The organism is uncultured Cellulomonas sp. (assembly GCF_947494015.1).
Classification (GTDB): domain Bacteria; phylum Actinomycetota; class Actinomycetes; order Actinomycetales; family Cellulomonadaceae; genus Pengzhenrongella.
Window position 1 is genome coordinate 115344 of sequence record NZ_CANLTL010000008.1, and the last position, 57534, is coordinate 172877.

General features: G+C 74.3%; 52 protein-coding genes and 1 tRNA gene (2 of these 53 running past the window's edge). 19 read left to right on the forward strand and 34 right to left on the reverse strand.

Features of this window, described 5'->3' with window-relative positions:
* Window positions 1-454 carry the 5' portion of an ABC transporter ATP-binding protein gene (locus Q0840_RS10855; RefSeq protein ID WP_298459486.1) on the reverse strand. 401 nt of this gene lie to the left of the window's left edge, so only the first 454 of its 855 coding nucleotides appear in the window; it begins with the start codon at window positions 452-454; its stop codon lies off the left edge, out of view.
* A gap of 114 nt (window positions 455-568) precedes the next feature.
* Between Q0840_RS10855 and rmuC the strand changes: the two genes are divergently transcribed.
* On the forward strand, window positions 569-2017 hold the full coding sequence (gene rmuC / locus Q0840_RS10860) for a DNA recombination protein RmuC (protein WP_298459487.1): 1449 nt from the start codon (window positions 569-571) through the stop codon (window positions 2015-2017).
* A 125-nt stretch (window positions 2018-2142) separates the two neighbouring features.
* On the opposite strand, the gene Q0840_RS10865 is transcribed toward rmuC, so the two are convergent.
* A complete protein-coding gene (locus Q0840_RS10865) occupies window positions 2143-3159 on the reverse strand; it encodes a 4-hydroxy-3-methylbut-2-enyl diphosphate reductase (protein ID WP_298459488.1) in 1017 nt (338 codons plus the stop codon).
* A 70-nt stretch (window positions 3160-3229) separates the two neighbouring features.
* On the opposite strand from Q0840_RS10865, the gene xseA reads away from it, so the two are divergent.
* The 5 genes from xseA to Q0840_RS10890 all read left to right on the forward strand — a co-directional run bounded on the left by xseA (window position 3230) and on the right by Q0840_RS10890 (window position 8157).
* Complete coding sequence (xseA, locus tag Q0840_RS10870) at window positions 3230-4480, forward strand: exodeoxyribonuclease VII large subunit (RefSeq protein WP_298459489.1); 1251 nt, start codon at window positions 3230-3232, stop codon at window positions 4478-4480.
* A gap of 67 nt (window positions 4481-4547) precedes the next feature.
* Window positions 4548-4817, forward strand: coding sequence for an exodeoxyribonuclease VII small subunit (locus tag Q0840_RS10875; protein WP_298459490.1), 270 nt, complete (start codon window positions 4548-4550; stop codon window positions 4815-4817).
* The gene (locus tag Q0840_RS10880) at window positions 4814-5866 is read left to right on the forward strand and encodes a carbohydrate kinase (RefSeq protein WP_367183106.1); all 1053 of its coding nucleotides are present in this window, start codon (window positions 4814-4816) and stop codon (window positions 5864-5866) included. Before Q0840_RS10875 ends, Q0840_RS10880 begins: the two co-directional genes overlap by 4 nt.
* A 57-nt stretch (window positions 5867-5923) precedes the next feature.
* Window positions 5924-6586, forward strand: a complete 663-nt coding sequence (locus Q0840_RS10885; protein WP_298459491.1) for a carbonic anhydrase — start codon at window positions 5924-5926, stop codon at window positions 6584-6586.
* 143 nt (window positions 6587-6729) lie between these two features.
* On the forward strand, window positions 6730-8157 hold the full coding sequence (locus tag Q0840_RS10890; RefSeq protein ID WP_298459492.1) for an aspartate ammonia-lyase: 1428 nt from the start codon (window positions 6730-6732) through the stop codon (window positions 8155-8157).
* 60 nt (window positions 8158-8217) lie between these two features.
* On the opposite strand, the gene Q0840_RS10895 is transcribed toward Q0840_RS10890, so the two are convergent.
* The 4 genes from Q0840_RS10895 to Q0840_RS10910 all read right to left on the reverse strand — a co-directional run bounded on the left by Q0840_RS10895 (window position 8218) and on the right by Q0840_RS10910 (window position 14218).
* The gene (locus Q0840_RS10895; RefSeq protein ID WP_298459493.1) at window positions 8218-10329 is read right to left on the reverse strand and encodes a methyl-accepting chemotaxis protein; all 2112 of its coding nucleotides are present in this window, start codon (window positions 10327-10329) and stop codon (window positions 8218-8220) included.
* Window positions 10330-10425: 96 nt separating this feature from the next.
* Window positions 10426-11673, reverse strand: a complete 1248-nt coding sequence (locus Q0840_RS10900; RefSeq protein WP_298459494.1) for a MalY/PatB family protein — start codon at window positions 11671-11673, stop codon at window positions 10426-10428.
* A gap of 75 nt (window positions 11674-11748) precedes the next feature.
* The gene (locus tag Q0840_RS10905) at window positions 11749-13047 is read right to left on the reverse strand and encodes a PhoH family protein (RefSeq protein WP_298459572.1); all 1299 of its coding nucleotides are present in this window, start codon (window positions 13045-13047) and stop codon (window positions 11749-11751) included.
* A 409-nt stretch (window positions 13048-13456) separates the two neighbouring features.
* The gene (locus tag Q0840_RS10910; protein WP_298459495.1) at window positions 13457-14218 is read right to left on the reverse strand and encodes an isoprenyl transferase; all 762 of its coding nucleotides are present in this window, start codon (window positions 14216-14218) and stop codon (window positions 13457-13459) included.
* A gap of 223 nt (window positions 14219-14441) precedes the next feature.
* Between Q0840_RS10910 and Q0840_RS10915 the strand changes: the two genes are divergently transcribed.
* Window positions 14442-15155, forward strand: coding sequence for a hemolysin III family protein (locus Q0840_RS10915; protein ID WP_298459496.1), 714 nt, complete (start codon window positions 14442-14444; stop codon window positions 15153-15155).
* Window positions 15156-15250: 95 nt separating this feature from the next.
* On the opposite strand, the gene Q0840_RS10920 is transcribed toward Q0840_RS10915, so the two are convergent.
* From Q0840_RS10920 to mca, 3 genes are all read right to left on the reverse strand, one after another.
* Window positions 15251-16039 (reverse strand): carbon-nitrogen hydrolase family protein, encoded by a 789-nt coding sequence (locus tag Q0840_RS10920; protein WP_298459497.1) that lies wholly within the window; start codon window positions 16037-16039, stop codon window positions 15251-15253.
* A 113-nt stretch (window positions 16040-16152) separates the two neighbouring features.
* Window positions 16153-16518, reverse strand: a complete 366-nt coding sequence (locus Q0840_RS10925; RefSeq protein WP_298459498.1) for a hypothetical protein — start codon at window positions 16516-16518, stop codon at window positions 16153-16155.
* Complete coding sequence (mca, locus tag Q0840_RS10930) at window positions 16515-17375, reverse strand: mycothiol conjugate amidase Mca (protein WP_298459573.1); 861 nt, start codon at window positions 17373-17375, stop codon at window positions 16515-16517. Before mca ends, Q0840_RS10925 begins: the two co-directional genes overlap by 4 nt.
* Before the next feature lie 209 nt (window positions 17376-17584).
* Between mca and Q0840_RS10935 the strand changes: the two genes are divergently transcribed.
* The gene (locus Q0840_RS10935) at window positions 17585-17995 is read left to right on the forward strand and encodes a DUF4307 domain-containing protein (RefSeq protein ID WP_298459499.1); all 411 of its coding nucleotides are present in this window, start codon (window positions 17585-17587) and stop codon (window positions 17993-17995) included.
* Between the two features lie 278 nt (window positions 17996-18273).
* Window positions 18274-18759: a transcription elongation factor GreA gene (greA, locus tag Q0840_RS10940; protein WP_298459500.1), complete on the forward strand. Its 486-nt coding sequence runs from the start codon at window positions 18274-18276 to the stop codon at window positions 18757-18759.
* Window positions 18760-18865: 106 nt separating this feature from the next.
* On the opposite strand, the gene ilvA is transcribed toward greA, so the two are convergent.
* Genes ilvA through Q0840_RS10955 form a run of 3 tightly spaced genes read right to left on the reverse strand, consistent with a single transcriptional unit; the run spans window position 18866 to window position 22462 of the window.
* On the reverse strand, window positions 18866-20065 hold the full coding sequence (gene ilvA, locus Q0840_RS10945) for a threonine ammonia-lyase (RefSeq protein ID WP_298459501.1): 1200 nt from the start codon (window positions 20063-20065) through the stop codon (window positions 18866-18868).
* Window positions 20066-20096: 31 nt separating this feature from the next.
* Window positions 20097-21233, reverse strand: coding sequence for an AI-2E family transporter (locus Q0840_RS10950; protein ID WP_298459502.1), 1137 nt, complete (start codon window positions 21231-21233; stop codon window positions 20097-20099).
* The gene (locus tag Q0840_RS10955) at window positions 21230-22462 is read right to left on the reverse strand and encodes a cystathionine gamma-synthase (protein WP_298459503.1); all 1233 of its coding nucleotides are present in this window, start codon (window positions 22460-22462) and stop codon (window positions 21230-21232) included. The genes Q0840_RS10950 and Q0840_RS10955 overlap by 4 nt, the downstream gene beginning before the upstream one ends.
* A 117-nt stretch (window positions 22463-22579) precedes the next feature.
* On the opposite strand from Q0840_RS10955, the gene msrA reads away from it, so the two are divergent.
* Window positions 22580-23242, forward strand: a complete 663-nt coding sequence (gene msrA, locus Q0840_RS10960; RefSeq protein ID WP_298459504.1) for a peptide-methionine (S)-S-oxide reductase MsrA — start codon at window positions 22580-22582, stop codon at window positions 23240-23242.
* Window positions 23243-23425: 183 nt separating this feature from the next.
* Here msrA and Q0840_RS10965 read toward each other — a convergent pair whose 3' ends face one another.
* The 3 genes from Q0840_RS10965 to Q0840_RS10975 all read right to left on the reverse strand — a co-directional run bounded on the left by Q0840_RS10965 (window position 23426) and on the right by Q0840_RS10975 (window position 26423).
* A complete protein-coding gene (locus Q0840_RS10965) occupies window positions 23426-23830 on the reverse strand; it encodes an FKBP-type peptidyl-prolyl cis-trans isomerase (protein ID WP_298459505.1) in 405 nt (134 codons plus the stop codon).
* A gap of 74 nt (window positions 23831-23904) precedes the next feature.
* Window positions 23905-25302: a cystathionine beta-synthase gene (locus Q0840_RS10970; protein WP_298459506.1), complete on the reverse strand. Its 1398-nt coding sequence runs from the start codon at window positions 25300-25302 to the stop codon at window positions 23905-23907.
* A gap of 257 nt (window positions 25303-25559) precedes the next feature.
* The gene (locus Q0840_RS10975) at window positions 25560-26423 is read right to left on the reverse strand and encodes a Bax inhibitor-1/YccA family protein (protein WP_298459507.1); all 864 of its coding nucleotides are present in this window, start codon (window positions 26421-26423) and stop codon (window positions 25560-25562) included.
* A 362-nt stretch (window positions 26424-26785) separates the two neighbouring features.
* On the opposite strand from Q0840_RS10975, the gene Q0840_RS10980 reads away from it, so the two are divergent.
* The 5 genes from Q0840_RS10980 to Q0840_RS11000 all read left to right on the forward strand — a co-directional run bounded on the left by Q0840_RS10980 (window position 26786) and on the right by Q0840_RS11000 (window position 31807).
* The gene (locus Q0840_RS10980; RefSeq protein ID WP_298459508.1) at window positions 26786-27727 is read left to right on the forward strand and encodes an ATP-binding cassette domain-containing protein; all 942 of its coding nucleotides are present in this window, start codon (window positions 26786-26788) and stop codon (window positions 27725-27727) included.
* A gap of 2 nt (window positions 27728-27729) precedes the next feature.
* Entirely contained in the window at window positions 27730-28578 is an 849-nt protein-coding gene (locus Q0840_RS10985) for an ABC transporter permease subunit (protein WP_298459509.1), read from the forward strand.
* 2 nt (window positions 28579-28580) lie between these two features.
* Window positions 28581-30074 carry a sensor histidine kinase gene (locus tag Q0840_RS10990; protein ID WP_298459510.1) on the forward strand — a complete coding sequence of 498 codons (1494 nt, stop codon included), beginning with the start codon at window positions 28581-28583 and terminating at the stop codon, window positions 30072-30074.
* A complete protein-coding gene (locus Q0840_RS10995; RefSeq protein ID WP_298459511.1) occupies window positions 30071-30811 on the forward strand; it encodes a response regulator transcription factor in 741 nt (246 codons plus the stop codon). The genes Q0840_RS10990 and Q0840_RS10995 overlap by 4 nt, the downstream gene beginning before the upstream one ends.
* 96 nt (window positions 30812-30907) lie before the next feature.
* A complete protein-coding gene (locus Q0840_RS11000; RefSeq protein ID WP_298459512.1) occupies window positions 30908-31807 on the forward strand; it encodes a siderophore-interacting protein in 900 nt (299 codons plus the stop codon).
* Window positions 31808-31957: 150 nt separating this feature from the next.
* Here Q0840_RS11000 and Q0840_RS11005 read toward each other — a convergent pair whose 3' ends face one another.
* From Q0840_RS11005 to mfd, 19 genes are all read right to left on the reverse strand, one after another.
* On the reverse strand, window positions 31958-33046 hold the full coding sequence (locus Q0840_RS11005; protein ID WP_298459513.1) for a YihY/virulence factor BrkB family protein: 1089 nt from the start codon (window positions 33044-33046) through the stop codon (window positions 31958-31960).
* 96 nt (window positions 33047-33142) lie between these two features.
* A complete protein-coding gene (locus Q0840_RS11010; protein WP_298459514.1) occupies window positions 33143-33904 on the reverse strand; it encodes a DUF3618 domain-containing protein in 762 nt (253 codons plus the stop codon).
* Entirely contained in the window at window positions 33901-34335 is a 435-nt protein-coding gene (locus Q0840_RS11015; RefSeq protein WP_298459574.1) for a phage holin family protein, read from the reverse strand. Before Q0840_RS11015 ends, Q0840_RS11010 begins: the two co-directional genes overlap by 4 nt.
* 38 nt (window positions 34336-34373) lie before the next feature.
* A complete protein-coding gene (locus tag Q0840_RS11020; RefSeq protein WP_298459515.1) occupies window positions 34374-35300 on the reverse strand; it encodes a hypothetical protein in 927 nt (308 codons plus the stop codon).
* Between the two features lie 118 nt (window positions 35301-35418).
* Window positions 35419-35661 (reverse strand): acyl carrier protein, encoded by a 243-nt coding sequence (locus Q0840_RS11025; protein ID WP_298459516.1) that lies wholly within the window; start codon window positions 35659-35661, stop codon window positions 35419-35421.
* Between the two features lie 150 nt (window positions 35662-35811).
* A complete protein-coding gene (locus Q0840_RS19085; protein WP_367183108.1) occupies window positions 35812-36285 on the reverse strand; it encodes a hypothetical protein in 474 nt (157 codons plus the stop codon).
* Entirely contained in the window at window positions 36231-36719 is a 489-nt protein-coding gene (locus Q0840_RS11030) for an ATP-binding cassette domain-containing protein (RefSeq protein WP_367183109.1), read from the reverse strand. Before Q0840_RS11030 ends, Q0840_RS19085 begins: the two co-directional genes overlap by 55 nt.
* Entirely contained in the window at window positions 36716-37159 is a 444-nt protein-coding gene (locus tag Q0840_RS11035; RefSeq protein WP_298459517.1) for an iron chelate uptake ABC transporter family permease subunit, read from the reverse strand. Before Q0840_RS11035 ends, Q0840_RS11030 begins: the two co-directional genes overlap by 4 nt.
* A complete protein-coding gene (locus Q0840_RS11040; protein ID WP_298459518.1) occupies window positions 37156-37911 on the reverse strand; it encodes a hypothetical protein in 756 nt (251 codons plus the stop codon). The genes Q0840_RS11035 and Q0840_RS11040 overlap by 4 nt, the downstream gene beginning before the upstream one ends.
* Window positions 37912-38125: 214 nt before the next feature.
* Window positions 38126-38199 (reverse strand) — tRNA-Leu (locus tag Q0840_RS11045).
* A gap of 186 nt (window positions 38200-38385) precedes the next feature.
* Window positions 38386-39888, reverse strand: a complete 1503-nt coding sequence (locus Q0840_RS11050; protein ID WP_298459519.1) for an NAD(P)/FAD-dependent oxidoreductase — start codon at window positions 39886-39888, stop codon at window positions 38386-38388.
* Between the two features lie 80 nt (window positions 39889-39968).
* The gene (locus tag Q0840_RS11055) at window positions 39969-40943 is read right to left on the reverse strand and encodes a Ppx/GppA phosphatase family protein (protein ID WP_298459520.1); all 975 of its coding nucleotides are present in this window, start codon (window positions 40941-40943) and stop codon (window positions 39969-39971) included.
* A 25-nt stretch (window positions 40944-40968) separates the two neighbouring features.
* The gene (locus Q0840_RS11060; RefSeq protein ID WP_298459521.1) at window positions 40969-41487 is read right to left on the reverse strand and encodes a DUF501 domain-containing protein; all 519 of its coding nucleotides are present in this window, start codon (window positions 41485-41487) and stop codon (window positions 40969-40971) included.
* A gap of 125 nt (window positions 41488-41612) precedes the next feature.
* Window positions 41613-42359, reverse strand: coding sequence for a septum formation initiator family protein (locus tag Q0840_RS11065; protein ID WP_298459522.1), 747 nt, complete (start codon window positions 42357-42359; stop codon window positions 41613-41615).
* 225 nt (window positions 42360-42584) lie between these two features.
* The gene (gene eno / locus Q0840_RS11070; RefSeq protein WP_298459523.1) at window positions 42585-43865 is read right to left on the reverse strand and encodes a phosphopyruvate hydratase; all 1281 of its coding nucleotides are present in this window, start codon (window positions 43863-43865) and stop codon (window positions 42585-42587) included.
* A 40-nt stretch (window positions 43866-43905) separates the two neighbouring features.
* The gene (locus Q0840_RS11075) at window positions 43906-45624 is read right to left on the reverse strand and encodes a diguanylate cyclase (RefSeq protein ID WP_298459524.1); all 1719 of its coding nucleotides are present in this window, start codon (window positions 45622-45624) and stop codon (window positions 43906-43908) included.
* 84 nt (window positions 45625-45708) lie between these two features.
* Window positions 45709-46461, reverse strand: coding sequence for a MazG family protein (locus tag Q0840_RS11080; RefSeq protein WP_298459525.1), 753 nt, complete (start codon window positions 46459-46461; stop codon window positions 45709-45711).
* Window positions 46458-46973, reverse strand: a complete 516-nt coding sequence (locus Q0840_RS11085; RefSeq protein ID WP_298459526.1) for a hypothetical protein — start codon at window positions 46971-46973, stop codon at window positions 46458-46460. The genes Q0840_RS11080 and Q0840_RS11085 overlap by 4 nt, the downstream gene beginning before the upstream one ends.
* A 258-nt stretch (window positions 46974-47231) precedes the next feature.
* Window positions 47232-50909 carry a transcription-repair coupling factor gene (gene mfd, locus Q0840_RS11090; protein WP_298459527.1) on the reverse strand — a complete coding sequence of 1226 codons (3678 nt, stop codon included), beginning with the start codon at window positions 50907-50909 and terminating at the stop codon, window positions 47232-47234.
* A gap of 908 nt (window positions 50910-51817) precedes the next feature.
* On the opposite strand from mfd, the gene Q0840_RS11095 reads away from it, so the two are divergent.
* The 4 genes in view from Q0840_RS11095 to asnB are tightly spaced (at most 37 nt apart) and all read left to right on the forward strand, a layout consistent with a single transcriptional unit that may run on beyond the window.
* Entirely contained in the window at window positions 51818-53131 is a 1314-nt protein-coding gene (locus tag Q0840_RS11095) for a nucleotide sugar dehydrogenase (protein WP_298459528.1), read from the forward strand.
* Window positions 53128-54420, forward strand: a complete 1293-nt coding sequence (locus Q0840_RS11100) for a glycosyltransferase family 4 protein (RefSeq protein WP_298459529.1) — start codon at window positions 53128-53130, stop codon at window positions 54418-54420. The genes Q0840_RS11095 and Q0840_RS11100 overlap by 4 nt, the downstream gene beginning before the upstream one ends.
* Before the next feature lie 37 nt (window positions 54421-54457).
* A complete protein-coding gene (locus tag Q0840_RS11105; protein ID WP_298459530.1) occupies window positions 54458-56542 on the forward strand; it encodes a glycosyltransferase in 2085 nt (694 codons plus the stop codon).
* Window positions 56542-57534, forward strand: the 5' portion of a protein-coding gene (asnB, locus tag Q0840_RS11110; RefSeq protein WP_298459531.1) for an asparagine synthase (glutamine-hydrolyzing). It continues 888 nt past the right edge of the window; only the first 993 of its 1881 coding nucleotides appear in the window; the start codon lies at window positions 56542-56544; its stop codon lies off the right edge, out of view. The genes Q0840_RS11105 and asnB overlap by 1 nt, the downstream gene beginning before the upstream one ends.

Below are 57534 nucleotides of genomic sequence, written 5' to 3' on the forward strand. Positions count from 1 at the left end.
CCTGGGTGCGCTCGGTGACGGTGGCGCGGTCCATCCCCCGCAGCAGCCCGGCGTAGGTGATGAGCTGGGCACCGGTCAGCCGGTCGAAGAGCCGGACGCCGTCCGGGAGCACACCGAGCATCCGCTTCGCGGCGGTCGGGTCCGCCCACAGCGGCCGCCCGTGCACCCACACCGCGCCGGCGTCCGGGCGCAGCAACCCGGTCGCCATGGACAGCGTGGTGGTCTTGCCCGCGCCGTTCGGCCCGACCAGCCCGAAGAACGACCCGGCCGGCACGTCCAGGTCCACCCCGGCGACGGCGACGTTGTCCCCGAACCGCTTCCACAGTCCGCGCAGCGCCAGGGCGGGCGCGGCCCGACCTGCGGGGGTGGACGCCGACGCCGCACCGGTCGAGAGCGCGGCGCCGTCCGAGCGACGCTCGGCCGGGTCCGGCGGAGGGCTCGGAGGCGTCGACATGCGGCCAGGGTAGCCACCGCCACCCACAGCCAGGCCGGCCCGCGCCGAGCACCCGGGGCGCGACCTGCCGCCGCGGGACGTCGGCGTGTGGGTGGCGGCTGGGACGCTCCACCCATGGAGCCGATGACCGTCCTCATCCTTGTCGCAGCCCTCGTGCTGGGGGGCGCTCTCGGCGCACTGCTCGCCGCGCGCCGGATGTCCGGCGCCGTGCAGGCCGCGCGGCTGACGTCGGCTCGAACCCAGGCCGAGCTGGCGGCCGAGCGCCGCAGCACCGAGGAGCGCGTCCGATCGCTGCAGGCGGACCAGGAGCAGCTCACCGACCGGTTCCGCGCCCTGGCCGCGGACGCGCTGGCGCTCAACAACGAGCAGTTCCTCGCCCTGGCCGACCAGCGTCTGCGGGCGAGCCAGCAGACCCACGCGGTCGAGGTCGCCCAGCGCGAGGAGGCGGTGCGCCAGCTCGTGCAGCCGCTGCACCGGACGCTGGAGCAGGTCCGCACGGAGCTCGGCACCGCGGAGAAGGAGCGGCTGACGGGGCAGTCGGCGCTGTCGGAGCAGGTCCGGGCCATGCGTGAGTCGTCGGAGATGCTGCGTTCGGAGACGGGGCGCCTGGTCACGGCACTGCGCTCGTCGCACGTGCGCGGCCGGTGGGGTGAGCTGCAGCTGCGCCGGGTGGTCGAGTCCGCCGGCATGCTCGAGCACGTCGACTTCGTCGAGCAGCACCACGTCCGCACCGACGACGGCCCGCAGCGCCCGGACCTGGTGGTGCGGCTGGCGGGCGGCAAGAGCATCGTCGTCGACGCGAAGGTGGCCTTCCTCGGCTACCTGGAGGCCACCCAGGCGACCGACGAGTCGGTGCGCGCCACCCGCCTCGCCGCCCACGCGCGGCACGTACGGCGGCACGTCGACGACCTCGCCGGCAAGCGGTACTGGGACCAGTTCGCCCCCTCACCCGAGTTCGTCGTGATGTTCGTGCCGGCGGAGGCGTTCTTCCACGCCGCCCTCGACCAGGACGGCACGCTGTTCGAGTACGCCTTCGAGCGCAACGTGGTGATCGCGACGCCCACGACGCTGCTGGCACTGCTCCGCACGGTGGCCTACGCCTGGCGCCAGGACGCGCTCGCCGAGAACGCCCAACAGGTGCTCACCCTGGGCAAGGAGCTGCACTCCCGGATCGCCACCCTGGGTGGCCACCTGACCCGGCTGGGCCGGGCGCTGGACGGCGCCGCCGCCGCGTACAACGGCACGGTCGCCAGCCTGGAGACGCGCGTGCTGGTCAGCGCCCGGCGGTTCAAGGACCTCGATGTCACCGGGACGGACCTGGCCACACCACCCCCGGCAGACCCGCGACTGTCGGCGCTCAGTGCGCCCGAGCTGCTGGGCGCCGACGACGAGCCGCCCGCGCCGGTCGGCGTGGTGCCGATCGACCGCCACACCCATCCCGAGCTCCGGACCGCGCCGCGGGTCGACGGCTCGGGGCCGCAGCATCGTGGGTCGGCGGCGGCGACGCTGCCCGACTCGGCGACCGGCGGGCCCGACGAGGCCCGGGAGGGTCTGACCGGCTGACCGAGCAGCCGGCTGACCGAGCGGCCGGGCGCCGGGTGCTATCGGCGACGGAGCTCGACCGTCGGCCGGTCAGACGTGCCGCGTCACACCTGCGCGGTGACACCGGCGCGGTCGGACCCCCGCCGTCAGACCGGCTCGACGGTTAGCTCGCGGCGCGCGCCGCGGCGCGGGGTGGCGACCGGGCTGCCGGCGCTCTTGAGGTCCGTGCGGAGCTCACGCGGCAGGGAGAACATGAGGTCCTCGGTGGCGGTGCGGACCTCCTCGACGTCGTCGAACCCGAGGCCGGCCAGCAGCTCGAGCACGTCCCGCACGAGGATCTCCGGGACGGACGCCCCCGAGGTGACTCCCACGGTCGTCGCGCCGTCGAACCAGGCCGGGTCGATCTCGCTGGCCCGGTCGACCCGGTACGACGCCCGCGCACCGGCGTCCAGCGCGACCTCGACGAGGCGGACCGAGTTCGACGAGTTGGCCGACCCCACGGTCACGACCACGTCGCAGTGCGGCGCGAGCTTCTTGACCGCCACCTGGCGGTTCTGGGTCGCGTAGCAGATGTCGTCGCTGGGCGGGTCCTGCAGGGTCGGGAAGCGCTCACGCAGGCGGCGCACCGTCTCCATGGTCTCGTCGACCGACAGGGTCGTCTGCGAGATCCACACCACCTTGTCGGGATCGCGGACCGTCACCGCGTCGACCTCCTGCGGCGAGTTGACCACCTGGACGTGCTCGGGCGCCTCGCCGGCGGTGCCCTCGACCTCCTCGTGACCGTCGTGGCCGATCAGGAGGATGTCGTAGTCGTCGGCCGCGAACCGGACGGCCTCCTTGTGGACCTTGGTGACCAGCGGGCAGGTCGCGTCGATCGTCTTGAGCGACCGGGCCGCCGCCGCGGCGTGCACGGCGGGCGAGACGCCGTGGGCGGAGAACACCACCCGGGCGCCCTCGGGGACCTCGTCGGTCTCCTCGACGAAGACCGCCCCGCGCTCGGTCAGGGTCTCCACGACGTACTTGTTGTGGACGATCTCCTTGCGGACGTACACCGGTGCGCCGTAGTGCTCGAGCGCCTTCTCCACCGCCACGACGGCGCGGTCGACCCCGGCGCAGTACCCGCGTGGGGCCGCCAACAGGACTCTCTTGCGCTGCTCGGTCACCCGGCCATGGTACGGGGCGATGCCGGCGCACCACCCGGGCGGCGGGTGTGGTCCGTGGCACGCTGGCCGGGTGACCGCCGAGGACGACCGCCCGCTGCCGCTGCCCGCGCGGGCCCTGGAGACGACCGCAGAGCGGCCGTGGCCGGTGCGGCTGCTGTCGGTGAAGATCGCGGACTACATCGCCAAGATGGCGCCGGTGTGGGTCGAGGGTCAGGTCGTCCAGCTCAACCGACGTGCCGATGCCGCCACCGCGTTCCTCGTGCTGCGCGACACCGACGCCGACATGTCGTTGCCGGTCTCGGTGCGCGCCCAGCTCCTGGCCTCGCTGGCGGTGCCGCTGCGGGAGGGCGCCCACGTCGTCGTGCGTGCACGTCCGACGTACTGGACCAAGCGCGGGTCCTTCTCCCTGCAGGCCGAGGACCTGCGCCCGGTGGGCGTCGGCGAGCTGCTGGCCCGCATCGAGCACCTCAAGCGCGTGCTGGCGTCCGAGGGGCTGTTCGACGCCGACCGCCGGGTCCCGCTGCCGTTCCTGCCGCACGTCGTCGGGCTGGTCTGCGGACGCGGCTCCAAGGCGGAGCACGACGTCGTCGTCAACGCCCGCGAGCGCTGGCCGGAGGTGCGGTTCGAGATCCGGGAGGTCGCGGTGCAGGGCACCGCGGCGGTGCCGCAGGTGAGCGCCGCGATCGCCGAGCTGGACGCCGACCCGCGGGTCGAGGTGATCGTGGTGGCGCGGGGCGGCGGCGCGGTGGAGGACCTGCTGCCGTTCAGCAACGAGATGCTGGTGCGCGCCGCCGCCGCCTGCCGCACACCGCTGGTCAGCGCGATCGGGCACGAGACCGACACCCCGCTGCTCGACCTGGTCGCCGACTACCGCGCGTCGACCCCCACCGACGCGGCGAAGCGGATCGTGCCGGACGTCACCGAGGAGCGCTCGCGCCTGGCTCAAGCCCGGCGGCGCATGCAGGCCGCGGTGACGCACCGGGTCGCGCGCGAGCAGTCCGCTCTGGAGGCGCTGCGGTCCCGCCCGGTGCTCGCCGACCCGCAGACGGTCGTGGAGGCCCGCGCGCTGGACGTCCGCGCCCGCCGTGACGCCGGGCGCCGGGCGCTGGACGTCGTCCTGGCCCGCGGCGCCGCCGAGACGCAGCGGCTGGCCGCTCAGGTGCGAGCACTGTCCCCCGCAGCCACGCTCGAGCGTGGCTACGCCGTCGTGCAGCGGCCCGGCGGCGCGGTGGTGCGCGACGCGAGCGAGGTGGCCGACGGCGAGCGGCTGCGCGTGCGTGTCGCCCGCGGTGAGCTGACCGTCCGGGCGCTGCGGGCCTGACCGGGGCGCAGAACGCACCGCACCGCCGGTGCCCGGTGCGCGCGCGGCCGCGGTGGATACTGGCTCCGTGCCCTCCACCCCCACGCCACCCCCGAGCACCGACGCGGGGCCGGACGTGTCCGCCCTGAGCTACGAGCAGGCCCGCGACGACCTCGTGGCCGTGGTCGCCCGCCTGGAGGCGGGCGGCGCGACCCTTGAGGAGTCGCTCGCCCTGTGGGAGCGCGGCGAGGCCCTGGCCCGCCGCTGCCAGCAGTGGCTCGACGGTGCACGCGAGCGGCTCGCCGCCGCCCAGTCCGCGGACCTGACGCCCTCCGGCGACCGGCAGGCCGACGCGTGAGCGGCGCCGACCCGGCCACGCGCGCGGGCACGTCCGCCGGCACGACCACCGGCCTGGCCACCGGCACCGGCACGTCCACGGACGTGGGCGCCCGGGACCGCACCGGTCCCCGCGCGCTCGTGGTGGGCGAGGCGCTGGTCGACGTGGTGCGCCGCACCGACGGCACCGTCGACGAGCACCCGGGCGGCAGCCCCGCCAACGTCGCGCTGGGGCTGGCGCGGCTGGGCCGACCGGTGGAGCTGCTCACCTGGGTGGGCACCGACGACCGGGGTCGCGCGGTCCGTGAGCACCTGGAGTCCGCCGGGGTGCGGCTGTCCCCGGGCAGCGACGGCGCGCGCGCGACGTCGGTCGCTACCGCGACCCTGGACGGGGACGGCGCGGCCACCTACACCTTCGACCTGGACTGGCAGGTCCCCAGCGACCACGCCGTCGACCTCGGGGACGTCGTGGCGGTGCACAGCAGCACGATCGGGGCCGCCCTGGAGCCGGGGGGTACCGACGTCCTGCGGCTGCTGGCCGAGGCACGGGTCGACGCGACCATCACCTACGACCCGAACATCCGCCCGGACCTGCTCGGCGACCCGCAGGCGGCGCGCGACCTCGTCGAGCGGCTCGTCGTGCTCGCCGATGTCGTGAAGGTCAGCGACGAGGACCTCGCGTGGCTCGCGCCCGGGGTCGAGCCGCGCGACGTGGCGCTGCGTTGGGCGTCGCGCGGTCCGGCGCTGGTGGTGGTGACCCGTGGCGGCGAGGGCGCGCTCGCGGTGACCGCCGGCGGCGTCGAGCTCACGGTGACGGCGCCACGGGTGCAGGTCGCCGACACCGTGGGGGCCGGGGACTCGTTCATGTCAGGGCTGCTGGACGGGTTGTGGTCGGCGGGGCTGCTCGGCGCCTCGCACCGCATCGCCCTCGGCGGCGCGGGCAGCGAGGTGCTCGGGCCCGTGCTCGAGCGGTGCGCGCGGATCGCGGCGATCACGGTGTCGCGTCCCGGGGCGAACCCGCCCCGCGCCGACGAGCTGGACGACGACACGGGCGACCCGGTCACGGCCTGAGGCGCCGCGTCGCGGGCGGGGGCGCGACACGCCCGTCGGACCTGTCAGGATGCCGCCATGTCTCCCACCATGACTCCCGCGGAAGCCTGGGCCACCCTCAAGGCGGGCAACGCCCGGTTCGTCGCCGGCGACATGGAGCACCCGTCGCAGAGCGCCGACCGCCGGGCCGAGGTCGCCCTGGAGCAGACCCCGTTCGCGGTCATCTTCGGCTGCGCCGACTCCCGCGTCGCCGCCGAGATCATCTTCGACCAGGGCCTGGGCGACCTGTTCGTCGTCCGGACCGCCGGGCACGTGCTCGACACCACCGTGGTCGGGTCCATCGAGTTCGGGGTGGACGTGCTCTCGACACCGCTCGTGGTGGTGCTGGCCCACGACCGCTGCGGAGCGGTGGCCGCGGCCACCCGCGCCCTGACCACCGGCGAGCTGCCGCGCGGATTCGTCCGCGCCATCGTCGACCGGGTCATCCCGAGCATCGTGGGGCTCAGCGACCGGGGGCCGGCCGGGCTGAAGTCCCTCGACGCGGCGACCCTCGGGCGCGAGCACACCCGCCACACCGTGCAGATGCTGCAGAGCTACTCCGCCGGCCTGGCGGAGGCGGTCGCCCAGGGACGCTGCGCCATCGTCGGCGCCGAGTACACCCTCGCCGACGGGCGGATCTCGCTCGTGGAGTGGGTCGGGGACATCGGCGAGCCCGGGGAGTCCCGCACCGTCTCGGCCTGAGGCGTCCCGGCCGGAGAGGTCCCGACCCGAGGACCCGGCCTGAACGGTCCCGGCCGGAGTCGTCGGCGGGCCGGCACGAACGCGCACCCCCGCCGCGGACGTCCGATTTCCGCGCCGCCCGCCATCGCGGCACGATGATCGCCATGAGCGACGACGCCGCCACCCAGTCCCCCGCCGGCCCCGACTTCCGCATCGAGCACGACACGATGGGCGAGGTCCGCGTGCCGGCCCAGGCGCTCTACCGCGCCCAGACGCAGCGGGCAGTGGAGAACTTCCCGATCTCCGGCACCCGGCTCGAGCGGAGCCACATCGAGGCGCTGGCCCGGATCAAGAAGGCCGCGGCGCAGGCCAACGCCGAGCTCGGCGTGCTGGACGCGGAGGTCGCCGGTGCGATCGTGGCCGCGGCGGACGAGGTCGCCCGCGGGGACCACGACGACCACTTCCCGATCGACATCTTCCAGACCGGCTCGGGCACGTCGTCGAACATGAACACCAACGAGGTGCTCGCGACGCTCGCGACCCGGCACCTCGGCCGTGACGTGCACCCGAACGACCACGTCAACGCCTCGCAGTCGTCCAACGACGTCTTCCCGACGTCGGTGCACCTCGCCGCGACCTCGGGCGTCGTGCGCGAGCTCGTGCCGGCGCTCGAGCACCTCGCCGAGGCGCTCGAGGCCAAGGCGACCGAGTTCGCCGAGGTGGTCAAGTCCGGACGCACCCACCTCATGGACGCCACCCCGGTCACCCTGGGTCAGGAGTTCGGCGGCTACGCGGCGGCGGTCCGCTACGGGATCGAGCGGCTGCAGGCCGCGCTCCCCCGCGCCGCCGAGGTGCCGCTCGGCGGCACCGCTGTCGGCACGGGCATCAACACCCCGGCGGGCTTCCCCCAGCGCGTCATCGCGCTGCTCGTGGAGGACACCGGCCTGCCGCTGACCGAGGCGCGCGACCACTTCGAGGCGCAGAGCAACCGGGACGGTCTCGTGGAGCTGTCCGGCGCGCTGCGCACGATCGCGGTGAGCCTGACCAAGATCTGCAACGACCTGCGGTGGATGGGGTCGGGTCCCAACACGGGGCTGGGCGAGATCGCCATCCCGGACCTGCAGCCGGGCTCGTCGATCATGCCGGGCAAGGTCAACCCCGTGATCCCCGAGGCGGTGCTCATGGTCGCCGCGCGGGTGATCGGCAACGACGCCACGGTGGCCTGGGCCGGCGCGACCGGGTCGTTCGAGCTCAACGTGCAGATCCCGGTCATCGCGCTGGGCGTCCTGGAGTCCGTGCGGCTGCTCGGCAACGCCTCGGTGGTGCTCGCGGACAAGACCGTGGCCGGCATCCAGGCCAACGTCGAGCGCGCGCGGGCGCTGGCGGAGTCGTCACCGTCGATCGTCACGCCACTCAACCGGGTGATCGGCTACGAGGCGGCGGCGAAGGTGGCCAAGCACGCCGTCGCCCACGGGATCACGGTCCGTGAGGCGGTCGTCGCGCTGGGCTTCGTGGAGCGCGGCGAGGTCACCGACGCCCAGCTCGACACGGCCCTGGACGTCATGGCGATGACCCGGCCGCCGACGGCGTGAGCACGTGCGGCCGCGTCGGGCACCGTCCAGCGGTGCCCGACGCGGCCGCGTCGTGGCCGGTCAGGCCCTGACCAGCCGGAACTCCTCGACACCGGCGTTGAGCTGAGCGACCACCCGCCCCAGGTCGGCCACGGCCTGACGGACGTCGCCGATCCCGTCGGAGGTGCGGTCGGTGTCCTGCGCCACGAGCGTGATCGTGGAGGCGACGTCGGCGGAGCTGTCCGCCGCGGTGACGAGGTTGCGCTCGATCTCCGACGTCGTCATCGTCTGCTCCTCGACGACGGCCGCCATCGACGACTGCTGCTCGTCCACGAGTGCGATCGACGCGGAGATCCGCTCGATCGCGGCACGCACGTCCGCGGCGTCCTCGGACACCGCAGCCAGGACCGGCGCGATGGTGTCGATCGCCGTGGCTGTCTGCTGCGCGAGGTCCTTGACCTCCCCGGCCACCACGGCGAACCCGCGACCGGCCTCGCCGGCGCGTGCCGCCTCGATCGTCGCGTTCAGCGCGAGCAGGTTGGTCTGCCCGGCGATCTGGGTCACCGTGGTCAGGACCGCCGCGATCTGCGACGACGACGACGCCAGCCGCCCCGCGGCACCGGCGGCGTCGGACGTCATCCCCACCGCCGCCGCGGCCTGGCCGGACGCCGCGACGACGCCCTCGGCGACGGAGCCGATCGAGGCCCGCATCTGGCTCATGGCGGCCGTCACGGACTGCACCTCCGAGCTGACCACCGAGGCGCTGCGCGCCGCGCTGCCGGCGCGAGCCGTCGCGGACCCGGCGACCTCGTCCAGCAGGCCGCTGGACCCCTCGAGCGCGCCCGCGGTCGAGCGCACCGAGTCCGCGCTGGTCTGCATCCTCTCGACCGCGCCGCGCATGGCGTCGATGGCCTCACCCAGGGCCGCACCCATCACCCCGACCTCGTCGTGCCCCTCCGGCTCGACCCGGACCGACAGGTCACGCCGGGCAACCCGGCGCAGCGCGTCGGTGAGCCGGCCGATGCGCGCGACCACGCGTCCGGAGACGACGACGACGCCCGTGCCGGCCACCAGGGTGACGGCCAGACCGGCGAGCAGGAGGTTGCGCACCAGGGTCGCGGAGCCCGCCTCCAGCCGATCCGGGACGGCCTGCAGGTCGGAATCCAGGCTCCACGCGGCCAGCGTCCAGCCCCACGGGCCGAAGCGGGTCAGGTGCACCGTGGCCGGTCCGCCGGCGACCGTGTCCACCCGGACGTCGGTGGCCCGCGACGGGTCGACGGCGGCGGCCGCGTCGAGCAGACGCTGCGCGTACGGCGCACCGGTGGCGTCGACGTCCTCGAGCGCCGAGGCACCCTCGGTGCCGCCGGGCGGGGGCACGACCCAGCCACCGGCGGCGTCGAGCACGGTGAGGTATCCCCGGTTGCCGACCCGGACGTCGGCGAGCGCTGCCCGCAGGGGCGCGTCGACGGTGGTCTGCGGCAGCCCGACGAAGAGCGCGCCGACGACCTGCCCGTCGGCGACGACCGGCGCGTACGCCGTCACGTACGGCTGACCGACCACGGTCGCCGTGCCGAAGTAGGTCTGCCCCGCGAGCAGCGTGGCCACCACGGGGTTCGGTGTGCCGTCGGGGCTCTGGGCCGCGATCGCGGTGCCGATCGCCCGCGCGCCGGCGTCGGTCGGGACGCTCGTCGCGACCCGCAGCATGGCGTCGTCGGCGGTGCGCTGGAAGATCGTCGTGGGCGTCCCGAGCAGCGCCTCGATCTCGTCGACGACCGGCGTGGTCATGCCGAGGTCGGCGTTCTGGCCCAGCCACTGCCCGCCGACCGACATCCGCGGCAGCGTCACCGGCGTCTGCTCCTTGGTGACCTGGTTCGTCATGGTCCACGGCACGGCACCGTCGAAGGTCACGGCGCCGCGGGAGGCCATCACCTGCTCGGCCACCCGGATCGCGGACTCCATCCGCTCGGTGACCGTGGTGACCTGCGTGGTGACCAGGCCGAGGGCCTGCTCGGAGGTGGCGCGCACGGCGGCGTCGTTGAGCCGGCGGACGTCGTCGCCGGCCTGCCGGGCCAGGACGCCGGTCTGCCATCCGCCGACGACGGTGAGGAGCAGCGCCGTGAGGACGACGGCTCCGGCGCCCATGGCGACGAGCTGGGCACGCAGGCTGCTGCGCAGTCCGCGGGGGTGAGACATGGCGTGCTCCTGACAGGGGGTGACGGGTCGGCGCGCCCGAGCGCGCCACGGCGCCCTATCGGCACCGCGGGCACCGCGGCGAGAGGTCGCGGCCGGTCAGCGCCGGCGGACCGCCTGCCCCATCGCCTCGACCGCCTGCACGACCAGGGGTCGCGGTGTCGCGAAGGTGTACCGGGCGAACCCCTCGCCCGCCCGGCCGCACGCCGCGCCGTCGGTCAGTGCGACGCCCGCCTGCTGCCGGAAGAAGACGCCGGGGCTGGTCGGCAGGTCCAGGGCGCGGCAGTCCAGCCACGCCAGGTAGGTGCCGTGCGGCGGGGTGTAGCGCACCTCGGGCAGGTGCTCGGCGAGCAGGTCGGCGAGCAGGAACCGGGTGCCGTCGAGGTAGCCCAGGACCGAGTCGAGCCAGGGCCGTCCGAGCCGGTAGGCGGCGGTGGCGGCGACCACGCCGAGCGTGCTCGTGCCGTGCCCGGCCAGGTCCCCGATGCGCTGCCAGACGGCGGCGTCGGCGGGGTTGCTGAGGATCATCTGGGCGCACTTGAGGCCCGGGATGTTCCACGCCTTGGACGCCGACGTCGCCGTCACGGTGTGCGCGGCGGCCTCCGGCGAGATCGAGGCGTACGGGACGTGCAGGGCGCCGGGGTAGACCAGCGGCGCGTGGATCTCGTCGGAGAACACCCGGCCGCCGCGGCGCTCGACCACCTCGCACAGGGCCAGCAGCTCCTCGCGCCGCAGCACGCGACCCAGCGGGTTGTGCGGGTTGCACAGCACCACCAGGCCGCCCGCCGGGGCCAGCGCACGGTCGATCGCCTCCAGGTCCAGGGTCCGGACGCCGCCCACCTCGACCGCAGGGACCTCCACGACCTCACGACCCAGCGTGGCCGGCACCGTGAGGAACGGCATGTAGGCCGGGGTGGGCAGCACCACCGGGGAGCCGGCACGGGAGAAGTGCTCGACGGCCACCATGAACCCGGCGAGGACGTCGGGCAGCGCGTGCACCGCCTCCGGCGGGACGTCCCAGCCGTAGCTGTCGCGGTGCCACGTCGCGGCGGCCTCGGCGAGGTTCGTCCACGCCGCGGGCGGCAGGTAGCCGAACGCGCCCTCCGCCACGGCGGCGTGCAGGGCACGCACCACCGGCTCGGCCGCCGGGAAGTCCATCTCGGCGACGAATGCGCCCAGCGTGTCGGGGGTCGACCACTTCAGGCTCCCGGCCGCGCGCAGCGCGTCGGCCGTGATGGCGTCGAGCTGCTCCTCCCCCACGGGGTCCAGGTCCGGCTCGGGACCGCGGACCAGCGGGCGCACGAGCGACCCGGTCGCGTCGGGCGGCGGGACGGGGTCGGACGTCACGGGGGCTCCCGGGGGGGTGGGGACGCTGGGGGCTCGCACCGCGGTGGGCGGGCACGCCCGCCCACCGCGGTGCGCCTAGACCTCGAGCGACTCGAGCATCTCGGTGACCAGCGCCGCCACCGGTGAGCGCTCGGAGCGGGTGAGGGTGACGTGGGCGAACAGCGGGTGTCCCTTGAGCGCCTCGATGACCGCCGCGACCCCGTCGTGCCGGCCCACCCGCAGGTTGTCGCGCTGGGCGACGTCGTGGGTGAGGACCACGCGTGAGCTCTGCCCGATCCGGGACAGCACGGTCAGCAGCACGTTGCGCTCGAGCGACTGCGCCTCGTCGACGATGACGAACGCGTCGTGCAGGGACCGGCCGCGGATGTGGGTCAGCGGGAGCACCTCGAGCAGGTCGCGGTCCATCACCTCCTCGACCACCTCCTGGGACACCAGCGCCCCCAGGGTGTCGAAGACGGCCTGGGCCCACGGGTTCATCTTCTCCGCCTCGCCCCCGGGCAGGTAGCCGAGGTCCTGGCCGCCGACGGCGTACAGCGGCCGGAACACCATGACCTTGCGGTGCTCGTTGCGCTCGAGCACGGCCTCGAGGCCGGCGCACAGCGCGAGCGCGGACTTGCCGGTGCCCGCGCGGCCGCCGAGGGACACGATCCCCACCGACGGGTCGAGCAGCAGGTCGATCGCGATGCGCTGCTCGGCGCTGCGGCCGTGCACCCCGAAGGCGTCCCGGTCCCCGCGCACGAGCCGCACCTGCTTGTCCGCAGTCACCCGGCCCAGGGCGGACCCGCGCGGCGAGTGCAGCACGAGGCCCGTGTGGCAGCGCAGGCCTCGCTCGGCGGCACCGTCCACCTCGACCAGGTCGACGCTCTCGTGCTCCCACAGGTCGGCCATCTGGCGTTCGGTGAGGTCCAGGGCGTCCATCCCGGTCCACCCGGAGTCGACCGCCAGCTCGGCCCGGTACTCCTCGGCCCGCAGCCCGACCGCGGAGGCCTTGACCCGCATCGGCAGATCCTTGGACACCACCGTGACGTCGCGCCCGTCGCGGGCGAGGTTCGCCGCGACCGCCAGGATGCGCGTGTCGCCGTCGCCGAGCCGGAAGCCGGTGGGCAGCGCGCCGGCGTCGGTGTGGCCGAGCTCGACCCGCAGCGTGCCGCCCACGTCACCCACCGGCAGCGGACGGTCGAGCCCGCCGTGCTCGACCCGCAGGTCGTCGAGCATGCGCAGCGCGGAGCGGGCGAAGTACCCGAGCTCGGGGTGGTCGCGCTTGGCCTCCAGCTCGCTGATCACCTGCACGGGCAGCACGACGTCGTGCTCGGCGAAGCGGAACAGGGCCTTGGGGTCCGACAGCAGCACGGACGTGTCGAGCACGTAGGTCACGTGCCCCCCGTCGGGCGCGGTGACGGCTGCCTGGTCGGTGTCCTGGAGGACGGTCTGACGGACCACGGCGGGCTCCCTCCGGCGCTGGCTCAGCGCCGCTCTGGCTGCCCCCACCGGTCACGGACCGGCGGGCGGCGGCTGGGGTGGGGGACGGTCGACCGGCCGGCGGGCCGGGACCGGCCCACCTCCCGGAGCACGTGCTCCATGGGCTGGCCTCCCGAGGGACGGCAGGTGCCGTCCGTTGCCGTGGACGCTACGCCGGGCCACCCCCACGGCAGCGCGACACGCGCGACACTCCCCCCGGCGGGGTCGACAGTTCACCCGGGGGTCACCGGGCGTCGCCCGGCACGGCCACGTCGCGACGCCGGCACACCGTGACACCGGCACACCGCGACAGCGCGGCGCCCGCTCAGCGCCCGAGCCGGCGCTCCCGCTCCGCGTACGAGCGCAGCGCCCGCAGGAAGTCCACCCGGCGGAAGTCGGGCCAGTACGCCTCGCAGAAGTAGAACTCCGAGTGGGCGCTCTGCCACAGCAGGAAGCCGCCCAGCCGCTGCTCGCCCGAGGTGCGGATCACCAGCTCCGGGTCGGGCTGCCCGCGGGTGTAGAGGTTCTCGGCGATGTGCTCGACGTCGACGGACTCGGCGAGCTGCTCCAGCGACGTCCCGCGCCGGGCGTGGTCGAGCAGCAACGACCGGACGGCGTCGACGATCTCGTGCCGGCCGCCGTACCCGATGGCCACGTTGACGTGCAGGCCGCCGATCCCGTCGGTCCGCTCCTCGGCGTCGCGCAGCTTGGCCGCGGCGTCGGCGTCGAGCAGGTCGAGGTCCCCCATCACCTGGATGCGCCAGCGTCCGCTGGTGGCCAGGTCGCACACCGCGTCGGTGATGATCTGCACGAGCTCGCGCAGCTCCGCGGCTGGCCGCTTGAGGTTGTCGGTGGACAGCATCCACAGCGTCACCACCTCGACCCCGACCTCCTGCGACCACACCAGCAGGTCGGAGATCTTGTCGGCCCCCCGGCGGTGGCCCGTGGACGCCGGCTCGCCGAACGACCGCGCCCAGCGGCGGTTGCCGTCCAGGATCACGCCCACGTGCCGGGGCACCGCCTCGCGCGGCAGGGAGGCCGCGAGCCGGCGCTCGTACAGGCCGTACACCGGGCGGGGCAGACGCACGTGCAGGCCTCCTGGGTCGGCGGGACCTGCCCACGCTACCGCCCGCGTCCCCCACGGCACGGCGGAGCGCGCGGCGCCCGCCGTCGACCCCGGGCGCCCGGGCGCCGGACGCACCGCGGGTGCAGCGCGCGCTCCGGCACAACCTACGGTTCGGTAACCTACGGTGCCGTCGGTCTGCGGCGAGCGGCCGCGCCGCGGCCGGAGGGACGGAGGACGACGCACCATGGCCCCACCATCGCCCGACCGGCCCGACGGCTCGCTCGGCGACGACCTGCTCGACGGCGTCGCCGACCTCGCCGAGGCCGTCAAGCCACGCCTGCGGGGCTGGATCCACCTCGGCATGACACCCGTGGCGGTGCTCGCGGGCGCGGTGCTGGTCGCACTCGCCCCCACGTCGCCGGCCCGGTGGACGACGGCGGTCTTCGCGCTGACGTCCGTGATGCTCTTCGGCACCAGCGCGGTCTACCACCGCGGCACCTGGTCGCCGCGGGTGGCCGGGGTGCTGCGCCGGCTGGACCACTCCAACATCTTCCTGATCATCGCCGGCACGTACACGCCGCTCGCGGTGCTGCTGCTGCCGCCGTCGACCGCGCGCGTCCTGCTGTGGACGGTGTGGGTCGGCGCGGTGCTCGGACTCACCGGCCGGGTGCTGTGGCTCGGGGCGCCCCGCTGGCTCTACACGCCGATCTACGTGGCGCTGGGGTCCGTCGCCCTGGGCTTCCTGCCGCAGTTCTCCCGCAGCGGCGGCACGGACGTCGTCGCGCTCGTCGTCGCCGGCGGCGTCGCGTACATCGCCGGCGCGGTGGTGTACGGCACCAAGCGGCCGAACCCCAGCCCGCGGTGGTTCGGCTTCCACGAGGTGTTCCACCTGCTGACCGTGGTCGGGTTCGGGTGCCACTGGGCCGCGGTCTGGCTCGCGGCCGTCCGCTCCGAGTGACCACCGCGTGACCGCCGGCCGCTCCGGGCGCGGCGGGCGGTCCGCCGCGGCGCGCTCGCGGACGGCGGCCGGACGCCGGTCGCGCCGGTGCGACGTCAGCCGCGCGGGACCACGGTGTACCGCCGGTTGACCAGCGAGGGGTTCTGCGCCCGGACCGCGGCGATGGCGTCGCCGTGCACGTCGACCGTGAGCAGCCCGGGTGCGGTGCCCAGCCGCTCGAGCACGCGACCGTCGGCGCCCACCGCGAGGGACGTCCCCGTGACGCCACGGCCGGCCTGCCCGACGGCGAGCACCGCGCAGGTGTTCTCGATCGCGCGGGCGACGGCGAGCGCCTCCCACTGCGCCGCCTTGCCCGGGCCGGCCACCCAGGCCGCCGGGACCGTCAGGACGTCGGCGCCCGCGTCCACCAGCCGCCGCGCGGACTCGGGGAACCGCAGGTCGTAGCACGTCATCACGCCGACCCGCAGCCCCGCGACGTCGAGCACGAGCGGCGGGGCGCCGGCGGGGCCGGGCTCGAGCCGGTCGGACTCGCGGTGCCCGAAGGCGTCGTACAGGTGCACCTTGCGGTAGTGACCCACCAGCGCGCCGTCCGCCGCGACGGCGACGACGGCGTTCACGGCCCGGTCCGGGGTGGAACCGGGCAGCGTCACGCCGGCCAGCACGGCGACACCGGTCGCCCGGGCGCGGTCGCGCAGCGCCGTGACGAACGGGCCGTCGAGCGGCTCGGCGTGCTCGTGTCCCACGCCGCGCGGGTCGAACCCGGACGCGTACTCGGGGAGCACGACGAGCGCCGCACCGGCGTCCCGGGCGGCGTCGAGCACCTCGCACGCGGCCGTGCGCGCCGCGTCGTGGTCCGCGCCGACCACGAGCTGGGCGAGGGTCACCCGGGCCGTCGCAGCGCCGCCGCCGGCCGGTGCACCGGCCGGTACGCCGGCGCCCGGGGGGTCCGACGGCGGACGCCCGGTCACGGCCGGCGCGGGGTGCCGTCGTCGCCGGGTCACGACGCCGGCGGTCGGCCGTGGTCGTCGGGGCGGGCGGCGTCCGGCGCGGGACCCCCACCCGGCTCCGCGCCGTCCCCGGGCCCGCCGTCGACCACGCCCCGGGCCTCCTCGGCCTCGCGCGCGTCGACGGCGGCCTGCCGCACGGTGACCCGGCGCAGGTGGCGGGTCAGCGACAGGAACAGCGCCAGGCTCGCGACCGCGATGAGGAACACCGGGATGAACCCCTGCAGACCCGGTGAGACCTCGGTGGGCTCGAACGTCGTGGGCGTCGTCGGGGACGGCGACGGCTGGCCGACCGCCGCCACGACCGTCCCCTCCGCCGGACCGACGGGCAGCACGGTGTAGGCGGACGCCGCGGTCACGGGACCTCATCGGTGTCGATGCCGGCGAACAGGTCGTCCTCCGGCAGGGTGGTGGGCACGCGGGACTCGGCGAGCTCGTACTCCTCGGTCGGCCACGTCTGCGCCTCCAGGTCGCGCGGGACGGCGAAGAAGAATCCCCCCGGGTCGATCTGGGTCGCGTGCGCCCGCAGCGCGTCGTCGCGCTGCGGGAAGAACTCCGCGCAGCGGATCGACGTGGTCGTCTCCCGCTCGGGCATGTCGCGGGCCGCGCGCGACTCGATCCAGTCCCCGAACGGCGACTCCAGGCCACGCTCGAGCATCGCCTCGTGCACCGCGCGCATCCGGACCATCGAGAAGCCGTGGTTGTAGTAGAGCTTGAGCGGCTGCCACGGGTCGCCCTGGTCGCGGTAGCGCTCGGGGTCGCCGGCGGCGTGGAAGGCCTCGAAGGCGACGCGGTGGCACATGATGTGGTCCGGGTGCGGGTAGCCCCCTGACGGGTCGTACGTGGTGAGGACGTGCGGCCGGAACCGCCGGACCAGCGCCACGAGCGGCGCCGCCGCGACCTCCAGCGGCTGCGCCGCGAAGCAGCCGTCCGGCAGGGGGGGCAGCGGGTCGCCCTCGGGCAGCCCGGAGTCCACGAAGCCCAGCCAGTGGTGGCTGACGCCGAGCGCCGCCGCGGCCGCGGCCATCTCGTGCCGCCGCACCTCGCGCATGACCTCCAGCCCCGGGTCGACCGGCGGGTAGTGCGGGTTGAGGAGGTCACCACGCTCACCGCCGGTGCACGAGACCACGAGCACCTCGGCACCCTCGGCGGCGTACCGGGCGGTGGTGGCCGCACCCTTGCTCGACTCGTCGTCGGGGTGCGCGTGCACCGCCATGAGTCGCCGCTGTCCTGCAGTCACCACTCGTTCACCACTCCTCCGTGCACGTCCTGGCACGGCCGCCGGCTGAGGGTGGCGGCCCGTCGGGGACAATGGTCGCGCATCCCGGCGGCCGCCCTCACCCCGAGGCCGCCGGGCCGACCGGCCGATCACGGCCGCCTCGCCCGCCCCGGCCGGCGAGGAGCAGGCGCACAGGAGGACGAGCCGTGAGCGAGACCACCGCCCCCCGCACGCCGGCGGGCCGCTACGGACCGGCCCCCGACCCGCGGCGCCGGCGGTGGGCGCGGGCCGGGATGGTCGCGCTGGGGGCGGCGGCACTGGCGTTCTCGGTGTGGGTCGGCCTGGGCGCCGGCAGCCCCGAGGTGACCTGGGACGACGTCGGCTACACCGTGCGCGGGCCGGAGGTGGTGGACATCACGTTCCGGGTGGTCAAGGAGCCCGGCGCGACCGCGTCCTGCACGCTGACCGCGCTGAGCTCCTCCTACGCCCAGGTGGGCGTCACGACGGTCGAGGTGGGTCCGTCGCAGGGGCGCGTGGTGGAGCAGACGGTGCCGGTCGCCACCCAGGAGCTGGCCGTGACCGGGATCGTGGACCGGTGCGAGGTCCTCGACCCGTGACCGCTGAGACGCTGCCTCGACGCGGCCTCGGAGCGGGTCCGGGCACCGCGCGGGGCGGTGGGGCACGGCGGCGTTGCTAGACTGGCCGATTCACCACCGACCGCGACCAGCACGGACCCAGGCCCGACCGGCTCGACACCCTCCTCCGCGGCGACCACCGACGCGCCGTCGCACCGCTCCGGGCGGGGCGGTGCCCGCCGCCGTGCGAGCCGGGCCGGCCGGACCACGCCGCGCCGGACCGTGCCGACCGACCGATGCGCATCGAGACAGGAGCGACCATGACCGAGACGACTGCCGTCACCTGGCTCACCCAGGACGCCTACGACCGGCTGAAGGCCGAGCTCGAGGAGATGTCCGGCCCCCGCCGTGCGGAGATCGCCAGCCGCATCGCCGCGGCCCGCGACGAGGGCGACCTGAAGGAGAACGGCGGCTACCACGCCGCACGCGAGGAGCAGGGCAAGCTCGAGGCACGCATCCGCGAGCTGACCGAGAAGCTGCGCAACGTGCAGATCGGCACACCCGCCGACGACGGCGTCGTCGAGCCGGGCATGGTCGTGACCGCGGTCGTGGCCGGTGACGAGATGCGCTTCCTGCTCGGCTCGCGCGAGATCGCCGGCGACGCCGACATCGACGTGTACTCGCCGACGTCCCCGATGGGCGCCGCGATCATCGGGCGCGCCGCCGGCGACAAGGTGACCTACGCCGCGCCCAACGGGCGCGAGATCGCGGTCGAGATCGTCGACGCGACGCCCTTCACCGGCTGACCCTTCGCGCGGGCTCTCCGGCCGGGGCCGCAGCTCTCCACCCGGGATCGCCGCCACCGCAGCGGCCGCCCGCGGCCCACCGGCGGGGGCGGCGGCGGGCTGGTCGTCAGCCGCCCGCGACGCCGTACCCGGAGGCCCGCAGCTCGCGGACCACCTGCTCGCAGTGCTCGGGGCCCTTGGTCTCGAGCTGCACGTCGACCTCCACCTGGTTCAGCGGCAGGTCGACGCCGGTCCGCAGGTGGGACACGTGCATGACGTTGCCGCCGCTCGCCGCCAGCTGGGCCAGCAGCCCGGCGAGCGATCCCGGGGTGTCGTCGACCCGCAGCCGCAGCTGCAGGTAGCGCCCCGCGGACGCCAGTCCGTGCCGGACGACGCGCAGCAGCACCAACGGATCGATGTTGCCCCCGGAGAGCACGGCCACGACCGGTCCGTCGAACGCGCCCGGATCGGCCATGATCGCGGCGACGGCGGCCGCACCGGACGGCTCGACGAGCAGCTTCGCCCGCTCGGCCACCAGCAGCAGCGCGCGGGACAGCTCGTCCTCGGTGACCGTACGCACCTCGGTGCCCGCGTCCTGGAGCACGGTGAACGGCACGAGGCCCGGCGTGCCCACGGCGATGCCGTCGGCCATGGTGATCATGCCCGCGGCCGGCAGCGGCTCGCCGGCGGCGAGGGACCGTGGATAGGCCGCCGCGCCGGCGGCCTGCACACCGATCACCCGCACGTCGGGGCGCAGCGCACCGACCGCAGTCACCACCCCGGCCGCCAGCCCGCCGCCGCCGACCGGCACGACCACGGTCCGCACCTCGGGCACCTGCTCGAGCACCTCCAGGCCGAGCGTGCCCTGCCCGGCGACCACGTCGGGGTGGTCGAAGGGGTGGATGAGCACGGCGCCGGTGCGGTTCGCCTCGGCGACGGCGGCCACGAGCGCCTCGTCGACCGAGGACCCGTGCAGGCGGACCTGCGCGCCGTACTCGCGGGTCGCGGCGATCTTGGGCAGCGCCGCGTCGACCGGCATGTAGACGACGGCGTCCACACCGAGCAGGCGGGCCGCCAGCGCGACGCCCTGCGCGTGGTTGCCGGCGCTGGCCGCGACCACCCCGCGGGCACGCTCCGCGGCCGACAGCCGGGCCATCCGGACGTACGCCCCGCGAAGCTTGAACGAGCCGGCGCGCTGCAGGTTCTCGCACTTGAGCAGCACGGGGGTGCCCGCGATCGCCGTCAGCGCCCGGCTCTCCTCGACCGGGGTCACGCTCGCCACGCCGCGCAGCAGCGCCGCGGCGGCCCGCACGTCGTCGACGGACACGGGCGGGCGGCCCGTCACGCGCGCGCCCGGGTCACGTCGCGACGCGCTCGGGGCCGGCGTCCACCGCCGGCGCGCGCAGCTCGAAGTGGTCGTCGGCGCCCAGCGCCGGGAACTTGTCGTGCCCGTGCAGGTACAGGATCACGGTGTTGAGCACCGCCGCCAGCGGGACCGCGAACAGCGCCCCGACGATGCCGGCGGCGAACGAGCCGGCCGCGACCGCGAGCAGGACGCCGACCGGGTGCAGCGACACGGCGTGGCCCATGAGCAGCGGCTGCAGGATGTGCCCCTCGATCTGCTGGACGAGCAGCACGACGCCGAGCATGAGCAGCGCGACCACGGGCCCCTGGGCGACCAGCGCGACGAGGATCGCGACCACCCCGGTCAGGACGGCGCCGACGATCGGGATGAACGCGCCGACGAACACCAGCGCGGCCAGCGGCAGCGCGAGCGGCACCTGGAGCAGCAGCGCACCGATCCCGATGCCGACCGCGTCGACGAACGCGACCAGGATCTGCGTGCGCGTGTACGCGCCGAGCGTCACCAGCCCGCGGCGACCGGCCTGGTGCGCGGGACGGCGCGCCGCGCGCGGCAGCAGCGCCACGAGCCAGGACCAGATCCGCCCGCCGTCGTGCAGGAAGAAGAACGTGCAGAACAGCGCGATGAGCGCCCCCGCCGCGACGTGCCCGACCGTGGTGGTCACCGACAGCGCACCAGAGACGAGCGTGCTGGAGTTGGTGCTCGCCCAGTCCGACAGCTGCGCGGCGTAGTCGTCGAGCTGCACCGCGGTCAGGGCCAGCGGCCCCTCGGACAGCCAGTCGACGAGCTCGTCGAAGCCGGCCAGCGTCTGCGCGCGCAGCTCGCCGAAGCCCTCCGCGATCGAGGTGCCGGCCACGGTGACCAGGCCGACGACGAACGCCACCAGGCCCAGCACGGCGATCGCGACCGCGAGCGCCCGCGGGAACCGGCCCACCTCGACGAGCAGGCGCACCAGCGGGGCCAGCAGCACGGCCAGCAGCAGGGCGATGGCGACCGAGACCACGAGCACCTTGAAGTACGCGAGCAGCCAGAACAGCAGCGCCAGCCCGGCCGCGATCGCCACCAGCCGCCACGACCACGCGGCGGCCACCCGGACCGACACCGGGACGGCGTCGGCACCGGGGTCGTTCACCGCAGCGCCTGCGTGAGGTCCGCGACCAGGTCGGCCAGGTCCTCGATGCCGACCGACAGGCGCACCAGGTCGTCCGGCACCTCCAGGGCGGTCCCCGCGACCGAGCCGTGCGTCATCTTGGCGGGGTGCTCGACCAGCGACTCGACGCCGCCGAGCGACTCCGCGAGGGTGAAGACGCGGGTCCGGTCGCAGACCGCGAGGGCGCTGTCGACGCTGCCGGTGCGGAACGAGATCATCCCGCCGAAGCCGCTCATCTGGCGCGCCGCGACGTCGTGCTGCTCGTGCGAGGCCAGGCCCGGGTAGATCACCTGGGTGACCTTGTCGTGGCCCTCGAGGAACTCGGCGATCGCCTGCGCGTTGGCGCAGTGCCGGTCCATCCGCACGCCCAGCGTCTTCAGCCCGCGCAGCGTGAGCCAGGAGTCGAACGGCCCGGCGACCGCACCGGACGCGTTCTGGTGGAAGCCGACGGCGTCCGACAGCGACGTCGTCCCGGTCGGCCCCTGCATCCCGGCGGGCAGCTGAGCACCGGCTCCCACGACCACCGCGCCGCCGACGACGTCGCTGTGACCACCGATGTACTTCGTGGTGGAGTGCACGACGACGTCGGCGCCAAGCTCGAGCGGGCGCTGCAGGTACGGCGTGGCGAACGTGTTGTCCACCACCAGGACGGCGCCCGCAGCCTGCGCGTGCCCGGCGATCGCCGCGATGTCGGCGATCCCGAGCAGCGGGTTGGTGGGTGTCTCGACCCAGACGACCTTGGTGCGGCCGGGCTGGATGGCCGCGAGCACCTCGTCGGTGTCGGACAGGTTGACCGGTGTGTGCTCGATCCCCCACGGCCCGAACACCCGGGCGATCAGCCGGTAGGTGCCGCCGTAGGCGTCGTCGGGCACGACGATGTGGTCGCCGGGGCGCAGCACCGCGCGCAGCAGCGTGTCCTCCGCGGCCAGGCCGGAGGAGAACGCGAAGCCGTGCGACCCGCCCTCGACCGAGGCCAGCGCGGCCTCGAGCGCGGTCCGGGTCGGGTTGCCCGAGCGGGAGTACTCGTACCCGCCACGCAGTCCGCCGACGCCGTCCTGCTTGTAGGTCGAGACCTGGTAGATGGGCGTCACGACCGCGCCGGTGGCCGCGTCGGCGTCCTGTCCGGCGTGGATGGCGCGGGTCGCGAACCCCGCGTCGGTCCACTCGTGGTCGGGCTGCGGGTCGTGGGGCGTCTGGGGTGTCGTGCTCACGTGCTCAGGCTACGGCGGGACGGCGGGAACACACGTCGGGGCGCGACGCGTTGGACCCACAGGCCCGCCGGCGGACGTCGTCGCTGCGGGCGCACGCCACACGAGAGGGAGCCCGACATGTTCGGATCGTTGCTGCGGACCTCGATGGTCGACCCCGAGCGGGCCCTGAGGGGGCGCGACGGCTACGCCTACCCGATCCCGGCGTCGCACACCGTGCTCGGCACCCCCCTGCAGGGGCCGTGGCCGGCCGGCACCGCCCAGCTGTACGTCGCGATGGGCTGCTTCTGGGGCGCCGAGCGCGCGATGTGGCAGCTGCCCGGCGTCGTGACGACCGCCGTCGGCTACCAGGGCGGGTACACGCCGTACCCGAGCTACGAGGAGACCTGCACCGGGATGACCGGGCACACCGAGGCGGTCATGGTCGCCTACGACCCGCAGGTCCTCACGCACGAGGCGCTGCTGCGGGCGTTCTGGACGTCGCACGACCCGACCCAGGGCTACCGCCAGGGCAACGACCGGGGCACCCAGTACCGGTCGGCCGTGTACGTCACCACGCCCGAGCAGGAGGCCGCGACGGTCGCCTCGCGCGAGGCGTACTCCGCCGAGCTGGCCAAGGCGGGCCTCGGGCCGATCACGACCGAGGTCCGGCCGGCGTCCGAGGCCGGCCCGTTCTACTACGCCGAGGCGTACCACCAGCAGTACCTGGACAAGAACCCGAACGGGTACTGCGGCCTGGGCGGCACGGGCGTGGACTGCCCCGTCGGCCTCACCGGCGTCTAGCCCCTCCCGCACCCCCACCCCCCCTCGCCGAGTGCGACGAAATCCACCGTTCCCGGGTCGGGAGCGGTGGATTTCGTCGCACTCGGCGGGGGCGCGGGGGCGGGGGGCGCAGGGGCTCCCGGGCGGGGCGGCGGGGGCTCGCGGGCGCGAGGGCGGGGCAGGGGCGCCGCGGGCGGGGTCGGGTCAGTTGACGCCGACGACGTCGACGACGAACACCAGGGTGTCGGTGCCCTTGATCCCGGCCTGCGGCATCCCGCGCGAGCCGTAGCCCTGGTGCGGCGGGATCGACAGCAGGACCCGGGAGCCGACCTGCTGGCCGACCAGCCCCTGGTCCCACCCGCCGATGACGGCGCCCACGCCGATCGGGAAGTTGATCGACGAGCCGCGGTCGTAGGAGTTGTCGAAGATCTGGCCGCCCCAGACCTGACCGAGGTAGTTGACGACGAGGTCGTCACCGGCCTCGACCAGCGGGCCGTCGCCGCGCGACAGCACGACGACCTCGAGCTCCTCGGGGGCAGGTCCGGCCGGGAAGGTCAGCTGCGGCTTGTCGCCGAACGATCCGGAGGCCTCGGGCAGCTGTGCGGTCATGGAACGGTCTCCTCGGGCATCGGTTCGGTGGTGCCGTCCGGCACCACCGAACCATCCTGCCCCGACCGGGCGGGTCAGTGCGCGAGGAAGCCCAGCAGGTCGTGCCGGGTCAGCACGCCGACCGGGCGGCCGTCGTCGACCACCATGAGGGCGTCGCCGTCGTGCAGGGCCTTGCGGACGGCGTCCAGGCCCTCCCCCGAGCCGATCAGCGGCAGCGGCGGCTGCATGTGCGCCGAGACGGGGTCGGACAGCGACGCGGTGCCGGCGAAGACGGCGTCGAGCAGGTCGCGCTCGGTCAGCGAGCCCGCGACCTCGCCGATCTTGACCGGCGGCTCGGCGCCGACCACCGGCATCTGGGAGACGCCGTACTCGTGCAGGATCTCGATCGCGTCGCGCACGGTCTCGGTCGGGTGGGTGTGCACCAGCGACGGCAGCTGGCCGGACTTGGTGCGCAGCACGTCCGCCGCGGTGACGCCCGCGTCGGGCTCGAGGAAGCCGTACGAGCGCATCCAGGCGTCGTTGAAGATCTTGGCCATGTAGCCACGGCCGCCGTCGGGCAGCAGGACCACGATCACGGCCTCGGCAGCGGCGGCCGGGTCCTCGGCCTCGAGCCGCTCGGCGAGGCGCAGCGCGGCGACGACCGCCATCCCGCACGAGCCGCCGACCAGCAGCCCCTCCTCGCGGGCCAGGCGCCGGGTCATCGCGAACGACTCGGCGTCGGACACGGCGATGATCTCGTCGGCCACGGTGGGGTCGTACGCGGCCGGCCAGAAGTCCTCGCCGACGCCCTCGACCAGGTACGGGCGCCCGTCGCCGCCGGAGTACACCGACCCGGCGGGGTCGGCGCCGACGACGTGCACCCGGCCGCTCGCGCGGTCCGCGGACGCGTCGTGCAGGAAGCGGCCGGTGCCGGTGATCGTCCCGCCGGTGCCGACACCGGTCACGAAGTGGGTCACCCGGCCGTCGGTGTCGGCCCAGATCTCCGGCCCGGTGCTCTCGTAGTGGCTGGCCGGACCGTTGACGTTGGCGTACTGGTTCGGCTTCCAGGCACCCGGGATCTCCCGGACCAGGCGGTCGGACACCGAGTAGTACGACTCGGGACTGTCCGGCGCGACGGCCGTCGGGGTCACCACGACGCGCGCGCCGTAGGCCTCCAGGACGTCGATCTTGTCCTTGCCGACCTTGTCCGGGCACACGAACACGCAGTCGTAGCCCCGGTTCTGCGCGACCAGCGCGAGGCCCACGCCGGTGTTGCCGCTGGTCGGCTCGACGATGGTGCCGCCCGGCTTCAGCTCACCGCTGGCCTCGGCCGCCTCCACCATCTTCAGCGCGATGCGGTCCTTCACCGACCCGCCCGGGTTGAGGTACTCGACCTTGGCCAGCACCGTCGCGGACAGGCCCCGGGTGACCGAGGTGAGCCGGACGAGCGGGGTGTTCCCGACGAGCTCGGAGATGTGCTGGGCGTACTTCATCAGCGGACGGTCGCTTTCGGTGAGGGCGGGGACGACGGCGCCGCGGGTCCGGCGGGTGTGCGCCGGACGCCGGGGCGGCGGTCCATCGTACGGGCCCGCCGCGCGCGGTCGCCGGACGGGCCCGCCGCGCGCGGTCGCCGGACGGGGCCGCCGGACGCGACGAGGGGTGGCCGGACGCCGACGACGGGCCGCCCGACGCGACGAGGGGTGGCCGCGTGCGCGGCCACCCCTCGTCGTGCGTTGCGTACCGGCGTGCGTCAGTCGCCGCCGCGCAGGATCGCGATCAGGCGCAGGAACTCCAGGTACATCCACACCAGCGTCACGACCAGGCCGAACGCCGCCGTCCACGCGAGCTTGGCCGGCGCGCCGCCCTCGACGCCACGCTTGATCGAGTCGAAGTCCACGATCAGCATCGCCGCGGCCAGGCCGACGGCGAACAGACCGACGACCATCCCCAGGCCGCCGCTGCGCAGCGGGCCGAACATGCCGTCACCACCGGCACCGAACAGGGCCATGCCCAGGTTGATCAGCGAGAAGACCAGGTAGCCACCCATCGCCACCAGCAGCCAGCGGGTGAACTTCGGGGTCACCCGGACCTTGCCGGAGCGGAACAGCACCAGGCACGCCGCGAAGGTGGCCATCGTGGCCAGCACCGCCTGCATCACGATGCCGGGCAGGTTCGCCGCGACCTCGATGTACCAGGAGATGCCGCCGAGGAACAGGCCCTCGGCCGCCGCGTACAGGACGATGAGCGCCGGGCTGGGGCTCTTCTTGAACGCGTTCACCAGCCCCAGGACGAAGCCAACGAGCGCACCGGCGATCGCGACCGGCATGCGCAGCGTGTCCGGGACGACGAACCACGCGAACGCGGCCGTCGCCGCCACGACGGCCAGCAGGCCGGCGGTCTTGACGATGACGTCGTCGTAGGTCATGCGGCCGGCCTGGGCGTTGGTCGCCGCCGGCGCGTTGTACATCTGGTCGAGGGTCGCGGCGTCGTAGCCGGCGGTCGCCGTCGGCCCGTACTGGGTGGTCGCACCGGGACGCGCGCCCCGGCCGCGCTGCTGCCGCGACCGCTGCGGGTCACGGAACACCGCGGTGTTCTCGAAGACGGGATTGCTCATGCGTTCCTCCTGGTCACGGCGGCCGGTGGTCCCGTCCTGGGACCGGCGGGTGGTCGCTGGCCGCCACCTACCCTACGCAACGCCGGTGGGGCCGCCCGCGTTCCCGCCGAGGCCCGCCGGGCGGCGCTCATCCCCGGGTCGCACGTGTCCTCCTTCCGGCGTACCGCCGCGTCGGTGCGACATCGCCCTGCGGTGGGTCCCGGCCGCAGCGGCCGCCGCCCTAGCGTCGAGGTCGTGGCACCGGCCCAGGCCCCGGCCCAAGCGGGTCGGCCCGCCCGGCGCGACCCAGCAGCGCACCGACCAGCACCGCACCGACGCAGCACCGCACCGAAGCACCAGCGCACCGACCGGAGGACGAGGACATGATCGAGGCCCGTGGCCTGACCAAGCGATACGGCTCGAAGACGGCGGTGGACGACGTGACGTTCACCGTCCGGCCCGGGCAGGTGACCGGGTTCCTCGGCCCCAACGGCGCCGGGAAGTCGACGACCATGCGGATGGTCGTCGGGCTCGACCGCCCCACGCACGGGACGGTCACCGTCAACGGCCGGCCCTACGCCCAGCACCGCTCGCCCCTGCACGAGGTGGGGGCACTCCTCGACGCCAAGGCCGTGCACACCGGCCGGTCCGCCCTGCACCACCTGCAGGCGATGGCGGCCACCCACGGCATCGGCGCGGCCCGGGTCCACGAGGTGATCGCGATGACCGGCCTGGAGTCGGTCGCCCGCAAGCGAGTCGGCGGGTTCTCGCTCGGGATGGGCCAGCGGCTGGGCATCGCCTCGGCCCTGCTCGGCGACCCGCACACCCTGCTGCTGGACGAGCCGGTCAACGGGCTGGATCCCGAGGGGGTGCTGTGGGTGCGCACCCTGGTGCGGCACCTGGCCGCCGAGGGCCGCACCGTGTTCCTGTCGTCGCACCTCATGAGCGAGATGGCGCTGACGGCCGACCACCTCGTCGTCGTGGGACGCGGCCGGGTGGTGGCCGACGCACCGGTCGCCGAGATCATCGGCCGCGCCGGCGCGGTCCGCGTCCGGGTCCGGACCCCCCAGGCCGGCCGCCTGTCGCAGGCGCTCGCCCGCGGCGGGGTCGAGGTCACGTCGACCGGCCCGGACACGCTCGAGGTGTCCGGGACCAGTGCCGAGGAGGTCGGCGAGGCCGCCGCCGCAGCGGGCGTCGTCCTGCACGAGCTGACACCCGTGGCCCGCTCCCTCGAGGACGCCTACATGTCCCTGACCGCCGACGAGGTCGAGTACCACTCGACCTCCGGCCCCGCGCTCGCACCCGCCCTCACCGAGAGGTCCTGACCATGACCACCGCCCTGACCGACACCCGACGGCCGGCCAGCACCGGCCGCCCCGCACCCGGCGGCAGCGGGCTGACCTTCCCCCGCGTCGTCGCCTCCGAGTGGATCAAGCTGCGCACCCTGCGCTCGACCGTGTGGACGCTGGTGGTGACCGTCGCGCTCATGGTCGGCGTCGCCCTGCTCGCCGCCTGGGGCTTCACCCAGGCCGCCGAGGACGGCGGCGGGTCGGCCGCCGGCGCCTTCGCCACGACGGTGGGGTCCAACGTGGCCCAGATGTCCATCGCCGTGCTCGGCGTGCTGATCATCACCGGCGAGTACACGACCGGCATGGTGCGGTCCACGTTCGCGGCCGTCCCGACCCGGCTGCCGGCCCTGGCCGCCAAGGCGCTGGTGCTGACCGCGACGATCCTCGTCGTCGGGCTGGTCAGCGTCGCGCTCGCCTACCTCGCGACCCTGCCGCTGCTCGCCGGCACCGGCCTGGAGATCGACCTGGGCGAGCCGGAGTCGCTGCGCATCCTGGTCGGCACCGCCCTGTACCTGACCGCGGTCGCCCTGCTCGCGTTCGCGTTCGGCGCCCTCATCCGCCACTCCGCCGGCGCGCTGGCCGCGGTGCTGGGACTTCTGCTGGTGGTCGAGCCGCTGTTCGGGAACATCCCGCTGGCCTTCTTCCGCGAGGTCAGCCCGTACCTGCCCTCCACCGCGGGCAGCCGCGTGATGATGCCCGACGAGTTCAACGCCGCCCTGGGTGGCGAGGCCGCGCTGGGGCCGTGGCAGGGTTACGGCGTGATGCTCGCGTGGGTGGCGGTCGTGCTGGCGATCGCGGCGGTCCTGCTGCGCCGGCGGGACGCCTGACGATGCTGCGCCGGACGACGACGCCGGACCGGGCCACCCGCGGTCCGGCGTCGCCGTCCGCCGTGCCGGCGACCGCGACCGCGGGCACGGCGTCCGGGACCGCCGTGCCGGCGGTGCGGCCGTCCGTGCCCCCGACCGCCGGTCCCCCGAGCCCCGCGCCGCCGGCAGCCCGTGCTGCCGGCCGGACCGGCAGCACCGCCGACCCGCTGTTCACCGAGCTCACCGCGCGCCGGCTCGGCCCGGTGCGCCGGTACTTCCTGCGGCACCCGGTCGTGATGGACCTCGTGGTCGTCGCGTGGTTCGCCGTCCCGGCGACCCTCGGCGCGCTGATCGACCCCACGGGACCACCGGTGCTGCTCCTGGTGGCGACCCTGCTCGGCGCGGCGGCGCTGTTTGGCCGCCGTCGCGCACCGGTGCGGACGGCGATCGCCGTCGGCGTCCTGTCGGTGGCGACGATCGCCGTCACCGGCGGCTCCAACGGGTACGACCTCGCCATCGCGCTGGCGCTGTACGCCGTCGCGGCCTCGTCCCGCCCGCGCACCGCCTGGCTGACCCTGGCCGGGCTGTGCGTGACCACCTCGGTCGCCATCCTGCTCCGGGAGCAGCCCATGGTCATCGACGGCCCGAACGTCACGGTCGCCACCGAGGGCCCCGACGGCGCGACGGACACCGTCACCGACCTGCGGGCCGCCTCGATCACGACGCTCGTCATGTTCTCCCTGGTCGCGATCGCGGTGGGCAGCAGCGTCCGCAACCGCCGGCTGCACGTGGCCGCGCTGGTGGACCGCGCGAACGCGCTCACCGTCGAGCGCGACCAGCAGGCCCAGCTCGCCGCCGCCGCCGAGCGCACCCGGATCGCGCGCGAGATGCACGACGTCGTCGCGCACAGCCTGTCGGTGATGATCGCCCTGGGCGATGGGGCGGCCGCGGCGCTCGACCGGTCCCCCGAGCGAGCCCGGGCCGCGCTCGGCGAGCTGTCGGACACCGGCCGCGCGGCGCTGACCGACATGCGCCGCGTGCTCGGGGCGCTGCGCGACCCGGACGCCCCGTTCGACCCTCAGCCCGGGGCGGGCGACCTCGACCACCTCGTCGACCGGTTCCGGGCCGCCGGGCTGCCCGTGCGCTGGACCAGCACCGGACCGCCGCTGCCGCCCGACGCCGGCCTGGAGCTGGCCGTCTACCGGATCGTCCAGGAGTCGCTGACCAACGTGCTGCGCCACGCGCCCGGGACCGCGTGGGTCGACCTCCGGCTCGACCGCACCGACCACGGGGTCGACATCACGGTGACGGACGGCGGCGGGGCGCGGGGCGGCGGCTCGCCCCGGTCCGCCGCGGCGTCCGGGACGGCCGCGGCACCGGGCACGGTCGGGACCGGTCGCGGGGTGGTGGGCATGCGCGAGCGCGCCGCCGTGCTCGGGGGCCGGGTCGACGCCGGCCCGCACGACGGCGGCTGGCGGGTGCACGCCGTGCTGCGCTGGGACGAGAGGACACCATGACCGAGGACCACCCCGGCACCATCCAGCACGGCACCGGCGCCGGCGGCCCCGGTCGGGCGCCCACGCCGGTCCGGGTGCTGCTGGTCGACGACCAGGCGCTGCTGCGGATGGGCTTCCGGCTCGTCCTCGAGGGCGAGGACGACCTCGTCGTCGTGGGCGAGGCGGGTGACGGCGAGGCCGCCGTCGCGCAGGCGCTCGCGCTGCGACCCGACGTGGTGCTGATGGACGTGCGCATGCCCGGGATGAACGGCATCGCCGCCACCGAACGGCTCGTCGCGGAGCTGCCCGGGTGCCGCGTGGTCATCCTGACCACCTTCGACCTCGACGAGTACGCGTTCGCGGCGCTGCGAGCGGGGGCGAGCGGCTTCCTGCTCAAGGACGCCCGCCCCGCCGAGCTCGTGGCGGCGATCCGCACGGTCGCGTGCGGGGACGCCGTCGTCTCCCCCCGGGTGACCCGGCGGATGCTCGAGATGTTCGCCGGCCACCTGCCGGCCGACGGTGCCGCCACGCAGCCGGGCGGGCTGGACGTGCGGCTGCAGTCGCTGACGGCTCGCGAGCTCGAGGTGTTCGGGGCGATCGCCGAGGGACTGTCCAACGCGGAGATCGCCGAGCGACTGGTGCTGTCCGAGGCGACGGTCAAGACGCACGTCGGGCGGATCCTGGCCAAGCTCGCGCTGCGCGACCGGGTGCAGGCGGTCGTGCTCGCCTACACGACCGGGCTGGTCCGTCCCGGCTGACGCCCGGTCCGTGGCTGGACCGCCGCGGGGGCGGGTCGTGCGACGGGTTAGCGTCGCCTCACCTGCACCGCTCGCACCGCCGTCCCGAGGAGACCCGTGACCGAGCCCCCCGCTCGTCGACCGCGCGCCGCCATGATCGCCACCGTGGTCCGCACCCAGCCCCTGGCGCCGTCCATGGTCCGCGTCGTGGTGGGCGGTGCGGGGCTGGCCGGATTCCAGCCGTCGCCGTGCGCCGACTCCTACGTCAAGCTCGTGTTCCCCCCGGCCGGCTCGCCCGCCGAGCGACCGCTGGACGCGCAGGGGCGGGTGGACCTCGAGGCGCTCGGCGCGCTGCTGCCCGCCGACCAGCCGGTCCGCCTGCGCAGCTACACCGTTCGAGCCTGGGACGCCGCGGCGGGTGAGCTGACGCTGGACTTCGTGGTGCACGGCGACCAGGGCCTGGCCGGGCCGTGGGCGGCCAGCGCGCGGCCCGGCGACGAGCTGCTGCTGCTCGGTCCGGGCGGCGCCTGGTCACCCCCCGACGACGCGGCGTGGCACCTGCTCGTCGCGGACGAGAGCGCGCTGCCGGCGGTCGCCGTCGCGCTCGAACGGCTGCCGGCGGGGGCGCGCGCGGTTGCGCTGCTCGAGGTCGAGGGACCCGGCGACCAGGTGCCGATCGACGGCCCCGCGGACCGCCCGGGGGATCGCCGGGCGGGTCGCCGGGACGTCGACGTGCGCTGGGTGCACCGCGCGGGCCGCCCGGTCGGGCAGGCGCTCGTCGAGTCGGTCCGCGCCCTGGACTGGCCGGCCGGGATGCCGCACGCCTTCGTCCACGGCGAGGCGGGCTTCGTCAAGGAGCTGCGCGGTCACCTTCGCCAGGAGCGGTCCATGCCGCGCGAGCACCTGTCGATCTCGGGCTACTGGCGGCTGGGCACCGACGACGAGGGCTGGCGGGCACGCAAGCGTGAGTGGACGCGCGAGATCGACGAGCGCGAGGCGGCAGCCGGCCTGCGCTGAGCCCGCGGCACCGCGCACGGTCGCCCGGCGCGCGCCATCTCGTCGGCCTCCGCCGGACGGACGACCGCCGCCGGCCCCCGGGAGGGGGGCGGCGGCGGCCGTGGTGGTACCGGTCCGGACCCGTGGTGGTGCCGGTCGGGGGCCCGGAGGTCAGCGATCCTTCGTGCGGCTCGACTCGCTCTCGCCCTCACCCTGGTGCCGGCCGGCCGAGAGTCGCAGCGCGCGCCCGCGCTTGATGTCCTCGGCCTCCTTCTCCTTGTCCTTCTCGATCTTGCTGGTGTCGCGGGGCGGGAGCTGGATGGTCTCCTCCGCCTCCATGCCGGCCTGCAGCTCGCGGCCACGCTCGAGCTCGGCGTCCAGCTCGGCACCGAACAGCAGCGCGTTGTTCATGATCCACAGCCACAGCAGGAAGATGATCACGCCGGCCAGCGCCCCGTAGGTCGCGCTGTAGCTGCTGAAGTTGGCGACGTAGAAGCCGAACCCGAGCGAGGCGATCACCGCGACGATGATGGCGACGAACGCGCCTACGCTCATCCACCGGAACTTCGGCTGCTGCACGTTCGGCGTCGCGTAGTACAGGATCGCGATCACCAGCGCGACCAGGACGGCCAGCACCGGCCACTTGGCGATCTGCCACACCGTGAGGGCCACGTCGCCGAGGCCGATGGCGTTGCCGATCGCCTCCGCGAGCGGGCCGCTGACCACCAGCGCCAGCGCGACGACCGCGATGATCACGACCGAGACCAGCGTCACCAGCAGCATGATCGGGCGCAGCTTCCAGAACGGGCGCCCCTCCTGGACCTCGTACATGCGGTTCATGGCCCGGCTGAACGCCGTGACGTAGCCCGACGCCGACCACAGGGCACCCAGCAGACCGGTGACCAGACCGAGGCCGGCGGCCGGCGCGGTGGCCAGGTTCTCCACCGTCGTGCGGATCGTCTCGGTGACCTCCAGACCGAGGTCCTCCGCGACCCCGAGCAGCGCATCCGTGGTCTCCTGCGGGTCGCCCACGAGCCCGACCAGCGAGATCACCGCCAGCAGCGCGGGGAACAGGGCGAGCACGCCGTAGTAGGTCAGGGCGGCGGCCAGGTCGGTGCACTGATCACCGAGGAACTCGCGCAGCGTCTTGCGCAGGATGTACTTCCATGACGGCTTCGTCAGGTCTGACAGGTCGTCGGGCTTGCGTGAGTCGTCGGGGTGCGGCGCCTGGGCCTTGTGCTCGTCCGTCTTGCCGGCCATCGGGTTCTCCTGCGTGGTGGTGGTCGAGCGCCGCCGGGGGCGGCAGTGAAGCGCCGCGGGACCGGGACGTGGTCCCGGTCCCGCGGCGTCGGTGGATCAGCCCTGCTGCTCGGACTTGACCCGCTGGGCGGCGTCCGTGGCCTCGCCACGCACCTCCTGGGCGGCGTCGGTGCCCTCCTCCTTGACCGTCTGCGCGGCCTCGGTGGCGGTCTCCTTGAGGTGCTGGACGGCCTCCTGGGCCGGCTCCTTGAGCTCCTGGACCAAGCCCTGGGCCTTGCCCTTGGCCAGGTCACCGAGCGGTTCGGCCTTGTCCTTGACCGCATGGGCGGCGTCGCGCTCACGCTTGGTCGAGGGCAGCAGCGCGGCACCGATCAGCCCGAGCCCGAAGGCCACGAGGCCGGCGGCGAGCGGGTTGCCCTCCGCCTGACGTCGCACGGCGGCCGGAGCACCGGCGGCCGCGCCGCCGGCCGAGTGCGCCTTGTCCGTCGCGGAGTGCAGGGCGCCCGACAGCGCCGACCCCGCCGACGACGCCTTGCCGTGCACCGCGTCGCCGGCCGACGACGCCTTGTCGTGCAGCGCGGAGCCGCCCGACGACGCCGAGCCGTGCGCGGAGTGCCCCGCGGACGACACCTTGTCGTGCAGGGACTCGCCGGCCGAGGCCGCGGAGTCCTTGACGTCCGACACGGTGCCCATGACCTTGTCACGCACGCTGCCCACGACTCCCTTGGCCTTGTCCACCTGGCGGTGGGCGACGTTGCTCGGGTTCACCCTGTCGGTCAGCGCGTCCACGTCGCTGCTCAGCTCGCTGCGCGTGCGCTCGATCTCCTGACGGATCTGCTCCGGGTCGTTGCTGCTCATCGTGCTGCCTCCTCATTGCCCTTCACGGCGTCCGGGATCTTCTTGACGGTGTCCGCCGTCTTCGGCATGCCCCCGACTTCCTTCATCTCCTTCTTGCCCCGCAGCGCCAGGATCGCGGCGACGATGCCCCACAGCGCCGCCACGACGAGCGCGGCCCACGCGAGGTTGTCGAACCAGTAGCCCAGCGCCCACCAGAGCGCGAAGGACAGGAACAGCACGGTCAGGTGGCCGGCGTACCCGGCGCCGGCGAACATGCCCGCGCCCTTGCCCGCCGCCTTGGCGGACTGCGTCGCCTCGGCCTTGGCCAGCGCGACCTCCTGGCGCATCAGCGTCGACAGGTCCTTGCTGACCTCGCCGAAGAGCTCGCCGATCGAGGGCTCGCCGCCGCCCGAGCTGTGGCCGGAGCCGCTGCTCGCAGAGGGCGTGCCCATGGCGGTGGCACCGCCGGTGCCGTAGGGGTCGGGGGTCGTCATGCCGTCCCCCCGAATCCACCGGTCGTGCGCGGCGCGTCGGGCGTGCCCACGTCCGAGGTGCCGGTCCCGTACGCCGACGTGGCGGGAGCCGTGTAGGTGTCCGTGGTCGGCGCGCTGTACGCGTCCGTCGTCGGGGCGCTGTAGGTGTCGGTCGTCGCGGTGGCGTACGTGCCGGTGGTGTACCCGGCGGTGCCTGCACCGGCGTAGCCGCCCGACCCCTGGTCCGCGGTGCCGGCGTCGTCGGAGGCGTCGTCCCTGAGGCTGCGCGCGAGGCGACCCACGACCAGGCCGGTGCCGGCCGCGATCGCCAGGAACAGACCCGGCTTGCGGCGGGCGAAGTCGGTGACCTCCGAGAGCAGCTCGGCCGGCTCCTTGTCCTCGAACCAGGAGGCGACGGAGTCCACCGCGCCGGCGGCCTGGTTCGCGACGTTCGCCGCGACGCCCTTGTTCTCGGACGACTCGGCCATCGCGCTCAGCTCGCTGCTGACCGACCGGATCGCGTTGGCGACGTTGGACTTCTGGCTCCCGGCCTGGGAGGTGAGCTGGCTGCGCGCCTGCTGGAGCACGTCCTTGGCCTGCTTGCGCGCCTCGTCGGCGACGTGCGCGGCCTCCTGCTTGGCGGTGCCGGCGACCCGGCCGCCGGCCTCGGCGGCGGTCTGCTTCACACCCTGGGCCTCGCCCTGGACCTGGTCCTTGACCTGACCGGCCTTCTCCTTGGCCTGGCCGACCTTCTCCTTGGCGGCGGAGTCGCTGCCGGAGTCGTCGGCGACGTGCTGGCCCTGGTAGGTCGTCGTGCCGAGCGTGCCGGTCTCGTAGGTGCCCGAGCCGGCCGGGTACGACGGCGGCATCGTGTCGTCGAGGTCGCCCGTAGTCGGGACGGTCCCCGGGGGGCGGGTGGACGGGTTGTCGTAGCTGTCGGTCATGTTCTTGCCCTTCGGTGGAGTGCTGGTCTGCTGGCAGCCGTCTGGGTGCACCGCCCGACGCGGTCGGCGTCGTGACGTGCGGCGGGTGGGGAGGGGGTGCGGCCTGGGCCGCGGGGGCTCAGGTGAGAGCCGGCCCCGAGTCCCCCGACCCGGACAGCCCGCGCAGGAACTCGTGGCACTTCTGCGCGCGCTCGGAGTCCTGAGCCATCACCTGCTCGAAGAAGGCCGCGATGTCCTCATGTCCCGCGGTGCGGGCGTCGCGGACGTACTGGCCGTAGTCGTGGCCCGCCTTGAGCGAGTGGTACTGCAGAGAGATCAGGTCGAAGCTGACGTCGTCGAATCCGGTCTCGCCGGTTGCCATCGCAGACACCTTCCTGTTCGAGTTCTCCCCCGCGTGGCATGCGGGGAAGGGCGCTGCCACGACCGCCGTCCGCATCGCTCCGGTCGGCCTCCCCGATCGCATCGACGCCCGCACCATGCCCCGGGGTGCCGGCTCCTCGCTCGGTGACGCCTACCCGGATCTGCGGTCCGGACGGTGAGCCGTGGCTCGACCTGTTTTGAGCATATGGAACCGGGCAGGTCCCGCAACCGGAGGAAAACCGCAGGTGGCGGCCGTGTGGCCGGTCGGTCTCGGCCGCGGCGTCTGCCTCGCGCGAGAGGCCTGGGTGTAGTACACGCCGATCGGACGGCCGTCGATCCGGTGCACGGCGACGTCGATGTCGTACACGTCGCGCATCACCTCGGCCGTCATGATCGCCCCCGGAGCACCCTGGTGGACGACGACGCCGTCGCGCATCGCGACCACGTGGTCGGAGTAGCACGCCGCGACGTTGATGTCGTGCAGCACCAGCACGACGGTCTCGCCGAGCTCGTCGGCGGTACGTCGCATGAGCCGCATCATCGCGACCGCGTGCTTGATGTCCAGGTTGCTCAGCGGCTCGTCGAGCAGGACGTAGCCGGTGTCCTGGCACAGCACCATCGCCACGAAGGCAGCTGCCGCTGGCCGCCGGACAGCTCGTCGAGCAACCGGCCGGACGTCGGCTCCAGGTCCAGGTACGCCAGGGCGCGGGCGACGTGCTCGAGGTCGGCGGAGGTCGGCCGGCCCTTGCTGTCGGGGTAGCGGCCGAACGACACCAGGTCGTGCACGGTCAGCCGAGAGCCCAGGTGGTTGTCCTGCCGCAGGACGGACAACCGCCGGGCCAGCAGGTCGCCGGGGGTCCGGGTCACGTCGAGCCCGTCGACCGTCACCGTGCCGGCGTCGAGCGGAGGCAGGCGGCTCACCAGTGACAGCAGCGGCGACTTGCCGGCGCCGTTGGGCCCGATGATCGAGGTGACCCCACCGCGGGGCAGGCGCAGGTCGACGCCGTCGACGCCGGTGGCGGGCCCGTACCGCTTGGTCGCACCCGAGACCTCGATCATCGCCCCGCCCCGCGCAGCAGCAGCACGAGGAACGCGATGCCGCCGAGGAACTCCACGACCACGCCGGTGCTCGAGTCCAGCCCGAGCACACGCTCGAGGACCACCTGACCGCCGACCAGGCACAGCACACCGAGCAGCACCGCGGCGGGCAGCACCGCGCGGTGGCGGTGCGTGCGCACCAGCAGGTGCGCGAGGTTCGCCACCAGCAGCCCGAAGAAGGTCACCGGCCCGACCAGGGCGGTGGACACCGACACCAGCACCGCGACGACGACGACGGTCTGCACCCGGCGCTGGTGGTCCACCCCGAGGCCGATCGCCCTCTCGCGACCCAGCGCCGGCACGTCGACCGTGTGCGAGATCCGCCGCGCGACCAGCGAGACCGCCCCGACCTCGACCAAGTCGTCCCGCCCGAGGCGCCGGCGCCGGAGCCGGCGGGTCACCCGGCGGACGGTGGCCCGAGCTGGAGACGGACCTGGCCGACCCGGCGCAGGAGGTCGCCCACGAGGGTGCAGGCGACCCACATGATGGCGCCGAGCTCGAGGAGCTCCTCCACCAGCACCAGGGACAGGTACGCGACGCCGTGCTGCAGCCCCTGCGTCTCCAGGACGGCCTCGACCATCTCCAGCCCGGCGGCGCCCGCGACGAACAGCAGACCCGCCAGGATCAGGTTGCGCCGGGTGCGGGTGTCCAGGCTGCGCAGGAAGCCGACCTGGACCAGGAGGAACACGAGCCCGAACAGCAGCGCGGGGATGACCCAGGCGTAGTAGAGCGGCCCCCCGCCGGTCCCCAGCACCTGCCGGACCGGGGTGGAGAAGCGCTCGTGGATGGCGGCGACCTCGTCGAGCGACATGAGCGCGAACAGGGCCGCGAGCCCGTACCAGTTCGGTGCCCACCGGCTGCCCTCCCGGCGCGCGAGCCGCGCGCCGATCGTGGCGAGGATCGCGCACAGCGCGTGCACCATCGACGTGACCCAGGTGCCGACGCTGGTCTCCTGGACCAGGCTGAGCACGCTCAGGTGCCCGACCACGTCGGACCACAGCATCGCGACCAGGTGGCCCGCCGCCAGCACCGCCAGGACCACGACGAACAGGCGCGCCAGCCGCCCGGTCAGCGTGGGGGCCACCACGATCTCCCGCCGGGGTGGCGACGGCACGGCCTGGGCGCGGGTCGGGGCGGGGGACTGCGGGTCCATGGGTTTCCTCCGGGCAGAGCGGACCGGACTGCTCCCGGGCCTCGAGCCGGATCAGGCTGCCACGCGCCGCGGGCGTTCCCGCGGCGTCCGCCGGGACGTCACCCGACCGGCGCGCAGATTTCACCCCCGAGCCGGGCGTGGGCGTGGGCTCGCCGGGACACCGGAGGGTGTTCGGACCGCCGTCGACGACGTCGACCGTCGCCGCCCGCGCCGGTGCCCCCGACAGGGTTCGAACCTGCACTGGGCCGGGTTTAAGCCGGCTGCCTCTGCCGATTGGGCTACGGGGGCCTGCCCCGCGGGCAGGGCCCCATCGTGCCAGCCCGCCCCGCCCGTCGGCGTGGGCGCCGCGTCCACCGGGTGGGCGCGGCGTCCCCCGGGTCGTCGTGCGGCGGGCATGCGCGAGGCCCCGCCGGTGGACCGGCGGGGCCTCGGGTCACAGCTGGGCGCGACTCCTCACGGAGCTGCGCCGACGGGTCACTTGTCCCAGTTGCTGGCGTCCTTGGACGGGGCCTTGCCCTGCTCGACGGAGACGTCCGGCGCGGTGCCCTGGTCCTTGGCGGTGGGTGGGGCGGCCTCGGCCTGCTCGGGCTTGACCTTGGGCGGCTCGGAGGCGCTGCGGAACTCCGCCCGCGGATCGTGCAGCGACCCGAGCGCGACGACCTCGCGGCGGAACAGCAGGGAGCCGGTCCAGCCGGCCGCGATGCGCACCTTGCGGTTGAGCGTCGGCATGGCCATCACGTGGTAGCTGCGGTGCAGCACCCACGCCGGGAAGCCGCGGACCTTGATCGTGCCGAACATCTGCGCGACGCCCTTGTACATGCCCAGGGACGCCACGGCTCCGATGTTCTTGTGCTTGTAGTCGGTCGGCGTCGAGCTGCGCAGCACCTTGGCGAGGTTGTCGCCGATGTGATTGCCCTCGCGCAGCGCGTGCTGGGCGTTCGGTGGGCAGAACTTGCCCGGGTTGACCAGGTCGGGGACCGCGGCGCAGTCCCCGGCGGCCCAGGCGTCGGGGACGATCGTCCCGTCCTCCTCGGCGATCTGCAGGGTGGGCAGGCAGATGACCCGACCCATCTTGTCCAGCGGCAGGTCCGAGTTCTTCAGCACCGGGTTCGCCTTGACGCCCGCGGTCCAGATGATCGTGTCCGAGTCGAACTCCGTCTTGTCCGACAGGACGACGTGGCCCCCGGTGCAGGAGTTGAGGAACGTCGACAGGTGCACCTCGATGTTGCGCTTGCGCAGCTGCTCGAGCGTGTACCCGCCGAGCTCCTCGCTGACCTCCGGCAGGATGCGCGGCGAGCCCTCGACGAGCACGAACCGCAGGTCCTCCGGCGCGATCGAGTCGTAGTAGCCGACGGCGGCACGGGCCATGTCCTCGAGCTCGGCGAGCGCCTCGACGCCGGCGAACCCGCCCCCGACGAAGGTGAAGGTCAGCAGCCGCTTGCGGGTCTCGGGGTCCCACGTCGACGACGCGACGTCGATCCGGTTGAGCACGTGGTTGCGGACCGCGACGGCTTCCTCGACGTTCTTGAAGCCGATCGCCTCCTCCGCCAGCCCCGGGATCGGCAGGGTCCGGGCCACCGAGCCCAGGCCGACGATGAGGTGGTCGTAGGTGATCCAGTACGGGTCGCCCTCCTCGGGCGTGATCTGCACGGTGCGCTCGGCGTGCTTGATCTCCGAGACGTGGCCCTGCAGCACGTCGACGCCCTTGAGCGCCCGGCGGTGCGGGGCGACGACGTTGCGCGGGTCGATCGACCCGGCCGCCGTCTCGGGCAGGAACGGGGCGTACGTCATGTACGGCCGCGGGTCGACGACGACGATCGCCGCGTCCTGCTTGCCCAGCCGCTTGCGCAGGCGCCGCGCGGAGTACAGGCCGACCGTGCCGCCACCGAGGATGACGATGCGCGGGACCTTGCGAGGCCGGGGACCCGTCGCGCTCTTCGAGGCAGCGTCACCCGGGGTGGAGACAGTCGTGGTCATACCCCGAACGGTAGCCTGCCCGCGTAGGACCTTCATCCCGGTACCGGTGATACCGGCCACACCCCCGGGTCGGTCCGGCCCTAGCCGTCCACCTGGCGCCCGGCGGCGTCCGCCGCGCTGAGCGCGATGCCGTCGAGGATGTCGTGCTCGGACGTGACCACCTCGGTGAGCCGGCCGCCGGCCTTCGCGACCTCGCCCTGCACGCGCGCGATGACGTCGGACCACACCAGCGCGCCGGCGCCGATGACGTCGACCCGGCCGGGGTGCATGAACGGCAGCGCGGCCCGCTCGGCGCGCGTGCGGCCGAGCAGGTCCGCGCACGCGGTCAGCACGGTGTCGACACCGAGCACCGCCCCGTGGATCCGTCCCGGGTCGTAGCCGGGCAGCCGCTGCGCGTGGGCGGTCACCGTGGTGACCGAGCCGGCCACCCCGATCAGGGTCGCGGTGCGGCCGAGCGGCACCTCGGCGGCCGCGGCGTCCAGCGCCGCCCGGACGTCGGCGGTGGCGGCGGCGGCCTGCGCGGGCGACGGCGGGTCGTCGTGCAGATGGCGCTCGGTCAGGCGGACGCACCCGACGTCCATCGAGACCATCGAGTCCGGCGAGGAGCTGCCCAGGACGAGCTCGGTGGACCCGCCGCCGATGTCGACCACCAGGAACGGTCCCGGGTGCCGGCCCGCCAGCACGCTGGTGGCGCCGCGGAACGACAGCGACGCCTCCTCGTGGCCACCGACCACCTCGGGCTCGATGCCGAGGATCGCACGCACGCCGTCGACGAAGTCGGCCCGGTTCTCCGCGTCACGCGAGGCCGAGGTGGCGACGAACCGGACCCGCTCGACGCCGAGGCGCTCGCAGGTGTCGGCGTAGTCCCGGGTGGCGGCCAGCGTCCGCTCGAGCGCCTCGGGGGCCAGCCGACCGGTGCGGTCCACGCCCTGCCCGAGCCGGACGACCTCCATCCGGCGGTCCAGGTCCGTCAGCGTCCCGGCGCCGGGGTCGACGTCCGCGACCAGGAGGCGGATGGAGTTGGTCCCGCAGTCGATGGCAGCCACGCGTGTCATGACGCCAGCCTGCCATCCGGCACGGTCAGCAGCTGCAGCGGTCGGGGCGCCAGGTGTCGCGGATGAGCGCGAGCGCCTCGTCGCCCAGCGGGTTCACCCCGGGGCCGGCCGCAAGCGCGTGGCCGACCAGCACGTGCAGGCACTTCACCCGGGTCGGCATCCCCCCGGCGGAGATGCCGGCGATCTCCTCGACGTGACCGAGCTGCTCACGCTGGGCGAGGTAGTGCTCGTGCGCGCGCGCGTAGCGGGCCGCGAGCTCGGCGTCGTCGGCCAGGCGGGCGGTCCACTCCTTCATCAGGCCGCCGGCCTCGAGCGTGCTCACGGCGGCGACCGCGCCGGGAGCGGTGAGGTAGTACGTCGTGGGGAACGGGGTGCCGTCGTCCAGGCGTGGCGCGGTGCGCACCACCAGCGGGCGGCCGCACACGCAGCGCGCGGCGATGCCGACGACGCCGCGCGGGACCCGGCCGAGCTGCTCGGTCAGGGTGTCCAGGTCGCGCTGGACGACGGTCTCGCCCGTCGCGTACGGCTGTGGGGGGTCGATCACGGGAATCCGTCCGTCGTGGGCCCGCCCCGAGGGCGGGCGTGGTGGTGGTGCTGCGCGCCGGTCGTCACCCCTGCGGGGGGGCGCCGGTGCGCGTCGTCGGAGGCCCGGTGGGGCGACCGACGGGGTCAGGGTGCCGGCAGGTCCGCCGGGGTGCCGGTCGTGGGCTCCACCGCGGGGTCGACGCCGGACCCGTCCTCCGCGACCTGCGCCTCACCCGCCATCCGGACCGACTCCCAGATGGTGGTGTACCAGGGCGTCGTGGTGCCCTCGGGGACGAGCGCCGGACCGACCCCCGCCTCCGGCACCGCGGGCGCCGTCGGGTCGGGGACGACCTGGGGGTCCACGACGCGGTAGGACGTCTCCCCCGGCCGGACGAAGGCCAGCCTGCCGCGCGCCTGGGCCGCGACGTAGGCGGGGTCGTCCCATCGCTCGAGCTCCGCCCGCAGCTCCTCGGTCCGGTCGCGTGCCGTGGCCAGCTCCGATGCGAGCTGGCGGTTCTCGGCCTGCTGGGCCAGGTGCGCGCGCACGGTCGGGAAGAGCAGCACGAACGCCAGCAGCAGCACGACGAAGAGCACCATCGCGCGGACCGTGAACATCCGCGGCAGCCGGCTGGCCGGCTCGTGGGCGGCGCCGGCGACGCCGCGGACCGGCGCACCGGCCGACCCCCGCGAGGCCGGGCCGGTCGAGGCGGCACGGCCACCCGATCGCCCCGCCGCGCCCCGCGACGGACGCGCGCCGGGCCGACCGGACGACGCCCGGCCGGTGACCGGCCGGCCGCCGCGCGGGGTCGGCACCCCACGGGCCGCCGCCGTCGTCCCCGAGGTCTGCTCCCGGGCGCCCGCGTGCGGTGAGCTCGGGCGGCGGGGGGACATGGGGTCGATTCTGCCTTCCGTCGGGCGGTTCGGGCCGCAGCCCCCGGTCTTCGACGTGTCCTGCCCGCCGCCGGGCTCGACCGCCGGCACGCCCGAGCCCGGCGACCCCACGGATCGCCGGGCTCGGGTGGGCCACACGCGGACGGGCCGCGGTCGGTCAGGCGCCGGGCCCGCTCAGGCGCCCGGCCCGCTCAGGCGCCAGGCCCGATCAGGCGCCGGGCCCGATCAGGCGCCGTGGCGCGGGAACGCGCTGCGCCCGGCGTAGCGGCCGGCGTCGTCCAGCTCCTCCTCGATGCGCAGCAGCTGGTTGTACTTGTTGATGCGCTCGCCACGGGCCGGCGCGCCGGTCTTGATCTGGCCCGCGTTCGTCGCGACGGACAGGTCCGCGATCGTGACGTCCTCGGTCTCGCCGGAGCGGTGCGACACCATCGCGGTGAACCCGTTGCGCTGGGCGAGGGTCACCGCGTCGAGCGTCTCGGTCAGCGTGCCGATCTGGTTCAGCTTGACCAGCAGCGAGTTCGCCGCCTTGGACTCGATGCCCTTGGCCAGGCGGGTCGGGTTGGTGACGAACAGGTCGTCGCCGACGATCTGCACGCGGCCGCCGATCGTGGCCACGAGCTGGCTCCAGCTGTCCCACTCGTCCTCGGAGAGCGGGTCCTCGATGGAGATCAGCGGGTAGTCGCTGACCAGCTGCTCGTAGTAGGCGAGCATCTCGTCCGGCGAGGTCGCCTTGCCCTCGAACCGGTAGGCGCCGTCGGCGAAGAACTCGGTCGCGGCGACGTCGAGCGCCAGGCCGACGTCCTGGCCGGGGGTGAAGCCGGCCTTCTCGATGGCGACCAGGATGAGGTCGAGCGCGGCGCGGTTGCTGGACAGGTTGGGCGCGAAGCCGCCCTCGTCGCCCAGGCCGGTGGCCAGGCCCTCGGACTTCAGCACCGACTTCAGCGAGTGGTAGATCTCCGCGCCGGTGCGCAGCGCCTCGCGGAAGGACGTGGCGCCGATCGGGGCGACCATGAACTCCTGGATGTCGACGTTGGAGTCGGCGTGCGACCCACCGTTGAGGATGTTCATCATCGGCACCGGCAGCACGTGCGCGTTGGGCCCGCCGACGTAGCGGAACAGCGGCAGGTCGGCCGAGTCGGCCGCGGCCTTGGCCACGGCCAGCGACACGCCGAGGATCGCGTTGGCGCCGAGCTTGGCCTTGTTCGGCGTGCCGTCGAGGTCGATGAGCGCGGCGTCGACGAGGCGCTGCTCGGTCGCCTCGAAGCCGATCAGCTCGGGCGCGATGTCGTCGATGACGGCGTTGACCGCGTCCTCGACCCCCTTGCCGAGGTACCGGGACTTGTCGCCGTCCCGGCGCTCGACGGCCTCGAACGCGCCCGTGGACGCGCCGGACGGGACCGCTGCTCGGGCGATGGTGCCGTCGTCGAGGGCGACCTCGACCTCCACGGTGGGGTTGCCGCGCGAGTCGAGGATCTCGCGGGCGCCTACGGCCTCGATGCTGGCCATGAAAGCTCCTTCGGGCGTCTGGGGGGTATGCCACCTCAGACTAGTGCTGATCGGCGACCCGGTCCGGGGACGTCCGGCCCGCGCCGGACCCCGTCGGCTGCGCCGCCGCCAGCCCGGGCGCCTGCTCGCCGCCCGACGGCCGCCTCGGCGCGGGCACCGTCGGGTGCTGGGCGAGCACGCGGTTGCGGCCGGTGGCCTTGGCCTCGTACAGCGACAGGTCCGCGGCGTGGAACAGCTGCGCCGCGGTGGCCCCCGACGCCGGGTAGGTCGCCACCCCGCCGCTGACGGTGCACGGCACGACGGCGTCCCCCACGGCGATCCCGCGGTCCTCGACGTCCCGGCGCACCTGCTCGGCGAACGCGAGCCCGGCGGCGAGGTCGGCGCCCGGCAGGGCGACGAAGAACTCCTCACCGCCCCAGCGCGCCACGAGCGCCCCGGGCGGGGCGGCGGCGGCGATGCGGCCGGCCGCCTCGACCAGGACGGCGTCGCCGGCCAGGTGGCCGTGGTGGTCGTTGATGCGCTTGAACCGGTCGATGTCGAGCAGCACGACGCTCAACGGCCGGGCGGCGTCCCGGGCCCGGGCGAGCAGGACCTCCAGCCGCTGGACCATGTACCGGCGGTTGTGCAGCCCGGTCAGGCTGTCCCGCGACGCCTGCTCCTCGAGGTCGGCACGCAGCCGCTCGATGGTCGCGAGCTGCTGGGTGAGCTGGGCGTTGGCCTCCTCCAGGCGCCGGCTCTGCGCCTTGACCTCCGTCACGTCCCGGATCACCAGCACGCTGCCCAGTGGGCGTCCCTTGCGGCCGACGAGTGCGGAGCTGCGCACGTGCAGCTCCGCGGGCCGACCGTCCAGGGTGACCCGGACCTCCGTGGCGCCGTCGTCGGTCGTGGACATGGCGCCGACCAGGTCGCGCGCCACCGCACCGACGAGGTCAACGTCGCGCCCGGGGTGCAGCCGCCGCACGAGCCGGACGCCGGCCGGGTTGGCGTCGATCACCCGACCCGCGGGGCCGACGGCGATGATCGCGTCGCTGATGTGCTCGAGGATGAGCCCGCGGGCGACCGGGGTGAACGTGATGAGGTCCTGCCGGAACACCGACCAGGCGATGATGACGCCGGTGACGGACAGGCCGATCGGCGTGGGGTCGACGTCCAGCGGCAGCCCGTCGAACAGGTTGACGATGTTGGCCGCGGCCGGGACGAGCACCGCGACGAGCATGCTGAGCCGCTGCGCTCGGAACGGCGCCGGCGCCGTCCACCAGGCATGCGCGACCATGACGATGCCCACGAGCATCACGGTGTAGCTGTAGGCGGAGTGCACCCAGAAGAACGGCCCGTACGTCCAGCCGGCGGAGCCGGTGAGCTCGGCCGCTCCGGCCCCCCGGTACACGAGCTGGTGCGCGGGGTTGGTGGCTGCGAGCAGCGACACGACGGCGGGCTCGGCCGCGAGCGCGAGCACGAGGCGCCGCGACGGCGCCCACGGTGGCCGGGCCAGGCAGCCGGCCAGGCACGCGAACGCGATCACGGCCACGCCGAGGCCGGGGAAGACGGCGAGCCACCCGACGGCCGAGACCGTCTCGTCGACGGCGGCGACGCCGACGGCATCGGCCAGCGACCACCAGCAGGCCCCGAGCATGGCGGCCACCAGTGCCGCGGCGACCGCGGGGTTGCTGGCGCGTCGACGCCAGGTCACCGTGGCGACGACCGCGAAGACGACGGCGGCGCACGCGTACGCGAGGCCCGCGGGGTCGGCCCGGAACATGCTCGGCCCCCCGTCCTGCCGCTCCCCCGCGGGTCAGGGCCGCGGTTGCGCTCCCCATCGGCCGGTGCGGGCGCCCGATGAGGGTCAGCCCGTCTCGAGCGCCCGGATCGTGGCCTCCGCCGTGCGTGACGCGGCGCGCAGGGCAGCCTCCGCGTCGACCCCCGCAGCCCCCGCCTCGGCCACCAGCCGCAGCAGCCGGGCACCGATCCGAGCCGCCGCGGCCTCGCCGGCCGGCCCGTCCGCCGACCGGGCGGTGTGCTGGTCGGCGACCCGGTCGACGTCGACCACCAGACCGGCGCGCTCGGCGCGCGCGAGCACCTTGGCGGCGCGCGACAGCGCGCCCTGGGCGAGCGGGACGCCGTCGAGCACGGAGGTCCGGGCCTTCTCCGCCTTCTTGATCCGGTCCCAGCGGACGTGCAGGTCCCCGCCGGCGTCCTCGCCGCCGGCCCCGTGGGTGTCGTCGGCGGCGCTGTCGGCGGCGAACACGTGCGGGTGGCGCCGGACGAGCTTGGCGGTCAGCCCGTCGGCGACGTCGTCCAGGTCGAACGGGTCGGTCGGGTGCTCCTGGGCGACGCGGGCGTGGAAGACGACCTGCAGCAGGACGTCGCCGAGCTCCTCGCGCATCTCGACCCGGTCGTCGTTCTCGATCGCCTCGGCGAGCTCGTGCGACTCCTCGAGCAGGTACGGCACCAGCGAGCGGTGCGACTGCCGGGCGTCCCAGGGGCAACCGCCCGGCGATCGGAGGGTGTCCATGACCTCGACCAGCCGGCGCACCCCCGCGCCGTCACCGGCCGCACCGGCAGCGGCCACCTGGGGACCGACCGCGTCGGGCGTCACGCCGGGTCGGGAGCGACGAGCCACGGACGGTCGGCCGGCAGTATCCCGCCCTCGGCGAAGTCCAGCCGGCCGTACCGCGGGTTGACCTCGACGTCGAGGTCGAGGAGCTCGTCGTTGAGCTGGGCCACGACCCGCTCGGCGTCCGGGAGCTGCTGCAGCTGCTGCTGGAGCAGGGTGAACCGCGCCACCGACAGCGCGCCGTCACTGAAGTCGCCCGGGGCGGCGCCGTCCGTCCCCTGGCCGGCCTGGGCACCCCGGGAGAGGTTGTCGAGGACCTCGCGGGCCTGCTGGTCGGAGACCGTGATGCCGCTCTGGGCGGCGACCCGCTCGAAGGTCGGCTCGGCGACGAGGATGACCAGGATCGCGGCCGGGGTGGCGTCCTGCAGGTACGGCCCGAGCTCGGCGGTCGCGGCGTCCAGCTCGGCGACCGGGATGGTTCGACCCTCCACCAGGGCGGCGGCACCGCTCTGCTGGGTGCACCCGCCGGCCACCAGCGCCGCGAGGGCCACCACGCCCGCGGCTGCGCGCCGCCGTACCGAAGACCGCACCGTCACTGCCGGGCGCACCGTCACCGCAGACCTCCACGTGCTCGCCATCGCGTCGTCGTCGACCGCTGCACATGCTAGGCCGCACGGGGCCGACGACGGGCCGGGCCGCGCGGCGCACCGGCGCGGCGTGCGCCGACGGCACCGACGGGGCCGTGCCGGTACCCGACGGAACGTGACCGTGGCCACCGGCGGTCGAGGCGGTGGCGCCGCCCCGGCCGCGGGTCAGCGCGCGGCCGCTGCGGTCCCCACCGCCGCCGCGGTCGCGACGTCGCCGACGATCACCGCGTCGACCAGCTGACGGGCCCACGCGAGCACGTCCGCGCCGTGCAGGGGCTTGCCGCCGATCCGCGCCGTCGTCGGGAACGGGACCAGGATGGTGCGCAGCGCCGGCTTCTGGACGGTGCCCGGGTACAGGCGCTTGAGCCGCAGCTGGGCGGACTCCGGCAGCTCCACCGGGGCCAGCCGGACGAACTTGCCCTGCGCGGTGACGTCGGTCAGGCCTGCCGCGCGTGCGGCGTTGCGGAACCCGGCGACCGCGAACAGGTTCTCCACGACCTCCGGCACGGGGCCGTACCGGTCGACGAGCTCGGCCCGGACGCCCGCGATGTCGTCCGCGGAACCCGCTCCCGCGATCTTGCGGTACGCCTCCAGGCGCAGCCGCTCGTGCGCGATGTAGTCGTGCGGGATGTGCGCGTCGACCGGCAGCTCGATGGTGACCTCGGGCGCCTCGGGCTCGCTGTCACCACGGAACGAGGCGACCGCCTCGCCGACCATCCGGATGTAGAGGTCGAACCCGACCCCGGCGATGTGCCCGGACTGCTCACCGCCCAGCAGGTTCCCGGCGCCGCGGATCTCGAGGTCCTTCATGGCGATCTGGATGCCGGACCCCAGGTCGGTGTGCGCCGCCATGGTCGCGAGCCGGTCGTGCGCGGTCTCGGTGAGCGGTCGCTCGGGCGGGTACAGGAAGTAGGCGTACGCCCGCTCACGCCCGCGCCCGACCCGACCGCGCAGCTGGTGCAGCTGGGACAGGCCCAGCACGTCGGCGCGCTCGAGGATGAGGGTGTTGGCGTTGGAGATGTCCAGGCCGGTCTCGACGATCGTCGTGCAGACGAGGACGTCGAACTTCTTCTCCCAGAAGTCCGCGATGACCTGCTCGAGCGTGTGCTCGTTCATCTTCCCGTGCGCGACGGCGACCCGGGCCTCGGGCACGAGCTCGTGCAGCCGGGCCGCGGTGCGCTCGATGGACTCCACCTTGTTGTGGACGTAGAAGACCTGGCCCTCGCGCAGGAGCTCGCGCCGGACCGCGGCGGTGATCTGCTTCTCGTCGTACGCGCCGACGAACGTCAGGACGGGGTGGCGCTCCTCCGGCGGGGTGGCCAGGGTGGACATCTCCCGGATGCCGGTGACGGCCATCTCCAGGGTGCGCGGGATCGGCGTCGCGCTCATCGCGAGCACGTCGACGTTGGTCCGCAGCTGCTTGAGCGTCTCCTTGTGCTCGACGCCGAAGCGCTGCTCCTCGTCGACGATCACCAGGCCGAGGTCCTTGAACCGCACCTCGCCGGTGATCAGCCGGTGGGTGCCGATGACGACGTCGACGCTGCCGTCGGCGAGACCGGCGACGACCTCCTTGGCCTCGGCGTCGGTCTGGAAGCGGGACAGCGAGCGGACCGTCACCGGGAACGGCGCGTACCGCTCGGTGAACGTGTCCAGGTGCTGCTGGACCAGCAGCGTCGTCGGGACCAGGACGGCGACCTGCTTGCCGTCCTGAACCGCCTTGAAGGCGGCACGGATCGCGATCTCCGTCTTGCCGTAGCCGACGTCGCCGCACACGAGCCGGTCCATCGGGACCGACTTCTCCATGTCCGCCTTGACCTCCTCGATGGTGGCGAGCTGGTCGGGCGTCTCGACGTAGGCGAAGGCGTCCTCGAGCTCGCGCTGCCACGGGGTGTCGGGGCCGAAGGCGTGCCCGGCCGTGGCCATCCGCGCGGAGTACAGCCGGATGAGCTCACCGGCGATCTCCTTGATCGCCTTGCGGGCGCGGCCCTTGGTCTTGGCCCAGTCCCCGCCGCCCATCTTGTTCAGCGACGGCGACTCGCCTCCGGAGTACTTGGTGACCTGGTCGAGCTGGTCGGTCGGCACGAACAGCCGGTCGCCCGGCTGCCCGCGCTTGGACGACGCGTACTCGATGACCATGTACTCGCGAGTGGCGGCGTTGGCCCCGGCGCCCAGGGTGCGCTGGACCAGCTCGACGAACTTGCCGACGCCGTGCTGCTCGTGCACGACGAAGTCCCCGGTGCGCAGCTGCAGCGGGTCGACGACGTTGCGGCGCCGCGACGGCATCCGGCGCATGTCCTTCGTGGAGGCGCCCGCGCGGCCGGTCAGGTCCGACTCGGAGAACACCGCCAGGCGCAGGTCCGGCGAGACGAACCCCGGCCCGACCGGGGCCGGGGTCACCAGCACCACGCCGCCGTCGGGCTCGGCGCCGATCTCGCCGACCAGCCGGGCCGGGACGTCGGCGGCGACGAGCTGCTCGACCATCCGCCGGGCGGGCCCGTGACCCTCGGTGGTCAGCACCAGCCGCCACCCGTCGCGCTGCAGAGCGCGCACGTCGGTGACGGCGCGCTCGACGTCGCCGCGGTAGCCCTCGACGTCGCGCGCGGCGAGCGTGAGGGTCGTCGCCTCGTCGTCGTCGGTGTGCCGGGCGTCGCCGACGGTGCCGGTCGCGTCGTCGTCGGCGTCGGACGGCGCCATGCCGAACGCGCTCAGCGTCCACCAGCCCAGCCCGCGCCGGGCGGCGATGTGCCGGACGTCGGCGAAGGTCGCAAACGAGGCGGCCCGCAGGTCCAGCGGGGTCTGGCCGCCCGCTGCGGCCGAGGTCCAGGCCGCGGCGAGGAACTCCTCGGTGGTCGCGACCAGGTCGTGGGCACGGCGGCGGACGCGCTCGGGGTCCGCGACGACCAGGAGCGCGTCCGCGCGGACGAGCTCCAGGACCGGCACCATCGAGTCGACCAGCGCCGGGGCGAGGGACTCCATGCCCTCCACGGCGATGCCCTGGGCCAGGCGGTCGAGCATCTCCGCGGCGCCGGGCAGCTGCTCGGCGAGCTCGGCGGCGCGGGCACGCACGGCCTCGGTGAGCAGGATCTCCCGGCACGGCGGCGCCCACACGCCGTGGTTGGCGACCTCGAGGGAGCGCTGGTCGGCGACGGCGAACCAGCGCACCTCCTCGACCTGGTCGCCCCAGAACTCCACCCGCAGCGGGTGGTCCTCGGTGGGCGGGAACACGTCGAGGATCCCGCCGCGGACCGCGAACTCCCCGCGCCGCTCGACCATGTCCACCCGCGCGTAGGCGGCGGCGGACAGGCGCTCGGCGACCGCCTCGAGGTCCGCCGTGTCACCCACGTTGAGCTCGACCGGCTCCAGCTCGCCCAGGCCCGCGACGACCGGCTGCAGCAGCGCCCGCACCGGCATGACGAGCACACGGATGGGCCCCGTGTGCCCCGCGGTCTCGGCAGGGTGGGCCAGGCGCCGGAACACCGCGAGCCGCCGGGCCACGGTGTCGCTGCGCGGGGACAGCCGCTCGTGCGGCAGCGTCTCCCACGCCGGCAGCACCGCGACGTCGTCCTCGGGCAGGTAGCAGCGCAGCGAGCCGGCCAGGTCGTCGGCGTCCCGCCCGGTCGCGGTGACCACCACGAGCGGACGGGCCGGCGTGCTCGACGTCGCTGTGCCCGACGGCGGCGCGTCCCCCGCGTGCGACTGGGCGCCGGCCATCGCGGCCAGCAGCGGCGGGCGGGCGCCGGCGGGCGCGACGACGTCGACCAGGCCGCGGGCACCGACCAGCGAGACCGCCTCGGCGGCGGCCGGGTCGGCGAGGAGGGCGGGGAGCAGACCGGAGAGGTTCATGCGCGTGGGACCACTGTCTCTGGGGAAGCGAGGGGGGCGCCGGACGTCCCGGCGCAGCAGGAACGACCCAGATCCGTGCGGATCCGGGGTGCAGACCTATCTTACGGCGGACGTCCGGCGCCGCCCGAGGAGTCACCGCGGCCGCGGCCACGCGCCGCTCCTCGCACGTCGCATGTTCGCGCCCACGCCAGCCACCCATGGGCCACGGCGCCTGTGCCTCGCCTCGGTGTGGTCGGCCGCGGCGTCATGGGTCCCAACCGCTTGCCGGCCGACGGCGCACGACGACGTCCCGGTCGTGGAGGCGGCGGACCTCGCGCTGAGCAGGTGGGGATACTCCGGCGGGGTCCACGCCGGTCCCCGCGAAAGCCCCGCGCTCACCGGCGAGGGTGCCCGGCGCGGCGCAGCCTCAGAAGCCTCGCGGACCCCTGACGTCGTGGCCGGGACCGTGGTCATGGCCGCCGGGCGGCCGTGACCGGTGCGGCACGGGTCGCCCGGAGTGCGTTCGGCGGGCTGTTCGCCCGGTCACTGGTCCGGCTCGTCTCGCAGGTCCGGGTGGAGGACCCGCTGCCGGCACCGGCCGCGTGCGCCCGGGCGGTACGCCGGGGCGGGCTGGCCGACGACCCATGGCGGCGTCCGGTCCTCGGCGGGTGCGCACGTCCTCAACGCATCATCCCCGGCCGCCACGACGGCGCTCGAGATCGCCCGGCACGTCGTGTGCGAGCTCGCGCTGCACGGGCCTGCACGAGCCTGCGCGGGACCGACGCGGGTTCGACGGACCGACGGCTATGCCACATCTCGCACCTCCGCGCAACTTGGGCAGAACTACATCGGGCAAATTTGGACATTTCGGGTGAGATCGGCGCCACACTGGTACGGCACCAGGAATCGCCGTCGAGGGAGGTGGGACCATGGACATCGCCGTTGTGGGCCTCGGGTACGTCGGAACGGTGACCAGCGCGTGCCTGGCCGAAGCAGGCCACAGCGTGATCGGGGTGGACGTGAACCCCATCAAGACCGCCCAGCTGCTCGACGGCATCAGCCCGGTGAGCGAGGCCGGGCTGGACCAGCTCGTCGAGACGAACGTCCGTGACGGTCGCCTGCGCGCCACCGACGACCTCGCAGCCGCGGTGGTGGAGTCCGACATCGTGCTGGTCTGCGTAGGGACGCCGTCGGGGCGCAACGGCGACGTCCACCTCCTCGATGTCCACAAGGTCATGCAGGAGATCGGCCACGCGCTCGGCCGGGCGGAGGGATGGCGACTCGTCCTCGTCACGTCGACCGTGCCGCCGGGGACCGTCCACTCCGAGCTCATCCCCATCCTCGAGCGCACGTCGGGCAAGCGGTGGCGCCAGGACTTCGGGGTCGCGTTCTCGCCCGAGTTCCTCCGGGAGGGCACGGCCGTGGCCGACTTCCTCCACCCTCCCAAGTGCGTGGTGGGCGCGGACGACGACCGGTCCTATGCCACGGCGTGCGGTCTGTACGAGTCGATCGAGTGCTCCGTGACCAGGACGTCCATCGGAGTCGCCGAGCTCGTCAAGTTCACGGACAACGCCTGGCACGCCCTCAAGGTGGCCTTCGCGAACGAGATCGGCCGGGTCGCGGATGCGGAGGGGGTCGACAGCCACGCCGTCATGCGAATCTTCATGTCGGATACCCGACTCAACATCTCCCGGAACTACCTCACGCCGGGCTTCGCCTTCGGCGGGTCCTGCCTCCCCAAAGACCTTCGGACGCTCACCTACCGGGCGCACCGCAGCGGGGCGAAGGTGCCCCTTCTCGAGTCGATCCTGCCCAGCAACGTCGCACACCTCGAGCTCGCGCTCGAGAAGATCCGGTCGGTGGGCGCACGGAAGATCGCGCTCCTGGGCCTCGCGTTTAAGTACGGCACGGACGACCTGCGGGAGAGTCCGGCGCTGGAGCTGGCGGAGCGGCTGCTCGGCAAGGGGTACGACGTCACCATCCACGACGAGCACGTGAACCTCGCCCACCTCATCGGCGCGAACCGGGAGTACGTGCTCCGAGTTCTGCCCCACGTCGCGCAGCACCTCTCCGACGACCTGCCCGCCGTGCTCGACGGCGCCGAGGCCATCGTCGTGACGCAGTGCAATCCCGCCTATGCCTCCGTGGTCACCGACGCGAAGCCGGAGCAGACGGTCCTGGACCTCTGCGGCATCGCCCGCGACGGGCATGAGGCACCCAACTACGTGGGCCTGACGTGGTGACCGCTGCGGACGCGGCCGGCTCACGCCGCCGACCTCACGTGCTGATCCTGGTCGAGAACCTCTCCGTGCCCTTCGACCGCCGGGTGTGGCAGGAGGCCCGGACCCTGACGTCCGCCGGGTACGACGTCGACGTGATCTGCCCGAGGTCGGCGCAGGATCCCGCCGCCACCGAGGTGCGTGACGGGGTGCGGATCCATCGGTACCCGAGCCCGTACGAGGCGCGTGGCACGGCTGGATACCTGATGGAGTACCCGTGGGCCCTCGCGTGGCAGCTGGCTCTGGCGCTCAAGGTGCACCTGTCCCGCCGGATCGACGTCATCCAGGCGTGCAACCCGCCGGACCTGCTGTTCCTGGTGGCGTTGCCGTTCCGGCTGGTCGGCACGCAGTTCGTGTTCGACCACCACGACGCCTGCCCGGAGCTGCTCGTGGCCAAGGGGCGGTCACGGGACAGCCGCCTGGTGCGGCTCCTGGAGCTCCTCGAGCGCCTGACCTTCGCGACGGCATGCGTCTCCATGGCTACGAACGAGAGCTACCGGCGCATCGCGCTGGAACGGGGCCGGATGCTGGCCGACGACGTCTTCGTGGTCCGCTCGGGCCCGGACCTCGGTCGGTTCGGCGCCGCCAGGGAGGAGCCGGCCGCGCGACGCGGCAAGCGGCACCTGGTGGCGTACGTCGGGGTGATGGGCATCCAGGAGGGGATCGACTACCTGCTCGACGCCGCCGACATCGTCGTCAACCGGTGGGGCCGGACAGACGTGCAGTTCTCGCTCGCGGGGTCGGGTCCGGAGTTCCCCCGCCTGGTCGAGCGTGTCGCGCAGATGGGGCTGAAGGACAACGTCGCCCTCCTCGGCCGGGTCAGCGAGGAGGAGCTGGCCGAGCTGCTCGCGACGGCGGACGTCTGCGTGAACCCCGACGAGTGGAACGAGATGAACGACATCTCCACCATGAACAAGGTCCTCGAGTACATGGCGCTCGGTAAGCCGATCGTGCAGTTCGACCTGCGTGAAGGTCGCCGCTCGGCAGGCGACGCCAGCCTCTACGCCCGTCGGAACGACCCGCTCTCCTTCGCCGAGAGCATCGTCGAGCTGCTGGACGACCCGGCCAGGCGCGCCCGCATGGGGGCGACGGGGCGGGAGCGGTTCGAGCGGGAGCTCTCCTGGGAGCACTCCGTCCCGCACCTGCTCCGGGCGTACGAGCGGGCGCTCGGCGCCAGACCGCTCCGCCGCCCGGCGGAGACCGCGGCCGCCGAGAGCCCCAGCTCAGGCGCGGCGTCGGGGAGGGCACGCTGAGCGCCACGCCAGCCCCGACGCACCTCGAGGAGATGGCATGACCAGGGACGACCCGCTCCTCGACACCGAGCCGCTGAGCGTCGTGGTGGTGACGTACAACAGCGCATCGGTCATCACCGGCCTGCTCGACTCGCTGGCGACCGGGCTCGACGGGGTGCCGTCGTGGGAGGTCGTCGTGGTCGACAACGACTCCACCGACGGGACCCCTGAGCTGGTCGAGAGAACGTGCGCCGACGCGCTCGTCGTCCGGATGGGGTGCAACGCCGGGTATGCCGCCGGGATCAACGCCGGCGTCGCAGCCGCCACACTGGACGGAGCTGTCCTCGTCCTCAACCCCGACGTGCGGCTGCGCGCGGGGTGCGGCCACCACCTGCTGTCGGCACTCGCCGAACCGAGCGTCGGCATCGCCGCGCCACAGCTGCGCGACGCGCACGACGTCGTCGCGCTGTCGCTTCGCCGTGACCCCTCCGTGGCCAGTGCGTGGGCCGAGGCCATCCTCGGCGGCACGGTCGCGGGACGACATGGAGCTGGCGAGGTCCTGACGGACCAGTCGTCGTACTCGGCGGCCCGCGACGTCGACTGGGCGACCGGCGCCGTGCTGGCGATCTCCCGCGCGTGCCGTTCGGCCGTCGGGGCGTGGGACGAGACCTTCTTCCTCTACTCCGAGGAGGTCGACTACTGCCAGCGGGCCCGGGCGGCCGGGTACCGGGTGAGATACGAGCCCCGAGCGGTCGCCGAGCACGTCGGCGGACCCTACGGGGCGGACGCCCGGCTGTGGGCGCACCTCGTCCGGAACCGGGTCCGTCACTACGGCCGCCACCACGGGCCGACACGGACAGCGGCGTTCACTGCCGGCGTGGCCCTCGGCGAGGTCCTGCGACTGCCGGTGCGGGCCTCCGCCCGAGCCGGCGTGCGCGCCGCCGTCACCGCGCGGAGGCGAGCCGACGCCCGGCCTGAGGAGCCGGGCTTCGTGTGGTTCGTCGCGCAGGACTGGTGGTACCACAACCAGGCGCACTCCGACTTCCAGCTCATGCGCGAGGTGGCGCTCGACCGGCCGGTCCTCGTGGTGAACTCGCTGGGGCTGCGGTTGCCGCGCAAGGGCGTCAGCACCCAGCCCTGGCGACGCATCGCCCGCAAGGCCCGCAGCATGACCAAGCTCGTGCGTCGGCCTCTCCCGGAGCTGCCCCGCTTCCACGTCATGACGCCGCTCTTCCTGCCCTTCTACGGTGAGACCGCTGGCGCCCGGTTCAGCGCGTGGCTCGTCCGTCGACAGGTCGCTCTGGTGGCCCGGTGGATCGGCGCCGGCCGGCACCCGTACGTCGGCGTGACCATCCCGACCGCGTGGCCGGTCGTGCGCCGGATGGGGCGCTCGGCGCTCCTGTTCAACCGGTCCGACCTCCACTCCGCCTTCCCCGAGGCCGACGGGTCCTGGGTGGCAGGGCTCGAACGAGCGCTGCTGGCGGACTCGGACCGCGTGCTCTACGTGAGCCACGAGCTCATGGCGCTCGACCGCGCCGTCGTCGGCGACCGCGGCGTGTTCCTCGACCACGGGGTCGATCTCGCGCGCTTCACCTGGGACCCGCGGTCGCGCGACGAGCCGGAGATGGCGGGCATCCCGCGGCCGCGGATGGGCTTCTTCGGCGGCATCGACGACTACGTCGTGGACCTCAAGCTGCTCGTGGAGACGGCCCGCGGCGTCCCGGAGGCGCAGCTCGTCCTCATCGGGGACGCGACGTGCGACCTGGACGAGCTGACCAGCCTGCCGAACGTCCACTGGCTGGGTCACCGGCCCTACGAGCAGATCCCCGCCCTCGGGCGTGGCTTCGACGTCGCTCTGATGCCTTGGCTGGACAACGAGTGGATCCGGTTCGCGAACCCGGTCAAGCTCAAGGAGTACCTGGCTCTCGGCCTGCCGGTGGTGACGACCGAGTACCCGGAGGTGGACTCCTACCGTGACCGGATCGCGGTCGCCCGTGACCGGGCCGAGTTCGTGGACCGCGTACGCGCTGCTCTGGCCGAACCCGGGGATCCGCGGCTGAGGCGCTCGTCCGTGCTCGACTGCGCGTGGAGCACCCGGGCGCGCGTCCTGGTGGACATCGCCACGTCCGTGCGAGCCCGCTGATGTGCGGGATCGGGCTGATCCGGCACCTGGACGCCTCGGTCGTGGTCCCCGACGACCTGGCGGCCATGGCTGCCACGCTGCGCCACCGCGGGCCCGACGAGGCCGGGCACTGGGTCGACGGGCCGATCGGTCTGGCGCACACCCGGCTCTCGATCATCGACCTCGCGGCCTCCCACCAGCCCATGTCGAGTGTGGACGGGCGCTGGCACCTGGTCTTCAACGGCGAGATCTTCAACTACCGGGAGCTGCGGGACCGCTTCGACTACCCGTACCGGACGAGCGGGGACACCGAGGTGCTGCTCGCCGGCCTGCGGTGCGAGGGCATCGACGTCGTGCACCTGCTCCGCGGCCAGTTCGCGTTCATCGCTCACGATCGTCTGACGGGCATCACGCACCTGGTCCGCGACCGCCTCGGCATCCTGCCGCTGCACTACACCCTGAGGCGGTCGCGCCTGGTCGCCGCGTCCGAGGTGAAGGCCATCCTCGCCGTCCTCCCGTCGACGCCGGACGTCGACCTCGAGAGCCTGGACGCCTACCTGGCTCGCCGGGCGGTCCCGGCACCTCACACGCTGTTCGCCGGAATCAAGAAGGTCCCGCCAGGGCACCGCGCCGAGGTCCGACCGGACGGATCGGTGCGGGTGAGCCGCTACTGGAGCCTCCCCGAGCAGGACGAGCCGAGCACGTGGTCACCCGCGACTGCGGTCGAGGCCGTCGACGAAGCGGTCCGGGACGCCGTCCGCGCTTCCCTGGTCGCCGACGTCCCCGTCGGCAGCTACCTCAGCGGTGGGGTGGACAGCAGCCTCATCGTCGCAGTGATGGCCGCCCTCCGCGGATCCGCGGGCGTCCAGACCTTCGCGGCCGGCTTCGGCGACCCACGGCACGACGAGCTGCCCTGGGCGCGACTGGTCAGCGAGCACCTCGGGACCGAGCACCACGAGGTCCACGTGCGTCCGGACGACTTCGAGCACCTGTGGCCCCGGCTCACCTGGCAC

Excerpts from the sequence above, each read along its gene's own strand:
- Q0840_RS10895 (WP_298459493.1), bottom strand. The coding sequence starts at position 10,329 with ATGTCTCACCCCCGCGGACTGCGCAGCAGCCTGCGTGCCCAGCTCGTC.
- greA (WP_298459500.1), top strand. The coding sequence starts at position 18,274 with ATGACCGAGACGACTGCCGTCACCTGGCTCACCCAGGACGCCTACGAC.
- Q0840_RS10990 (WP_298459510.1), top strand. The coding sequence starts at position 28,581 with ATGCTGCGCCGGACGACGACGCCGGACCGGGCCACCCGCGGTCCGGCG.
- Q0840_RS10980 (WP_298459508.1), top strand. The coding sequence starts at position 26,786 with ATGATCGAGGCCCGTGGCCTGACCAAGCGATACGGCTCGAAGACGGCG.
- Q0840_RS11025 (WP_298459516.1), bottom strand. The coding sequence starts at position 35,661 with ATGGCAACCGGCGAGACCGGATTCGACGACGTCAGCTTCGACCTGATC.
- Q0840_RS10965 (WP_298459505.1), bottom strand. The coding sequence starts at position 23,830 with ATGACCGCACAGCTGCCCGAGGCCTCCGGATCGTTCGGCGACAAGCCG.
- Q0840_RS10985 (WP_298459509.1), top strand. The coding sequence starts at position 27,730 with ATGACCACCGCCCTGACCGACACCCGACGGCCGGCCAGCACCGGCCGC.
- Q0840_RS10975 (WP_298459507.1), bottom strand. The coding sequence starts at position 26,423 with ATGAGCAATCCCGTCTTCGAGAACACCGCGGTGTTCCGTGACCCGCAG.
- Q0840_RS11065 (WP_298459522.1), bottom strand. The coding sequence starts at position 42,359 with ATGTCCCCCCGCCGCCCGAGCTCACCGCACGCGGGCGCCCGGGAGCAG.
- eno (WP_298459523.1), bottom strand. The coding sequence starts at position 43,865 with ATGGCCAGCATCGAGGCCGTAGGCGCCCGCGAGATCCTCGACTCGCGC.
- Q0840_RS11095 (WP_298459528.1), top strand. The coding sequence starts at position 51,818 with ATGGACATCGCCGTTGTGGGCCTCGGGTACGTCGGAACGGTGACCAGC.
- Q0840_RS10885 (WP_298459491.1), top strand. The coding sequence starts at position 5,924 with ATGTCTCCCACCATGACTCCCGCGGAAGCCTGGGCCACCCTCAAGGCG.
- Q0840_RS11040 (WP_298459518.1), bottom strand. The coding sequence starts at position 37,911 with ATGGACCCGCAGTCCCCCGCCCCGACCCGCGCCCAGGCCGTGCCGTCG.
- Q0840_RS11055 (WP_298459520.1), bottom strand. The coding sequence starts at position 40,943 with ATGACACGCGTGGCTGCCATCGACTGCGGGACCAACTCCATCCGCCTC.
- Q0840_RS11020 (WP_298459515.1), bottom strand. The coding sequence starts at position 35,300 with ATGACCGACAGCTACGACAACCCGTCCACCCGCCCCCCGGGGACCGTC.
- msrA (WP_298459504.1), top strand. The coding sequence starts at position 22,580 with ATGTTCGGATCGTTGCTGCGGACCTCGATGGTCGACCCCGAGCGGGCC.
- Q0840_RS11075 (WP_298459524.1), bottom strand. The coding sequence starts at position 45,624 with ATGTTCCGGGCCGACCCCGCGGGCCTCGCGTACGCGTGCGCCGCCGTC.
- Q0840_RS11010 (WP_298459514.1), bottom strand. The coding sequence starts at position 33,904 with ATGAGCAGCAACGACCCGGAGCAGATCCGTCAGGAGATCGAGCGCACG.
- Q0840_RS10890 (WP_298459492.1), top strand. The coding sequence starts at position 6,730 with ATGAGCGACGACGCCGCCACCCAGTCCCCCGCCGGCCCCGACTTCCGC.
- Q0840_RS11105 (WP_298459530.1), top strand. The coding sequence starts at position 54,458 with ATGACCAGGGACGACCCGCTCCTCGACACCGAGCCGCTGAGCGTCGTG.
- Q0840_RS10915 (WP_298459496.1), top strand. The coding sequence starts at position 14,442 with ATGGCCCCACCATCGCCCGACCGGCCCGACGGCTCGCTCGGCGACGAC.
- mfd (WP_298459527.1), bottom strand. The coding sequence starts at position 50,909 with ATGAACCTCTCCGGTCTGCTCCCCGCCCTCCTCGCCGACCCGGCCGCC.
- rmuC (WP_298459487.1), top strand. The coding sequence starts at position 569 with ATGGAGCCGATGACCGTCCTCATCCTTGTCGCAGCCCTCGTGCTGGGG.
- Q0840_RS10970 (WP_298459506.1), bottom strand. The coding sequence starts at position 25,302 with ATGAAGTACGCCCAGCACATCTCCGAGCTCGTCGGGAACACCCCGCTC.
- Q0840_RS11015 (WP_298459574.1), bottom strand. The coding sequence starts at position 34,335 with ATGGGCACGCCCTCTGCGAGCAGCGGCTCCGGCCACAGCTCGGGCGGC.
- Q0840_RS11030 (WP_367183109.1), bottom strand. The coding sequence starts at position 36,719 with ATGATCGAGGTCTCGGGTGCGACCAAGCGGTACGGGCCCGCCACCGGC.
- Q0840_RS11005 (WP_298459513.1), bottom strand. The coding sequence starts at position 33,046 with ATGGCCGGCAAGACGGACGAGCACAAGGCCCAGGCGCCGCACCCCGAC.
- mca (WP_298459573.1), bottom strand. The coding sequence starts at position 17,375 with ATGGCGGTGCACGCGCACCCCGACGACGAGTCGAGCAAGGGTGCGGCC.
- Q0840_RS11050 (WP_298459519.1), bottom strand. The coding sequence starts at position 39,888 with ATGACCACGACTGTCTCCACCCCGGGTGACGCTGCCTCGAAGAGCGCG.
- Q0840_RS10995 (WP_298459511.1), top strand. The coding sequence starts at position 30,071 with ATGACCGAGGACCACCCCGGCACCATCCAGCACGGCACCGGCGCCGGC.